At 67.8% G+C, this 55,527-nt stretch carries 55 protein-coding genes and 1 tRNA gene (1 of these 56 only partly in view); 21 read left to right on the plus strand and 35 right to left on the minus strand.

Annotation, left to right across the window (positions count from 1 at the left end; translation table 11 throughout):
- The coding region (locus CY658_RS29640) for an alpha/beta fold hydrolase (protein WP_101493582.1) at window positions 1-780 on the plus strand (780 nt) is incomplete at its 5' end.
- A 53-nt stretch (window positions 781-833) separates the two neighbouring features.
- Here CY658_RS29640 and CY658_RS29645 read toward each other — a convergent pair.
- The 9 genes from CY658_RS29645 to CY658_RS29685 form a co-directional block, all read right to left on the minus strand.
- Window positions 834-1,112, minus strand: coding sequence for a hypothetical protein (locus tag CY658_RS29645; protein ID WP_143713808.1), 279 nt, complete (start codon window positions 1,110-1,112; stop codon window positions 834-836).
- A gap of 145 nt (window positions 1,113-1,257) precedes the next feature.
- Window positions 1,258-2,415 (minus strand): MFS transporter, encoded by a 1,158-nt coding sequence (locus CY658_RS29650; RefSeq protein ID WP_101493764.1) that lies wholly within the window; start codon window positions 2,413-2,415, stop codon window positions 1,258-1,260.
- Between the two features lie 43 nt (window positions 2,416-2,458).
- Window positions 2,459-3,172 (minus strand): arsenical resistance protein ArsH, encoded by a 714-nt coding sequence (gene arsH / locus CY658_RS29655; protein WP_101493584.1) that lies wholly within the window; start codon window positions 3,170-3,172, stop codon window positions 2,459-2,461.
- Entirely contained in the window at window positions 3,162-4,220 is a 1,059-nt protein-coding gene (arsB, locus tag CY658_RS29660) for an ACR3 family arsenite efflux transporter (protein WP_101493585.1), read from the minus strand. Before arsB ends, arsH begins: the two co-directional genes overlap by 11 nt.
- A 4-nt stretch (window positions 4,221-4,224) precedes the next feature.
- Window positions 4,225-4,713 (minus strand): arsenate reductase ArsC, encoded by a 489-nt coding sequence (locus CY658_RS29665; RefSeq protein WP_101493586.1) that lies wholly within the window; start codon window positions 4,711-4,713, stop codon window positions 4,225-4,227.
- Window positions 4,710-5,219, minus strand: a complete 510-nt coding sequence (locus CY658_RS29670) for an arsenate reductase ArsC (RefSeq protein WP_101493587.1) — start codon at window positions 5,217-5,219, stop codon at window positions 4,710-4,712. The genes CY658_RS29665 and CY658_RS29670 overlap by 4 nt, the downstream gene beginning before the upstream one ends.
- Window positions 5,212-5,712 (minus strand): arsenic resistance N-acetyltransferase ArsN2, encoded by a 501-nt coding sequence (gene arsN2, locus CY658_RS29675; RefSeq protein ID WP_101493588.1) that lies wholly within the window; start codon window positions 5,710-5,712, stop codon window positions 5,212-5,214. The genes CY658_RS29670 and arsN2 overlap by 8 nt, the downstream gene beginning before the upstream one ends.
- A gap of 12 nt (window positions 5,713-5,724) precedes the next feature.
- Window positions 5,725-6,204: an ArsI/CadI family heavy metal resistance metalloenzyme gene (locus CY658_RS29680; RefSeq protein ID WP_101493589.1), complete on the minus strand. Its 480-nt coding sequence runs from the start codon at window positions 6,202-6,204 to the stop codon at window positions 5,725-5,727.
- Between the two features lie 11 nt (window positions 6,205-6,215).
- Window positions 6,216-6,539, minus strand: coding sequence for an ArsR/SmtB family transcription factor (locus CY658_RS29685; RefSeq protein ID WP_101493590.1), 324 nt, complete (start codon window positions 6,537-6,539; stop codon window positions 6,216-6,218).
- A gap of 251 nt (window positions 6,540-6,790) precedes the next feature.
- Here CY658_RS29685 and chrA point away from each other — a divergent pair, with 251 nt between their 5' ends.
- From chrA to CY658_RS32850, 4 genes are all read left to right on the plus strand, one after another.
- Complete coding sequence (gene chrA, locus CY658_RS29690) at window positions 6,791-8,164, plus strand: chromate efflux transporter (RefSeq protein WP_101493591.1); 1,374 nt, start codon at window positions 6,791-6,793, stop codon at window positions 8,162-8,164.
- A gap of 10 nt (window positions 8,165-8,174) precedes the next feature.
- Window positions 8,175-9,086 carry a Fe-Mn family superoxide dismutase gene (locus tag CY658_RS29695; RefSeq protein WP_101493592.1) on the plus strand — a complete coding sequence of 304 codons (912 nt, stop codon included), beginning with the start codon at window positions 8,175-8,177 and terminating at the stop codon, window positions 9,084-9,086.
- A gap of 22 nt (window positions 9,087-9,108) precedes the next feature.
- Window positions 9,109-10,371 carry an MFS transporter gene (locus CY658_RS29700; protein WP_101493593.1) on the plus strand — a complete coding sequence of 421 codons (1,263 nt, stop codon included), beginning with the start codon at window positions 9,109-9,111 and terminating at the stop codon, window positions 10,369-10,371.
- Between the two features lie 99 nt (window positions 10,372-10,470).
- Window positions 10,471-10,635, plus strand: coding sequence for a hypothetical protein (locus CY658_RS32850; RefSeq protein WP_180839080.1), 165 nt, complete (start codon window positions 10,471-10,473; stop codon window positions 10,633-10,635).
- 26 nt (window positions 10,636-10,661) lie between these two features.
- Here CY658_RS32850 and CY658_RS29705 read toward each other — a convergent pair whose 3' ends face one another.
- The 14 genes from CY658_RS29705 to CY658_RS29770 form a co-directional block, all read right to left on the minus strand.
- Window positions 10,662-11,717 (minus strand): DMT family transporter, encoded by a 1,056-nt coding sequence (locus tag CY658_RS29705; protein ID WP_101493594.1) that lies wholly within the window; start codon window positions 11,715-11,717, stop codon window positions 10,662-10,664.
- A 6-nt stretch (window positions 11,718-11,723) separates the two neighbouring features.
- Window positions 11,724-12,110, minus strand: coding sequence for a hypothetical protein (locus tag CY658_RS29710; RefSeq protein ID WP_180839081.1), 387 nt, complete (start codon window positions 12,108-12,110; stop codon window positions 11,724-11,726).
- 76 nt (window positions 12,111-12,186) lie between these two features.
- Window positions 12,187-15,330, minus strand: coding sequence for an efflux RND transporter permease subunit (locus tag CY658_RS29715; RefSeq protein ID WP_101493595.1), 3,144 nt, complete (start codon window positions 15,328-15,330; stop codon window positions 12,187-12,189).
- Window positions 15,331-15,345: 15 nt separating this feature from the next.
- Window positions 15,346-16,482 (minus strand): efflux RND transporter periplasmic adaptor subunit, encoded by a 1,137-nt coding sequence (locus tag CY658_RS29720; protein ID WP_101493596.1) that lies wholly within the window; start codon window positions 16,480-16,482, stop codon window positions 15,346-15,348.
- Window positions 16,479-17,105 carry a hypothetical protein gene (locus CY658_RS29725; protein ID WP_374221146.1) on the minus strand — a complete coding sequence of 209 codons (627 nt, stop codon included), beginning with the start codon at window positions 17,103-17,105 and terminating at the stop codon, window positions 16,479-16,481. Before CY658_RS29725 ends, CY658_RS29720 begins: the two co-directional genes overlap by 4 nt.
- Window positions 17,102-18,247 carry a TolC family protein gene (locus tag CY658_RS29730; RefSeq protein WP_257885022.1) on the minus strand — a complete coding sequence of 382 codons (1,146 nt, stop codon included), beginning with the start codon at window positions 18,245-18,247 and terminating at the stop codon, window positions 17,102-17,104. The genes CY658_RS29725 and CY658_RS29730 overlap by 4 nt, the downstream gene beginning before the upstream one ends.
- Window positions 18,248-18,498: 251 nt before the next feature.
- Window positions 18,499-18,852, minus strand: coding sequence for a hypothetical protein (locus tag CY658_RS29735; protein WP_101493598.1), 354 nt, complete (start codon window positions 18,850-18,852; stop codon window positions 18,499-18,501).
- 225 nt (window positions 18,853-19,077) lie between these two features.
- The gene (locus CY658_RS29740; protein ID WP_101493599.1) at window positions 19,078-20,304 is read right to left on the minus strand and encodes a tyrosine-type recombinase/integrase; all 1,227 of its coding nucleotides are present in this window, start codon (window positions 20,302-20,304) and stop codon (window positions 19,078-19,080) included.
- Between the two features lie 173 nt (window positions 20,305-20,477).
- Window positions 20,478-20,551: transfer RNA gene (locus tag CY658_RS29745), tRNA-Gly, on the minus strand.
- A gap of 46 nt (window positions 20,552-20,597) precedes the next feature.
- A complete protein-coding gene (locus tag CY658_RS29750) occupies window positions 20,598-20,822 on the minus strand; it encodes a hypothetical protein (RefSeq protein ID WP_101493600.1) in 225 nt (74 codons plus the stop codon).
- 164 nt (window positions 20,823-20,986) lie between these two features.
- Window positions 20,987-21,262, minus strand: a complete 276-nt coding sequence (locus CY658_RS29755) for a hypothetical protein (RefSeq protein WP_180839082.1) — start codon at window positions 21,260-21,262, stop codon at window positions 20,987-20,989.
- 114 nt (window positions 21,263-21,376) lie between these two features.
- Window positions 21,377-22,153, minus strand: a complete 777-nt coding sequence (locus CY658_RS29760; protein WP_101493602.1) for an alpha/beta hydrolase family protein — start codon at window positions 22,151-22,153, stop codon at window positions 21,377-21,379.
- Complete coding sequence (locus CY658_RS29765; RefSeq protein ID WP_101493603.1) at window positions 22,137-23,309, minus strand: DUF3182 family protein; 1,173 nt, start codon at window positions 23,307-23,309, stop codon at window positions 22,137-22,139. Before CY658_RS29765 ends, CY658_RS29760 begins: the two co-directional genes overlap by 17 nt.
- Before the next feature lie 7 nt (window positions 23,310-23,316).
- Complete coding sequence (locus tag CY658_RS29770) at window positions 23,317-23,586, minus strand: hypothetical protein (RefSeq protein ID WP_101493604.1); 270 nt, start codon at window positions 23,584-23,586, stop codon at window positions 23,317-23,319.
- A 246-nt stretch (window positions 23,587-23,832) separates the two neighbouring features.
- Here CY658_RS29770 and ligD point away from each other — a divergent pair, with 246 nt between their 5' ends.
- Window positions 23,833-26,388 carry a DNA ligase D gene (gene ligD, locus CY658_RS29775; RefSeq protein WP_101493767.1) on the plus strand — a complete coding sequence of 852 codons (2,556 nt, stop codon included), beginning with the start codon at window positions 23,833-23,835 and terminating at the stop codon, window positions 26,386-26,388.
- A gap of 15 nt (window positions 26,389-26,403) precedes the next feature.
- Window positions 26,404-27,318, plus strand: coding sequence for a non-homologous end joining protein Ku (gene ku, locus CY658_RS29780; protein WP_101493605.1), 915 nt, complete (start codon window positions 26,404-26,406; stop codon window positions 27,316-27,318).
- Here ku and CY658_RS29785 read toward each other — a convergent pair.
- Entirely contained in the window at window positions 27,315-28,229 is a 915-nt protein-coding gene (locus tag CY658_RS29785; RefSeq protein WP_101493768.1) for a LysR family transcriptional regulator, read from the minus strand. The genes ku and CY658_RS29785 overlap by 4 nt on opposite strands.
- Window positions 28,230-28,347: 118 nt before the next feature.
- Here CY658_RS29785 and CY658_RS29790 point away from each other — a divergent pair, with 118 nt between their 5' ends.
- The 4 genes from CY658_RS29790 (at window position 28,348) to CY658_RS29805 (ending at window position 31,473) form a co-directional block, all read left to right on the plus strand.
- Window positions 28,348-29,616: an SGNH/GDSL hydrolase family protein gene (locus CY658_RS29790; RefSeq protein WP_101493606.1), complete on the plus strand. Its 1,269-nt coding sequence runs from the start codon at window positions 28,348-28,350 to the stop codon at window positions 29,614-29,616.
- Window positions 29,617-29,694: 78 nt separating this feature from the next.
- Window positions 29,695-29,922 carry a hypothetical protein gene (locus tag CY658_RS29795; RefSeq protein ID WP_101493607.1) on the plus strand — a complete coding sequence of 76 codons (228 nt, stop codon included), beginning with the start codon at window positions 29,695-29,697 and terminating at the stop codon, window positions 29,920-29,922.
- A 13-nt stretch (window positions 29,923-29,935) separates the two neighbouring features.
- Entirely contained in the window at window positions 29,936-30,451 is a 516-nt protein-coding gene (locus CY658_RS29800) for a 2'-5' RNA ligase family protein (RefSeq protein ID WP_101493608.1), read from the plus strand.
- Complete coding sequence (locus tag CY658_RS29805) at window positions 30,445-31,473, plus strand: aminoglycoside phosphotransferase family protein (protein ID WP_101493609.1); 1,029 nt, start codon at window positions 30,445-30,447, stop codon at window positions 31,471-31,473. The genes CY658_RS29800 and CY658_RS29805 overlap by 7 nt, the downstream gene beginning before the upstream one ends.
- Before the next feature lie 15 nt (window positions 31,474-31,488).
- Here the strand turns inward: CY658_RS29805 and CY658_RS29810 are convergent, their stop codons facing one another.
- The 4 genes from CY658_RS29810 to imuA form a co-directional block, all read right to left on the minus strand.
- On the minus strand, window positions 31,489-32,412 hold the full coding sequence (locus CY658_RS29810) for a hypothetical protein (RefSeq protein ID WP_101493610.1): 924 nt from the start codon (window positions 32,410-32,412) through the stop codon (window positions 31,489-31,491).
- Between the two features lie 70 nt (window positions 32,413-32,482).
- Complete coding sequence (locus CY658_RS29815) at window positions 32,483-35,833, minus strand: error-prone DNA polymerase (RefSeq protein WP_101493611.1); 3,351 nt, start codon at window positions 35,831-35,833, stop codon at window positions 32,483-32,485.
- Complete coding sequence (locus CY658_RS29820; protein ID WP_101493612.1) at window positions 35,826-37,160, minus strand: Y-family DNA polymerase; 1,335 nt, start codon at window positions 37,158-37,160, stop codon at window positions 35,826-35,828. The genes CY658_RS29815 and CY658_RS29820 overlap by 8 nt, the downstream gene beginning before the upstream one ends.
- Window positions 37,129-37,932 (minus strand): translesion DNA synthesis-associated protein ImuA, encoded by an 804-nt coding sequence (gene imuA, locus CY658_RS29825; protein ID WP_101493613.1) that lies wholly within the window; start codon window positions 37,930-37,932, stop codon window positions 37,129-37,131. The genes CY658_RS29820 and imuA overlap by 32 nt, the downstream gene beginning before the upstream one ends.
- Before the next feature lie 111 nt (window positions 37,933-38,043).
- Here imuA and CY658_RS29830 point away from each other — a divergent pair, with 111 nt between their 5' ends.
- Entirely contained in the window at window positions 38,044-39,174 is a 1,131-nt protein-coding gene (locus CY658_RS29830; RefSeq protein WP_101493769.1) for an ABC transporter substrate-binding protein, read from the plus strand.
- Between the two features lie 80 nt (window positions 39,175-39,254).
- A complete protein-coding gene (locus CY658_RS29835; protein ID WP_101493614.1) occupies window positions 39,255-40,181 on the plus strand; it encodes an aldo/keto reductase in 927 nt (308 codons plus the stop codon).
- Between the two features lie 3 nt (window positions 40,182-40,184).
- Here CY658_RS29835 and CY658_RS29840 read toward each other — a convergent pair whose 3' ends face one another.
- Complete coding sequence (locus tag CY658_RS29840) at window positions 40,185-41,063, minus strand: alpha/beta fold hydrolase (RefSeq protein WP_101493615.1); 879 nt, start codon at window positions 41,061-41,063, stop codon at window positions 40,185-40,187.
- 29 nt (window positions 41,064-41,092) lie between these two features.
- Window positions 41,093-41,917: a DODA-type extradiol aromatic ring-opening family dioxygenase gene (locus CY658_RS29845; protein WP_101493616.1), complete on the minus strand. Its 825-nt coding sequence runs from the start codon at window positions 41,915-41,917 to the stop codon at window positions 41,093-41,095.
- A gap of 100 nt (window positions 41,918-42,017) precedes the next feature.
- Here CY658_RS29845 and CY658_RS29850 point away from each other — a divergent pair, with 100 nt between their 5' ends.
- Together CY658_RS29850 and CY658_RS29855 are read left to right on the plus strand one after the other, a co-directional pair.
- Complete coding sequence (locus CY658_RS29850; RefSeq protein ID WP_101493617.1) at window positions 42,018-42,953, plus strand: LysR family transcriptional regulator; 936 nt, start codon at window positions 42,018-42,020, stop codon at window positions 42,951-42,953.
- Window positions 42,954-43,047: 94 nt separating this feature from the next.
- Window positions 43,048-44,916 (plus strand): ABC transporter ATP-binding protein, encoded by a 1,869-nt coding sequence (locus tag CY658_RS29855; protein WP_180839083.1) that lies wholly within the window; start codon window positions 43,048-43,050, stop codon window positions 44,914-44,916.
- A gap of 109 nt (window positions 44,917-45,025) precedes the next feature.
- Here the strand turns inward: CY658_RS29855 and CY658_RS29860 are convergent, their stop codons facing one another.
- Window positions 45,026-45,454, minus strand: a complete 429-nt coding sequence (locus tag CY658_RS29860; protein WP_101493618.1) for a VOC family protein — start codon at window positions 45,452-45,454, stop codon at window positions 45,026-45,028.
- An 85-nt stretch (window positions 45,455-45,539) separates the two neighbouring features.
- Between CY658_RS29860 and CY658_RS29865 the strand changes: the two genes are divergently transcribed.
- A complete protein-coding gene (locus tag CY658_RS29865) occupies window positions 45,540-46,133 on the plus strand; it encodes a TetR/AcrR family transcriptional regulator (RefSeq protein WP_101493619.1) in 594 nt (197 codons plus the stop codon).
- On the opposite strand, the gene tssF is transcribed toward CY658_RS29865, so the two are convergent.
- Together tssF and tssE are read right to left on the minus strand one after the other, a co-directional pair.
- Window positions 46,130-48,010, minus strand: coding sequence for a type VI secretion system baseplate subunit TssF (gene tssF, locus CY658_RS29870; protein WP_101493620.1), 1,881 nt, complete (start codon window positions 48,008-48,010; stop codon window positions 46,130-46,132). The genes CY658_RS29865 and tssF overlap by 4 nt on opposite strands.
- Window positions 48,011-48,071: 61 nt before the next feature.
- Window positions 48,072-48,662 carry a type VI secretion system baseplate subunit TssE gene (gene tssE, locus CY658_RS29875; protein ID WP_101493621.1) on the minus strand — a complete coding sequence of 197 codons (591 nt, stop codon included), beginning with the start codon at window positions 48,660-48,662 and terminating at the stop codon, window positions 48,072-48,074.
- Here tssE and CY658_RS29880 point away from each other — a divergent pair.
- From CY658_RS29880 to CY658_RS29890, 3 genes are all read left to right on the plus strand, one after another.
- Window positions 48,661-48,960 carry a hypothetical protein gene (locus CY658_RS29880; RefSeq protein WP_143713810.1) on the plus strand — a complete coding sequence of 100 codons (300 nt, stop codon included), beginning with the start codon at window positions 48,661-48,663 and terminating at the stop codon, window positions 48,958-48,960. The genes tssE and CY658_RS29880 overlap by 2 nt on opposite strands.
- A 167-nt stretch (window positions 48,961-49,127) precedes the next feature.
- Entirely contained in the window at window positions 49,128-50,522 is a 1,395-nt protein-coding gene (locus tag CY658_RS29885; RefSeq protein ID WP_101493623.1) for a DUF2868 domain-containing protein, read from the plus strand.
- Entirely contained in the window at window positions 50,519-51,937 is a 1,419-nt protein-coding gene (locus tag CY658_RS29890; protein ID WP_101493624.1) for a GTPase/DUF3482 domain-containing protein, read from the plus strand. Before CY658_RS29885 ends, CY658_RS29890 begins: the two co-directional genes overlap by 4 nt.
- A gap of 16 nt (window positions 51,938-51,953) precedes the next feature.
- Here the strand turns inward: CY658_RS29890 and CY658_RS29895 are convergent, their stop codons facing one another.
- Window positions 51,954-52,745, minus strand: coding sequence for a crotonase/enoyl-CoA hydratase family protein (locus CY658_RS29895; RefSeq protein WP_257885024.1), 792 nt, complete (start codon window positions 52,743-52,745; stop codon window positions 51,954-51,956).
- Between the two features lie 140 nt (window positions 52,746-52,885).
- On the opposite strand from CY658_RS29895, the gene CY658_RS29900 reads away from it, so the two are divergent.
- On the plus strand, window positions 52,886-53,905 hold the full coding sequence (locus CY658_RS29900; RefSeq protein ID WP_101493625.1) for an AraC family transcriptional regulator: 1,020 nt from the start codon (window positions 52,886-52,888) through the stop codon (window positions 53,903-53,905).
- Here CY658_RS29900 and CY658_RS29905 read toward each other — a convergent pair.
- On the minus strand, window positions 53,902-54,897 hold the full coding sequence (locus CY658_RS29905) for a sialic acid TRAP transporter substrate-binding protein SiaP (protein ID WP_101493626.1): 996 nt from the start codon (window positions 54,895-54,897) through the stop codon (window positions 53,902-53,904). The two genes, CY658_RS29900 and CY658_RS29905, sit on opposite strands and share 4 nt — an antisense overlap.
- A 200-nt stretch (window positions 54,898-55,097) precedes the next feature.
- On the opposite strand from CY658_RS29905, the gene trhA reads away from it, so the two are divergent.
- Window positions 55,098-55,527, plus strand: the 5' portion of a protein-coding gene (trhA, locus tag CY658_RS29910; protein WP_099796540.1) for a PAQR family membrane homeostasis protein TrhA. The gene runs 194 nt beyond the window's last position; 430 of the gene's 624 nt are visible here — the first part of the coding sequence; its start codon is at window positions 55,098-55,100; its stop codon lies beyond the right edge, outside the window.

The raw sequence follows: 55,527 nt of genomic DNA on the forward strand, positions 1-55,527 counted from the left end.
GCAGTCCAGGGGAGGATCGCTGCGCACACCCGGGCATGCGCATACAGCCGCCCGGGGTTGATGTGGAGCGATCCTTCGGATGCTGCTCCAGATGGCAAGCGTGTGGCAATCGAACTTCACGCGACGTTGATCAACGCAGGCGAACATGGTCCGTTCGTGCTGGTCGGCCAGTCATTGGGCGGTCTTTACGTCATGAGTTTCACGAGGTATTTCGGCCGCGAAGTGGTGGGATTGGTTCTTGTTGATCCCTCCCATCCGGAGCAGGTCGAGCGCGTCGCAGGCTTGATGACGGAATCCCGATCCATGCTGTCTCGCATCGGTGTGGCATTCGCGTGGTCCGGCATCCTTCGCGCGGCAGCACCGGTGCTCCTGCCGCAGGCACCGCATCAGAGTGACCGCGATGCACAAGCAATTCGCGCCTACGCTCCAAAATCATTGAGTACGCAGCTCGCGGAGAGCGACTCGATCAACAGAACGCTCGTCGAGGCGCGTGCCTTTCGGGATCTAGGCAGTCGCCCACTGGTCGTGCTTACTGCAATGGCCCCGTACACCACGGCGGAACTCCGGGGGATGAAGATCACGCCCGAGCAGGGCAATCAGGTTCAAGCCATCTGGAAGCAGCTGCACGAAGACCTGGCAACATGGTCCTCGCGAAGTCGACACCAGCTGCTGGCGAATTCCGGGCACAACATTCAGTTCGACGACCCGGATGCTGTGGTCGACGCCGTTCTGTCCGTTGTCAACACGGTTCGAACGGACCGAAGACCTGAATCCCCTTGAGCGTGAATCGGAGTTGCCGAATGCTGGAGCTGAGATCACAGGAAGGGTTCCGTCTATTGAGCGTGCCGCCGACAGAACCAATACACGAACTGCTGCGGCGCACCCCAAGGGGCGGTGTGCACTTCAGTGCTGCTGTCGACAAGCTCGAACGGCGCACCGAACCGGGAGTGCAAGTCGTTTGATGCGTGGCGGGCCACGGGCAGGCCGCTGCGTTGTTCCGGCCCCTGTGGGCTGAATGCGCCGACGATCGCGAAGCCACTCGGCTTGAGCGCGTGAAGAACCTGGGCAACGTAGCGCTCAGGCAGCACATCGGTGGTGAGGAGATGGAACACGGCACGTGTCATGCCAGACGTCGAACGAGCCTTCAGGGAACTCGGCCTCCAGCACATCGGCGGCCTTGCAGACCACATTCAAGGCCCGTTGGCCGAGTCGCAGCCTCGTGACCAGAGGCGCCTGGGCCAACTGGTACTGATCTCATCATCCTCGAGCAGATTTTTCCATGTCGACTGTCATGCCCGTCAGCGCGAGGCACGCGGACAGGCCAAGCATGGCGGAGAACCATAACGCGCCATCTCCCCACCGTTCTACGGCCATGCCGAACAGGAACGGTGCGCCCGCCTGCACGATACGCGCCGGCACCATGAGGAATCCCTGACGCTGCCCGTAGCCTTTGGCGCCAAAGATCAGGAGCGGAAGCGTGCCGATGGCAATGGTCAGGATGCCGTTCCCCAAGCCGTGCAGTACCGCGAAGGCAGCAGCAACTGATGTCCCGAGCAAGCCGAGGCAGAGCGCGCCTAGCGGGTGGGCCAGCGTAGCCAATCGGGCCGAGAACAGCGGATGCGCGCGTTTTAGCAAGGTGAACTCGATCACCCTCCCGACCACCTGGGCTGGCCCCACCAAGGCCGCGATGCCAACCGCCGCGGCCAACGTGGCACCACTGGCCAGCAGCAACTCGGGCAGGTGCGCGGCCATCGCTGTGCTGATGAACCAGGTCACGGCGAAGACATACGCCATCAGGACTGCGGCGCGACGCTGATGCGCCGAAGAGAGCCCCGCTCCTACATCCTGCGCGGCGGTGGCGGACTTCTGTACGGGCACGGCATGAGAAGCACGTGGCAACAGCATGTTGAGCGGCAGACCGATCAGCAGATGCATGGCAGCCCAGGCAAGGCACGCGCCGCGCCAGCCTACTGTGCTTTCCATGTACGCCGACAGTGGCCACCCCACGGTGCTCGCAAAGCCCGCGAACAGCGTGATGCCGGTGATGGCTCGTCGCGCATCCTGGCCGTGCAGGCGTACCACGGTGGCAAACGCGGCCTCGTAGAGTCCGCTGCCCATGGCAAGGCCCATCAAAGCCCAAGCGGCGAAGAGGTGGACTGTAGAGCTGGCCTGGCTCAATGCGGCCAGCCCTGCCGCAAACACCAGATTGCTGGCAATAAGAATCGGGCGCCCGCCCGAGCGGTCGATGAGCCGGCCGGCGAAGGGGCCGATGCCGGCCGCGACGAGCAGCGCCACCGAGAAAGCACCGAAGACCGTGGACGTGGAAATGCCGATGTCCTTGCCGATGGCACCGGCCAGCACCGCAGGGAGGTAATACGACGAGGCCCACGCCAGGGTCTGAGCCACACCCAGCATCACCGTCGTCGTGGTCTTGCTTTGCACCCTGGGTTCGCCTCGCTCAGATGCTGCGCAGGTTGACCCGCTTCGACAACGCCTCGGCACTCTCGCGCCGCTCGCTGTAGCGGTCGACCAGGTAGCCCGCGCAGTCGCGCGTGAGCAGCGTGAACTTCACCAGCTCTTCCATCACGTCGACCACCCGTTCGTAGTACGGCGAGGGCTTCATGCGCCCGGCCTCGTCGAACTCCATGAAGGCCTTGGCCACCGACGACTGGTTGGGGATGGTGATCATGCGCATCCAACGGCCCAGCACGCGCAGCTGGTTCACGGCATTGAACGACTGCGAGCCGCCTGACACCTCCATCACCGCGAGCGTTTTGCCCTGCGTGGGTCGTACCGAGCCGACCGCCAGTGGAATCCAGTCGATCTGCGCCTTCATGATCCCGGTCATCGCGCCGTGACGTTCGGGCGAAGTCCAAACCATCCCCTCCGCCCACTGGGCAAGTCCGCGCAGCTCTGCCACCTTGGGGTGATCGTCGGGATCAGCGTCAGGCAGCGGCAGACCTCGAGGATCGAAGATTCGCGTCTCGGCACCGAGCGCGCGAAGAAGCCGTGCGGCTTCCTCAGTCAGCAAACGGCTATAGGAACGCTCGCGAACCGAGCCATACAGCAGCAGAATGCGCGGCGCATGCGTGGAGCGCTGCGCTGGCATCAGCAGGTCCGGATCGGCCCTTTTGAACAGCGCCGGGTCGATGTTCGGCAGCTCACGACTCATACCAGCCCTTCGAAGAGTTCACGACCTTGACCACGGCCAGCATGATCGGCACCTCGATCAGCACCCCGACTACGGTGGCCAACGCGGCACCTGAGTGGAAACCGAACAGGCTGATGGCCGCCGCTACCGCCAACTCGAAGAAGTTGGATGCACCGATCAGCGCAGAGGGGCACGCGATGTTGTGCTTCTCGCCGAGCTTTCGGTTGAGCCAGTAGGCCAAGCCGGAGTTCAGCACCACCTGGATCAAGATCGGCACCGCGAGCATGGCGATCACGAGCGGCTGCTTGATGATGGCTTCGCCCTGGAACGCGAAGAGCAGAACAAGCGTCAGCAGCAGCGCGGCAATCGACCAGGGGCCGATGCGATGCATGGCGCGTTCGAATGCGGCCGGCCCGGCCTTCAGCAGTTGCTTGCGCAGCACCTGGGCAAAGATCACTGGCAGCACGATGTAGAGCGCCACCGACGTGATCAGCGTGTCCCACGGCACCGTAATCGCCGACAGGCCCAGCAGCAGGCCGACGATGGGCGCAAAGGCGAACACCATGATGGCGTCGTTCAATGCAACCTGCGACAGCGTGAAGACCGGATCACCGCCGGTCAACCGGCTCCAGACGAAGACCATCGCCGTGCAGGGGGCGGCGGCCAGCAGGACCAAACCGGCGACGTAGCTGTCGAGCTGGTCGGCCGGTAGCGAGCCGGCGAATACGTGGCGTATGAAGAGCCATGCCAGGAAGGCCATGGAGAACGGCTTTACGGCCCAGTTGATGAACAGCGTCACGCCAATGCCGCGCCAATGGTTCTTTACCTGCGCGAGGGCCGCGAAGTCGACTCGCAGCAGCATCGGGATGATCATCACCCAGATCAGCACGCCCACTGGAATATTGACCTTCGCGACCTCAAGACGGCCCACCGCCTGAAATGCCGCCGGGAACAACTGCCCCAACGCGATACCGACGACGATGCAGAGGAACACCCATACCGTCAGGTAGCGCTCGAACACGCTCATGTGAGCCGCGCTGGCGCGCGGGCTTTCGATGACTGCGCTCATAGGGTCAGTTCGCAGAGATGCGCCTCAGCCGCTCTTGCAGCTCGGCGTCGCTCATCGCCTCCGGGTTGTCCAGTGCGAGCAGTTGCAGCATGCGATAGGAGATCGCCTGGCGCGTCAGCTCGAAGGCCTGCACCTTGGCGTCGTCGCCGCCTTCGGTATTGGACGGGTCAGGATATCCCCAGTGCACCTTGACGCGCGTGCCCGGCCAGTAGGGGCAGGTCTCCTGCGCCGCGCTGTCGCACACCGTGATCACCACATGCATGATCGGCGTGGAAAACTCGTCCCAGCTCTTGCTGCGAAAGCCCTCGGTATCCACGCCGGCCGCCTGCAGCACCTCGATCGCGAACGGGTTGATTCTTCCGCTGGGCGCGCTGCCGGCGCTGAACGCCTTCACGTCCTTCCCGAGCTTCTGGGCCCAGTGGTTGAGCATGCCCTCGGCCAGCACGCTGCGGGCCGAGTTGTGGGTGCAGAGGATGAGTACGTTGAGCGTCATTGCGCAGCCTTCTGAACCTTGCCGATGTCGCGGATCTCGCGCTGGATGGCCATCGAGTCGAGCCGGGCCAGGGGCAATGCCAGCATCAGTTCGATACGGCGCTTCAATGTGAGGGCCGTGTCCATGAATTGGCGCTCGGAGGCCTCGTCTGACACCTCGAGGGCTGCAGGATCGGCTACGCCCCAGTGGGCGGTCATCGGCTGGCCGGGCCACACGGGGCACACCTCACCCGCGGCCTTGTCGCAGACAGTGAGAACAAAATCCATTGCCGGTGCGTCCGGCTTCGCGAACTCGTCCCAGTTCTTGCTGCGATAGCCGGTGGCGGGAAGGTGCATCTTGTCCAGCGTGAGCAACGCATAGGCGTTGACCTTGCCAGCAGGATGGCTGCCAGCGGAGTAGGCCTTGAATCGCCCTTTGCCCAGGTGGTTGAGGAGGCCCTCGGCCAAGATGGAGCGCGCGGAATTGCCCGTGCAGATGAAGAGCACGTTGTAGGTCTTGTCAGCCATGACGATGTTTCTCGGTGGAAGTCGGAGTGATCTCTTTGAACATGCAGACGGCCGAGGCCGGGCACAGGCTCTTGAATTCGCTGCTGGCCTGTACGGATGCAGGCAGCGCCGTGCGGTCGCAGCGCTCAAAGCCTCGGACCTCGAAGAATGGCTCTGCCGTGGTGGTCAGGATGCAGAGGCGATTCACACCTTTCGATGCGGCGAACGCTTCCACCGTCTGCAGGGCCTGATCGCCCACACCGTTGCCACGTGCATCGGCGCGCACCGCGAGAGAACGAAGCAAGGCGGTATCGCCGAACCGTTCCAGACCGACACAGGCAAGAATCCCTTCGTCCCCCGCGCGGCTTACGAAGAAGGCCTCCATGTGCTCTTCGCGAAGATCCGATTCGGGAAGGCCGACATCCCGAAGGAAAGAGCGCACTGGCGACAGAGACGTGGCCTCTGCACGAACGAACAGCGACCTGACCAGCGATTCAGAGGGTTCTTGGGGCATGGTGCATCCCTCTCAGCAGCAGGCGCCCGTGCTCTTGACGGACACGTTGACCGGAACGCCTCGGACAGCAACGGGCGTGCAGCAGGCGGACTCGGTCTTGGCGACGGACTTGGGCTGTCCGTAGACCGGCACGGCGCCGTCCAAGGTCTGGAAGTGCTCCCACGCGATCCCCTGTGGATCGGTGACCCAGTGCTTCTCGCTACGCGCGTAACAGCACACAGTCTCGCCCTCGTCGAGGAGGGTCCGGTCGGCTGCCTGGCCGCGGGCCTTGAGCTCGGTCAATTCTGCTTCGTCCTCGGCCTGGATGCCGAGGTGGTCGATGCCTTTGCCTTGCCCGACCGTCGAGATCGCGAAGTTGATGCGCGGATCGTCAAGCATCCATTTCGCATAGTCAGCCTCGACGCGTGCCGGCGGCGACGCGAACAGGTTGGAATAGAAGGCGATGCTCTTGGCGAGATCATCGACGTGCAGATGGACGTGGAAGCGCTTCATGGGTTTCTCCTTCAGCATTCACAGGCAGTGGAGCTGTCGACGAGGCATGCCTCGCCTTGACAGCAGTTCTCCGAGAGATAGCCGAGCAACGCGTTCATCTGCTCGAACCCCGCGCGGTAGATGAGGTTGCGTCCATCGCGTTCTTGGCTGACCAGTTTGGCGTGCGTCAGCTCCTTGAGGTGGAACGAGAGACTGGTCGATGGCACACCAAGCTGCTCCGCCAGCACGCCTGGTGTGAGCCCGGTGGGACCGGCAACGACAAGCGCTCGAAAGACCCGAAGGCGCACAGGCTGAGCCAGCGCGGCCAAGGCTTGAATGACGGCTTTTTCTTCCATATTTCAATAATAGTCGAATTATTGAATTTATTCAAGATTCGGCATCTTGGAGACTTACGTGCGCCAACCCTCGGGGTATATCAGGCAAGAAGAGCGCTTCTTGAGAGTGCGGTAAGGCGTCCTCACTCGTTCAAAATGAATGCGCAAGCTGGGGACTCTGATACGATCAATTTGCCGGGAAAACAGCCTCCCGCACTGCAAAGTAAGACGGTGTCCCGTCCAAGCGCTGGTGACTCACAACGGAGCCTTCCGTGGACACCGCCTTGCCTGACGCACCTCCTACGCTTTCCGCGCCCCCCTCGCCCATCTCCTTTGCCGAAGCCCTTCGCTTCTGGCTCAAGCTCGGCTTCATCAGTTTCGGCGGGCCCGCCGGGCAAATCGCGATCATGCACACCGAGCTGGTCGAGCGGCGGCGCTGGATCAGCGAGAAGCGTTTTCTGCATGCGCTGAACTTCTGCATGCTGCTGCCCGGCCCCGAGGCGCAGCAACTCGCCACCTACATCGGGTGGCTCATGCACCGCACGCGCGGCGGCATCGCGGCCGGCGCACTGTTCGTGCTGCCTTCCCTCTTCATCCTGATCGCACTGTCGTGGGTCTACCTGCGCTTCGGCAACGTGCCCGTGGTGGCCGGCATCTTCTACGGCATCAAACCGGCGGTCACCGCGCTGGTGCTGCACGCGGCGCACCGCATCGGCAGCCGCGCGTTGAAGAACCGGTGGATGTGGGGCATCGCCGCCGCGGCCTTCGTGGCCATCTTCGCGTTCGACACGCCGTTTCCGGCGATCGTGCTGGCGGCCGGCCTCATCGGCCACTTCGGTGCGCGATGGGCGCCCGAGGTGTTCGCGCTCGGCGGGGGCCATGGCGGTGCGCGACAGAGCTACGGTCCGGCGCTGATCGACGACGACACGCCCACGCCGGCGCACGCGCGCTTTTCCCGCGCGCACCTGGCCAAGGTGCTGGGCATCGGCCTGGGCCTGTGGCTGCTGGCGATGGGTGTGCTGGTCGCGACCCAGGGTCTGCACGGCACGCTCACGCAGATGGGGTGGTTCTTCACCAAGGCGGCGCTCCTGACCTTCGGCGGCGCCTATGCCGTGCTGCCCTACGTCTACCAAGGGGCCGTCGAGCAATACCACTGGCTCTCCGGCGCGCAGATGATCGACGGGCTGGCGCTGGGAGAGACCACGCCAGGCCCGCTCATCATGGTCGTGGCGTTCGTCGGCTTCGTCGGCGGATGGCTCCAGCAGGTGCTGGGGCCCGACGCGCTGTTCCTCGCAGGGGCATTGGCCGCGACGGTCGTCACCTTCTTCACCTTCCTGCCCTCGTTCATTTTCATCCTGGCCGGCGGGCCCGCCATCGAGGCCACCCACGGCCGGCTGGGTTTCACGGCGCCGCTGTCGGCGATCACCGCGGCGGTGGTGGGCGTGATCCTGAACCTGGCGCTCTTCTTCGCGTACCACGTGCTGTGGCCGCACGGCTTCAATGGCCGCTTCGATGCGGTGTCGGCAGTGATCGCCGTGGCCGCGACGCTCGCCCTGTTCCGCTTCAAGGTCGGTGTGATGCCGCTGCTCGGTGCCTGCGCGGCCATCGGGTTGGCGGTCACCTTGTGGCTTCCGCTGCTGCGCTGAAGGAGCCGTCATGGACGCCCGAACTCAAGCCCTGCCCTTCGACCCCGCTACGCTGCGCGGCCTGTCGGCGCAACTTCTGAACAGCCATCACCAGAACAACTATGGCGGTGCGGTCAAACGCCTCAACGCCATCCGGACACAGCTCGCGACAACGTCGTTCGCCTCCACGCCGGGCTTCCAGCTCAACGGACTCAAGCGCGAAGAGCTCATCGCCAGCAACTCGATGCTGCTGCACGAGCTGTACTTCGCCTCGCTCGGCGGCGACGGCCAGACGATGGAGCCCGCCATGGCGCTCGCATTGGTCGCCAACTTCGGCAGCGTCGATCGATGGCGCGAAGAGTTCGCAGCGATGGGCAAGGCGCTTGGCGGCGGCTCGGGCTGGGTGCTGCCGCGCGAGGGCACGCTGGTCAACCAATGGGCTGCTGATCACACCCATGCGCTGGCGGGCGGCACGCCGCTCCTGGCACTGGACATGTACGAGCACGCCTACCACCTGGACCACGGCGCCGCCGCCGGCGCGTACGTCGATGCCTTCATGCAGAACGTCGACTGGGCCCCGGTGTACGCGCGCTACCAGCAGGCCGTGCACGCCGCCAGCGAGCCCTTCGGTGCAACGCAGGACGACGTGGCTGGATCGGTGCTGCTCGACGTGCGCCGTGCCGGCGTGTTCACGCAGGCTGCGTCGATGATCCCCAGCGCCCGCTGGCGCGACCCGGCCGCAGTCGAGCACTGGGCCGGCGAGCTCCCGGCCGGCCGCGCGCTGGTCGTCTACTGCGTCTACGGCCACGAGGTGGGCCGCAGCACGGCCATGCGGCTGCGCGCCGCGGGCCTGAACGCACGCTATCTGCGCGGCGGCATCGACGGCTGGCAGGCCGCGGGTCGGCCGCTTGAGGCCAAGCCAGCCAAGGAAATGCCCTCTTGAAATACTGGCCTGGGCAAACGCGATGAGCGCCACCTCCGCGCCTCGCCCACGCATGGGTCTCGCGCGCCTACTGCCCTCCGGGGTCGATCCTGGCGCCTTGCCCTTGCTCGCCGCACGGGGACTTCGCGCCTTCGGGGACGGGTACATGGCAGTGCTGCTGCCGGCCTACCTGCTGGCGATCGGGCTGGGCACGTTGGAAGTGGGCATCGTGAGTACGGCGACGATGTTGGGCTCGGCGCTGGCCACGCTGGCGGTCGGCGCCTGGGGATACCGCTTTACCGGTGGACGACTGCTGCGTGGCGCCGCCTTGCTGATGGCCGCCACGGGTTTAGGCTTCGCTGGCTTGGCATCGTTCTGGCCGCTGCTGGTCGTCGCGCTGGTCGGCACGCTCAACCCCAGCTCTGGCGACGTGAGCGTTTTCCTTCCGCTGGAGCATGCTCGCCTGGCCGCTGCGGCTCAGGGTCACGCGCGGACCGCGCTGTTTGCACGCTACAGCCTCGTGGGGGCGCTGTGCGCCGCGCTGGGTGCGCTGGCCGCCGCCGTGCCCGACTGGTTAGTGCGGCACAGCGAGTTCGCGCGTCTCGACGCGTTGCGGGGGATGTTCGTCGTGTACGCCGCGATCGGGCTGACCGTCTTCTGGCTCTACCGGCGCCTGCCGGCACACACCTCAGCCAGCAAACCGGACAGCCCGCCTGTCGCACCGGCGCCGCTCGGGCCGTCACGTCGCGTGGTGGTGCGGCTGGCGGCACTCTTCAGCGTCGATGCCTTTGCTGGTGGACTGACGGTCAATGCCCTGATGTCGCTGTGGCTGCTCGAGCGGTTCGGCTTCTCGCTCACCCAGGCCGGCGTGTTTTTCTTCTGGACCGGCCTGTTGAGCGCGGCCTCGCAACTCGCAGCGCCGGTGGTGGCGCAGCGCATCGGGTTGCTCAACACCATGGTCTTCACGCACCTTCCGGCCAATGTCTGTCTGGTGTTGGCTGCGTTGTCGCCCAACCTGCCGATCGCGCTGGGCTTGCTGACGATCCGCAGCGCCTTGTCGTCCATGGATGTCCCCACGCGGACGGCTTACGTGATGGCTGTCGTGACACCAGCCGAGCGCGCCGCTGCGGCGGGTTTCACCGCGGTGCCCCGGAGCCTTGCAGCGGCCATAAGTCCGACGATCAGCGGCGCGCTCTTTGCCGCCGGCTGGATCTCGCTGCCGCTTATCGCATGCGGGCTGCTCAAGATCACCTATGACCTCGCGCTTTGGCGCGCCATGCGACGGGATCGATTGGATGGGGAGTAAGCGCACGGCGCGCAGAGAGCTGCTGGCGTCTGTCGGGCAAGAAACATCTCGCCCTGCGTGGCTTTTGCATCGATTGGCGAACGATCAACAATGACAGCTATGAAACGCCTGTCGGATGATCCCCCCACCGACCGCCCCGCTCTGCGGGCTGCACGCACGCGACTCGAGCGGGTCGCCGTTTCAGTGCTCTTGGCCATCGGCGCAGCCGTGCTGATCGGATGGCTGTTCGTCGAGCTCTACGTCAAGCTGGTCACGGCAGATTGACACTGCAGGCAGGCTCGAGCGTCGGCTCAGTGGATGTGCTGATGGTGGACATCAGGAACGTGAGCGTGCGCGTGCCGAACCGGCTCATGCACGTGAGGATGGCTGTGTGAGCCCGCTGGGAGCACATCGTGGGTGTGATCGTGATGGCCGTCATCGTGGCGATGTGCGTGCTCGTGCTCCAGGGATGCATGCGAATGTTCGTGGCCGTGCGATTCCGCCAGGTGCAACGCCACGCCCAGCATCATCAAGAGGCCGCCGACCGCCATCGCCCACGTGCCGCTGCGGTCACCCAATGCAATGGCAAAGGCTGCGCCGATGAATGGTGCGAAGGCGAAGACCGACCCGGTCCGTGCTGCACCGAAGGCGCGCTGCGCGAGCAGATAGAAGCGCAGGCTCAATCCGTAGCCGCTCGCACCGATGGCGAACAGCGCCAGTGCGGCTTCCAGCGCGGGCCACGGCTCGCCGAGCAGCCACGCCAGCAACGCTGTCGCCATGGTTCCGATCGCAGCCTTTCCGAGCACGACCTGCCCCGGGTCGCGCTCCGCCAGCGCACGCGAGAGCGTGTTGTCCGCGCCCCAGGCGGCGGTGGCCACCAGCACGGCGAGCATGCCCCACAGCTGCGTGGCGCCACTGCGTCCTTGGTCCAACACTAAGGCCACGCCACCGACCAGCAAGAGCAGCATCGCGGCCCACACGCGCCGGTCCATCGTCTCCTGGTACAGCAGCCGCGCCAGCACCGCCGTGAACAGCGCTTCCAGCGTCAGCATCAACGAAGCGCTGGTGCCGCTCGTGTGTTGCAACCCCCAGGCCAGCGCCACGGGTCCGAGCACCGCGCCAAAGGCGGCCATCGACAAGAGACGCGGAAAGTCGCTTCGCATCACGCGGGCCTCCCGCTCTATCCGCTGCCGGGATGCCAGCCCGACGGCCGCCGCGCCCGCGTAGAGCAAAGCGGCGGTCGTGAAAGCGCCCAACCCCTTGCCGAAATGCTGCACGAGCGGCGTGCTGACCCCAAAGAGAAGTGCCGCAAGCAACGCGAGCAATCCGCCCCGTACAGCAGGCAGGGAGAAATGCCGTGCCGTCATGTCGGGCTATTTCACCGTGAAGCGGACGGTCGTGGTCTTGCGACCTTCCGTCACCGCAGCAACCACCTTCGCGCCCTTGCCGAGCTTGACGCCCTTGGCTTCCAGCTTGTTTCCACCGACCGGCTTCAGTTCGGCCTCGGATTTTTCGGCGCCGTTGAGAACGGTCAGCTTGCCGCCCATCTGCTTGACGTCGTAGTCGTCGTCGTGATCGACCACGTAGAGGGCCGCGCCATCGGCGGCGGGCACGAGTTCGAAAGACATGTCGCTCGCAGTCTGCACCACGCCGCCGTGGCGGGCCGGCGCTGCGCCATGAGCCAGCGCGGGCATGGTGACCACTGCCGACGAGGACAGCACGAGCGCAGCGCAAAGATTCTTGAATGCCTGGAATTTCATGATGATCGGGTTCCTGTGTTCATTTTCAGCGCACTTCGAGAGGCGGCGCCGATGGGGCCTTGAGAACGGGGTTGCGTCAGTACGCCTCCTGAGGCGTAGGCCGGATGCCAGCTTCAGCGGGCTCAACTTCGAGCAAGCGCTCGGTCGCGCGCCGCCCGAAAAGCAAGAAGAGGACCGGCGTCAACAGCGTGTCGAGCAGCGTCGAACTGACGAGACCGCCGAAGATCACCACCGCGACCGGATGCAGAATTTCCTTGCCCGGTGCGTCGGCCGCCAGAAGCAACGGCGTGAGTGCAAAGGCGGCGACCAGTGCGGTCATCAGCACCGGGGTCAGTCGCTCCAGTGAGCCGCGCACGATCATGGCCTGCCCGAAGCTCTCGCCCTCGAACTTGCACAGGTTGATGTAGTGGCTGACCTTCAGAATGCCGTTGCGCGTGGCGATGCCGGCCAGCGTGATGAAGCCCACCATCGACGCCACGGAAAGACTCACCCCTGTGAGCCACATCGCCACCACGCTCCCGATGAGCGCGAGCGGGATGTTGGCCATGATGATGCCGGCCAGCACCGCGGACTTGTAGCGCGCGTACAGCACCAGGAAGATCATCGCCAGCGAGATCAGCGACAGGCCCACGATGAGCTTCACAGCCTGCTCCTGCGCCTGGAACTGGCCTTCAAGGCTCACGAAGGTGCCCGGCGGCAGGCTCGTCTTCGCGATCACCGCGCGGATGTCCTTGATCACGCGGCCCATATCCGAGCCGTCGGTGTTCGCGTACACCACGATGCGCCGCCGGCCGTTCTCGCGTCCGATCTGGTTCGGACCGTCGGTTTCCTCGACCGTGGCGATGGCCGACACCGGAAGCCGCCCGGCGGGCGTATCGATCAGCGTTGCAGCCAGGTCCTGCGGGCTGCGCTTGCCGTCGGGCAGACGCAGCACCAGGTCATAGCGCCGCAGGCCGTCGACGATCTCCGCGCCGTGGGCGCCGTCCGTCAGCGCCTGCAGGATGCGGATCGCCTCGCCGGGCGCGAGGCCCGTCTGGGCGAGCTTGCGCTGATCGAGGCGCACGGTGATCTGCGGGATGAGCACCTGCTTTTCCACCGTCAGGTCGACCAGGCCCGGCACGCCCGAGAGTCCCTCGCGCATTTGCTCGCCCAACCCGCGCAGCGTGTCGGTGTCGTCGCCGAAGATCTTCAGTGCGATCTGGGCTCGCACGCCCGACAACAGGTGATCCAGCCGGTGCGAGATCGGCTGGCCGATCGCGACCTGCGCGGGCAGCACGGCAAGCCGCGCCCGGATGTCCGCCATCACGGCCTCGCGACCACGCTTGGAGCGCTTCAGGTCCACGTCGATCTCGGCCGAGTGCACGCCTTCGGCATGCTCGTCGAGTTCGGCGCGGCCAGTGCGCCGGCCCACCTGTGTCACCTCGGGCACCTCGGCGATCAGCGTCTCGGCCAGGGCGCCCATGCGGTTGGCCTCGGCCAGTGCCGTGCCGGGATTGAAGATCATGCCCAGCACCAACGAGCCTTCGTTGAAGGCCGGCAGGAAAGCGCGCGGAAAGAACGGCACGCTCGCAGCCGCCATGGCGACCGCCAGCGCCGCGATGGCGATCAGCAGCTTCGCGCGCCCGAACGACCAGCCGAGCACCTTCTCGTCCCAGCGCTTCAGCCGTGCGACCAGCGGGCTGTCGCCATGGTCCAGCCGCTTCATCTTCGGCAAGAGGTAGTGGCACAGCACCGGCGTGACCGTCATCGACACCAGCATCGAGGCCAGGATGGACACGATGTAGGCGATGCCCAAGGGCGAGAACAAGCGGCCTTCGATGCCCGGCAGCGCGAAGAGCGGCACGAACACCAGCACGACGATCACTGTGGCGTACACGATGCCCGAGCGCACCTCGACGCTGGCCTGGCGCACCACTTCCATCGTGGACAGGGGATTGCCCGCCGCACGGTTCTGCTTGAGCCGTCGCACGATGTTCTCGACGTCGACCACCGCGTCGTCGACCAGCTCCCCGATGGCGATGGCCAGGCCGCCGAGCGTCATCACGTTGATCGATTGCCCGAGCAGCTTGAATGCCAGCGCGGTGACTGCCAGCGAGAGTGGAATCGCCACCAGCGAAATGACCGTGGTACGCGCGGAGAGCAGAAACGCGAACAGCACGATGGCCACCATGATCGCGCCGTCGCGCAGTGCCTCGCTCACGTTGCCGATGGACGACTCGATGAAGTCGGCCTGACGGAACAGCACCTTCGGCGCCGCGAGGCCAGGTGGCAGGCCCTGCTTCAGTTCGCCCAGTGCGGTCTCGATGGCGCCGGTGAGCTGCACGGTGTCGGCGGCGGGCTGCTTCTGCACGCTCACGATCACCGCGGGCGCGCCGTTGTAGCCGGCGTCGCCGCGCTTCATGGCGGCTGCGTAGCGCACCTCGGCCACCTGGCTCAGCAGGATGGCGCGGCCGTCTTTCCACGCCACGGCGATGCCTTGAAGGTCTTCGACGCGGTTCGTGCGCGCCACATGCCGGATCAGGTATTCGCGGCTGTTGAGATCGATGAAGCCCCCACCCGCGTTGCCAGCGAAGCCGCGCAGCGCCTGCTCGACCTGCGTGAGCGAGACGCCGAACTGCGCCATGCGCGCCGTGTCGGGCTCCACGCGCAACTGCCGCACGTCGCCGCCGATCGGGATCACCTGTGACACGCCGGCAATCGACAGCAGGCGCGGCCGCAGCACGAAGTCGGCGTACTCGCGTGCCCGCATCGGGTCGGCGGCGGTCTTGCCGTCGCCCGTCGACAACGGCAGCGCGATCAGCATCACCTCGCCCATGATCGAGGAGACCGGGCCCATGATGGGCGCGATGCCCGTTGGCAGCTGCTCGCGCACCTGCGCCAGGCGCTCGGCCACGAGCTGACGGTTGCGGTACACGTCGGTGCCCCAGTCGAACTCGGCGTAGACAATGGACAGGCCCACGCCCGATGTCGAGCGCACGCGGGTCACGCCCGGCATGCCGTTGAGCGCCGTTTCCAATGGGAAGGTCACGAGCTGCTCGACCTCCTCGGGCGCCATGCCACCGGCCTCGGTCAGCACTGTCACCAGTGGCTTGTTGAGGTCCGGGAACACATCGACCGGCGTGCGCCACGCGGTGATGGCGCCATAGACCAGCAGCAGCAGCGCAATCGCCAGCACGAACAGGCGGTTGTGCAGGCTATTTCGAACGATCCAGTTGAACATGTGGAGTGGCTCCGTTCAGCGGATCTGCGCGATCAGCGGCGCGCCTTGCACGACCACGCGGTTGTCGGCGCCCAGGCCCTGGGTCACGATCACCGTGCCGGCATCGAGCGCGCGGTATTGCACCGGCTGCGGGATGTAGCGCTCGGCGCCGGACTTGATCCAGACGATCGGCTCATTCGAGCTGTTGCGCACCACGGCTTGTGCAGGAAGCACGAAGCCCTTGATGCGTTCGTTGAGCGAGGCAACGACCGTGACCGGCTGTCCGACTGCCAGCGGCATGGGCGTACCGGTTTTGTCGGGCTGCGCCCGGAAGGTGAGGGGCAGCACGCCGTCGCGCAAGGAGCGCGCGGCGCCGAGCAGCTTCAGCTTGACGCCGGGCACGCCCTGCAACGACGCATCGCCCACGCGCGCTGGCAACGCCGGGTCGGCGGTGGTCGCTTCCACGAGCACGCGGGCAGGGTCGATCACTTCGAACAGCACATCCCGCGCTTCGACGATCTGTCCGGCGACCGCATCGGCCCGGGCGATGACGCCGGAGACGGGGGCGGTCAGCGTTTCGCGCGAGCCGATGCTGGCGCCGATGCTTTTTTCCCGCGCCGTGAGGCTTTGAAGCTCTGACTTGGCAGCGTCGATGTCCTTGCGCGGCACGGTGCCTTCGAGCGACTCGAGACGCTGGACTCGCTGTGCGGCCAGCGCGCGGCTGCTGCGCAGTTCGGCCAGTTGCGATTGCTGGTTGGCGAGTGCATAGGGCTCGGCGTGGTGCTGCACATACGCCAGGACTTCGCCCCGGCGCACAGTCTGGCCGGCCACCGGAAGGCCCGCGGGGCCGGAATCGATGCGGCCGCCGTGCACAGCCTGCACGCGTCCCCCTGCATTGGGGTCCATTACGACGCGGCCGGAAAGCTCGATCGTCGCGTGGGCATCGCTCTCGCTGGCGATCACGGTGCGGATAGCCATGCGCCGCTGGGCCAGCATCGGCACCTGCACGCTGCCATCCGGCAGCCGGGCCAGGCCCGACGTGGTGGTGCCGCTGCCCGGCGCATCGAGGTGTTCGCCGTTGGGACCGTGGGCACCGGGCGCTGCGAAGGCGGAGCCCAGATGCAGCGCGATGACGATCGCGACGGCGATGCCGTGGGTGCGTTGGCGAATCATCGGGCACCTCCATTGCGTGCTGCGGCGCTGCGGGTCGACCGGCGGCTCAGTGCGTAGATCAATGCGCCGGTCGCCGTCAGTGCGATGGCGAGCCAGGCGGTCAGCGGGAGCCCGTGGCCGTGTCCGTCGTCGTGCAAATGCGTGCCTGCGTCGGCACTACCGCCTTCGCTTTTCAGCGTGCCGTCCAGCAGGTCGGATTCATCGCCCGCAATGATCGTGACGACGATCGCATGCGTGCCCGGTGCCTTCAAGGCCTTGAGGAAGGCCGCGTCGTCCACCGCGTAGTCGCCCATGTCCGCGTGAAACTTGGCCGGCGCCTTCAACGCGCCGGTCTCGACTTCGACCTTGGCGTTCAGCACGGGCTCATTGGTCTCGAAGCGGTTGACCAGCATCGAGAACTCGTCGCCGCGCAGAGTGCCCACCAGCTCGAAGCTTTCCGACTTGGCCTCCATGCGCGGGGCACTGCTGGCGCCCGCTGTCGTTTGCGCAGGGCCGTCAAGATGTTCGCCGTTGGGGCCGTGGGCGCCTGGCGATGCGAGGGCGGCGCCGCCCACCAGGAGCGCGGCAAGAGACATCAGCAGGCGATGTCGCCCGCGCCGCACGATGTTGGAAAAATCGATCATGGAAGAAGTCCGAGTGCTTGTTGGAGTTGGGCGTGGGCCAGGCCCAGTGCCGCCTGCTGGCGCGCGAGTGCCGCGTCGGCTTGTGCTGCCGCATTGGCAGCGCGCAGGAGATCGGGAAGCGAGGTTTCGCCGGCCTTGAACGACGCATCGACGAGCCGGGCCCGCTCGCGCAGAAGGCTCGCGCGGTCACGTGTGGCGTCGAGTTGCTGCGCCGTGCGCTGCAACGCGCTTCGGGCCAGCGCCAGGTCGGCATCGTGCCGCTCGCGCAGGCGCTGCTCGGTGGCTTCGGCGATGTCGAGGTCGCCGGTGGCTGCCGCCTGCAACGGAGCGTTGCGGCTGTCGGTGCCGAACGGGATGCGAAGGCCAATGCCGATGCCGCGTTGCGCCGCTTCGCCGAAGCCCGGCGATTCTTCCCGGTACTTCAGGGAGAGTTCGGGCGGGTCGCGGCGCGACAGGTTGACTGCATCCAGCCGCTTGCGTGCACGCTCGACAGACTGGGCGGCCAGGCGCAGTTCCGGGTGCTCCTCCGCAGGCAACGCAGCGGTGGAAACGCTCGCCGTTGGTGGCACCTGAACCTTTGGCACCGCGTCGAAGCCGGTCAGCGTGCGCCATTGGGCGCGGGCAGCCTGCAGCCGTTGCTCCGCATCGCTTTGCACGGAACTGGCCTCCAGCAACTCGGCACGTGCCGCCAGCGCATCGGCCCTTGCGAGGTCACCGGCCTGGACACGCCGTTGCACGTCATCCGCGATGCCTTTCAGATAACGCGCCTGCGCCGCCACCGCGGCCACTTCGGCTTCGGCTGCCGACAGCTTCCAGGCCACCTCGCGAACCTGGCCGGCCACGCGCAGCCGCGCCGCCTGGGCGCCGGCGTCCGCCAGCTTCGACTCGGCATCGGCCGCCGCGGCGCGGGCATCGCGCTGGCCGGGCAACCACAGGGGCCACACCAGGCCGACTTCGGTTTCACGGCGCCCCGCGTTCGAATGCACGCGGTCGTTGAGGTGGTTCAGCTCGACCGCGGGCGGTGCGGCCCAGAGACTGGCCGCCGCCGTCTGTTCGGCACGGGCGCGCCGGCCCTGGGCATCGGACTCGCGCGCCTGCACGGCGCGCAGCCATGCGGCCTCGAAGGCCTGGGAGATCGTCACGCCCGCTGGCGCAACGGAAGAAGAAGGAGGGGTGGCAGGCTGCGCGATGGCAGGCCCGGCCCCCAAGAGCACGCTTCCTGCGACGGCGCAGGACACGAACCATGGAACGGATTTCACAAGACTCCTGACGGACGTGGCGGCGACCACGCCTGCGGACCATGCGCGCCGATTGGCGTGCGGAATCAGTCGGCAGGGGGCGCCCGCATGAAAACGACCCACCCGCGCAAGCGCAGGGTGAGTGGAGGCGTTTTTCAGGCGGTCAGTCTGGGAGGTCGTCGGAGGCCGGCGAGGTGCGGCGAAGGGCTCGCGGTTTCGTCCGCGATCCGGGGGCGTGCGCAGGCGAGCGGCGCAAACGAGAAGGAAGTGCTCGGCCAGACCAGCGATGTGCTCAGGCAGCCATCGGCCACCACATGCTGCACGGATTCGTCAGAATCATCCTGCGCGACCGAGCCATCGTCGTGGTGGTGATGGGACTCCTCCTGCCAGTGGAGTGCCGCATGCGCGATTTCCTCTGCATCGGCAAATGCGGTCGCCTGCCCGGCAATGGCAAAGGCTTGCCAGAACACCGAGAGCAGCAGAAGAACGATAGCGAAGCGCCGACCCATGTAAATAGTCTACTGGAAGCTCTCAACTAACCTCAAGCACAAGGTCGCTTGACCGCTATTAGCCAGCAGCACCCCTCTGTTCAACTACATCGACCGTCGGCAATCAGTCTGAAGGCGTCTTTCAGCGGGCGCCGCTCGCGCATGCTGACGCAGCCTCTCGGCAAGCCTTACGAAAAAGCGAAGCATTGCGCTATATCAGCCCCGTGTTTTCGCAAACGCGAGCCCTCAACTGGTCATAGGCTTGGACAGGCGGAGTTGATCCAAGTAATTCGCCCACAGCACCATCATTTCGCGGCGCTGCTCCTTCAACTGGGTCCGGTTGTATGCGGTTCCCAAAGGCCCACTTTTCCCGTGCGCCAACTGTTCTTCAATCACCTCAGGATTGACACGAAGCTGATCAACCATGATCGTTCTCGCCATCGCGCGAAAACCATGCGCGGTCATCTCTGTGTTATCGAACCCCATCCGTCGCAGCGCGGTGTTGACCGTGTTGTCCGACATCGGCCTCTCACCGGTAAGCAAGCTGGGGAAAACATAGCGGCCGCGCCCTGTCAGGACTTTCATGCGCCTCAACGAAGCAACCGCTTGAGGGGCAAGAGGAACGAGATGAGGCTCGCCGTTGAGCTTTGCTTGTTTCGTCCTCTTCATCGAAGCTGCCGGTATGACGACTTGGCTGCCATCGAAGTCAACCCAACTCCATTCCATCGCGCGGATGTTGCCAGGCCGCTGAAAAAGCAAAGCAGACAAGAGCAACGCCTCTCTTGTTGCGGGCAATCCGCGATAGTCGTCGATCGCGCGCATCAGGTCACCCGCCTTCCGGGGGTCAAGCACGGCAGCCATGTTTTTCACGATCACAGCCCCTAGCGCCCCCCGCAGCTTGGTGGCCGGGTCGTCTTCACAGCGCCCCGTAGCGATGCCATAACGAAAGACTTGCCCCGCGTACTGGCGCAGGGAAACCGCCGTCTCATTCAGCCCCTTCCCCTCGACTCGGCGCAGCGGCTCCAACAAAACGTTTGCGGTGATCTCGCCCAAAGGCAATCCACCAATCCAGGGAAAAAGATTGCTCTCTTGCAGGCGCAACCACTTGGTGCTGTGCGCGTCACTCCACTCTCGCTGCTTGAGCGCGTGAAATTCACGGGCAACCTTCTCGTAGGTTGTCACCGCGGTCGCGCGAACCTTTGCCTTGTCTAGCCGGCGGCGCTGGGTGGGGTCAGCGCCGGTTTGCAGCACTTTGCGCGCTTCATCACGAGCCGCTCGAGCTTCTTTGAGCTTGACCGCGGGGTAACTGCCAATCGCGAGACGCTTCTCCTTGCCGCCAACCGTGTACTTCCAGAACCAGCGCTTGGAATCGTTGGATGCGACTTCCAGGTAGAGATTGCCGCCGTCACTGAAGCGCGCGCGCTTCTTATCAGAGGGGCATGAGGCGTTTTTGCAGGCGAGTTCTGTGAGCATAGGGGAACAAGGTTTTGGGCCTGGCCCAAATATACCGATGTTCCCCGTGCTGTGCCCCGTGAAGGCATTGGCTTCAGTTGGATCGCGCAGGCTTCCCTTGGACTTCGTTTATCCGTAACCCCTTGATTTCTAAGAGATTTTTGGATTCCCTAGGAATGCCTTGGAACGTTAACTGGAGCGGGTGAAGGGAATCGAACCCTCGTCAGTTGCTTGGGAAGCAACAGCTCTGCCATTGAGCTACACCCGCAGCAGGCGCGGATTCTAACGTCAGTTCACTCGCCCCCCGCCCACGCTCAGGTCTGCAGCTCATCCCTTCGCAACCGCAGCGCCGCGCGCCCTTGCGGCGTGATGACCAGGACCACGGCGACGCGCCGGCCCGTGCCGCTGGCGGCCGGAGGCAGCACGGCTTCGATGAGATGGGCGGCGACCAGCATGGTCGCGCAGTGGATGTCGCCTTCGTCGCGGACCGCCATCGGGAACGATGCGTCTTCGATGCGCTCCAGAAAGTCCATGGGCATGGCAAAGCTCCTCACAAAACGAGCCGCAGTCTAGGGCGTTGCGGCCCCAAAAATGCGACCCAAACGCGTTGCGTTTGTAACCAATATCACACCTGCCAGCACGCGAGAACTTTCTCGCGACAACACGCGGCACGTCCTGTGCACTTTCGCATCGCAGTCGGCCTTTATCGCCATCCGTTCATCCGTGGAAAGTCGCCGCAGGCCAGCACGATGGGCCCGCGCGGATCGGCGCGGAACCGCGCCACGGCCGCCGCCGCGATCACGTCGAAATGCCGTTTGCAGGCATGCACGGTGTGCTCACCGATTTCCTGCGCGCCGAGCGCGTCGTGCAGCACGTCTTCCGAAATCTGCGCCAGGATGCGCGCACCGTCGGGACCGTCGGGGTACACGGCGAATCGCACCGTGGCCGAATCGAAGCAGTAGATGCCTTCGAAGTCCATCACCTTTGTCTCCTTCACGTAGCGCAAGGAATTCGACGCGCGCGCCGCGACGCGTGGTGATGGACTTGCGCGCATGTTCGGGAAGGAGGCCGCCTACAGCACCTGTGCACCTCATCAGGCCGTGCTGCTCGACACCGGCTTGGTGAGCGTCGACGTCGCCTTGGCGCCGAGCGTCATTTCGGTGATCCACGACACGAGCAGCGCGCCGTAGGCCTGGCGCGATTCCAGGCGCGACAGCGCGTGGTCGGCGCCGGTGAGCTTGCGGTACGTCGCCGAGCGCACGCGCTTGAAGGCGGCGAGGTAGTTTTCGATCACGGGGTGCGGCACGGTCTGGTCGTCTTCCGATTCGACGATGAGCACGTCGCCGGTGAAGGCCGCGCAGGCCTTGAGCGCGCGGTTGTCTTCGGGCCCGACCAGCGTGCGGCGGTAGGCCACGAGGTCGGAGCGGCTCAGCAGGCCCTTGGGCGTGTCCCACTCGCCGTCGCGGTACAGCGCGGGCGCGCGCAATGCGAGCCAGCGCACAGGCCGCATCGCACTGACGAGCGCGGCCAGGTAGCCGCCGTAGCTGCTGCCGACGATGGCAACGGCCGCGGGGTCGACGGTCGGGTGGCCCACCAGCGCGTCGTAGGCGGCGAGCACGTCGCGCAGGTTGTCTTCGCGCGTCACCTGCTGGCGCAGCCCTTCGTGGCGCGCATGGCCGCGCAGGTCGAAGGTCAGGCAGACGCAGCCGAGCGCGGCGATCTCGTGCGCGCGCTTGAGGTACTGCTCCTGGCTGCCGTCCCAGCCGTGCACCAGCAGAACGCCCGGCACCATGGTGGAAGCGGCGAACAGCGTGCCTTCGATGTGATGGCCGTTGACGGGAATGTCGATGGAGCTATGGCGTGTCGGCATGCGTGGTGGTTGCCGTGTTCAGCACGGTGTATTTGCACAGCGGCCCGGTCTCGGGGTCGTTGCCCTGGTAAGTGATGATGGCGTTCGCCGGCACGGAGGCCGCGCCGTACACCTCGAAGCAGGACGCGTGCACGCGCTGGCACGCCGGGTCCTGGTGGAAGGCTTCGAGCGCCGCGATTTCCGCGCCCGTGGCGCCGCCGACGCGCCACGACTGCTCCAGCACGCCCGAGCGCCAGTCGCCGCGGCCGTCGAGCCCTTGCGCCACGTCGTAGTTCACGCGCGAGGCGAAGAAGTCCGGGTAGCAGTCGATCACCGCGCGGTGGTAGCGGCGCGCCTGCTCGATCGCACGGCGCAGCGGCGGCGGCGGATCGACCACGGCCAGCAGCGCGTCGAAGTCGCCGCGCACCAGCTGCAGGTCGGAGCCGCCGTAGACCTCTTCGCCGGCATTGTTGCGCGTGAGGCGCTGTTCGCCGCAGTAGCTGACGATGCGCTGCGCCACGATCAACTGCCCGACGCTGTAGGTGTGAGGCTGTTCGAGGTTGGTCTCCAGCACGAGGCCGTGGGTGGCGAACTCGCTGCCGTCCATGGCGTCGAGGCCGCGCTCGAGTGCGTCGACGCTGTCGACCACTTGCTGCCCTCGCCCGCCGGTGGCGGTGACGGGCTTCAGACGCATGCGGCCGATGTCGAGCAGCGCAGTCCCCGCGACACGCGCCTCGTCGAGGCTGAAGCAGGTGAAGCCGGGCAAGGCCGCGTCGGCAATCTCCACCGCGAGCCGCGCCGACCAGCCCAGGGGCCGAACGGCGTCAGGGCCGATCAGCGGATGGGTGATCGCCTTGGTGGCGACGAAGGCATGCGGCACCACGCCGCCGAACAGGTCGTCCACGCCGGCGATGCCCATGGCACGCGCCTGATGCGGATCGGTGAGCGTGTCGCTCGGCACGAAGTAGAGCGGCGCCGAGTGCGGCTGGGCGGCGTCGTATGCGCCCGCGAATTCCCAGCTCTGGAGCGCCGCCAGGCGCTGCGCAAAGTTGGCGCGCGTGGCGTGCTCGTGTTCGCTGCAGTAGCCCTGCGGGCGCACGTCCCAGGTGACGACGCGGCGCGGGGTCGATCGCATGGCGGACATCCGGGCCATGACGGTGTTCAGGCGCAGGTCCATCGGGGCCTCAGGCGTCGCCCTTCTGGTCCGCCTTGTCCTTGTCGGCGTCACCCGAAGGCAGCTTGACCTTCGTGACGGTGACCGACACCGGGTCGCTCGCCGGGAACGACTCTTCCACGCCACTGTCGAGCGCTTCTTCGCTGGACGGCTGCTCCGTGGGTTTGGCGGTCTCGGCGGATGGATTGCCGTGGTTCTCGGACGTGGGAAACGGAAACTTCTCCGGCGGGTTCTTGTCCGGGCTCGCCGGCTTCGGGTCGGGGGTCTGCTTCGAAGTCATGGGGTCTCCTTGGTGCGATGCACACGGGCTCACATGGCTGCTTCCTTCGGGGTGAGTTCGGAGTGAAGGCGGCAGTGCCTCCATGTTCTGCGGATCGCGCGGCGCGCCGGTCGGAGGGCACAGCGCCTGCGCGTGGGACCCGTCTGGCACCCGCCGGGCCCGCGCCCGCGCGTGCGGCGTTGGCCCACACGAAGACCGGGCACTTGGCGGATGCAGCGCGGCGCGAAAGCGGGCACACCTGAGGGCATGGCCCGTTCCGACACGTCCACGCTCACGCCCCTGGCGACCTACCAGGCCAAACGCGACTTCACCGCCACCACCGAGCCCGCCGAGGGCGGCAAGCCTCGCCCGCACGCGCCCTCCTTCGTGATCCAGAAGCACGCGGCGCGGCGGCTGCACTACGACTTCCGGCTCGAACTCGACGGCGTGCTGGTGTCATGGGCCGTGCCGAAGGGCCCGAGCCTCGACCCGGCGCAAAAGCGCATGGCCGTGCATGTGGAAGACCATCCGCTGTCGTATGCCGGCTTCGAAGGCACCATTCCTGAAGGCCACTACGGCGCGGGCGAAGTCATCGTGTGGGACCGCGGCACCTGGGAGCCCGTGGGCGATCCGCGCAAGGGCCTGGCCGCGGGCAAGCTCGCGTTCCGGCTGCACGGCGAGAAGCTCGAAGGGCTGTGGGAACTCATCAAGATCGCCAAACGCGGCGAGCGGCAGGAGCCGTGGCTGCTGTTCAAGAAGCGCGACGACTTCGCGCGCTCGCATGCGGAGTACGACGTGGTCTCTGCGCTGCCCGACAGCGTGGGCGGTGCGCCCACGCCCCGGCGCGCAGCGAGCAAGAAGACCAAGGCCAAGGCTGCGCCCGCCGTGCCCGCAACCGGCGCGGTGAAGGCGCGCCTGCCCGCCAAGCTCTCGCCGCAGCTCGCGACCCTGGCCACGGGCGTGCCCGAAGGCGCACCCGGCGACTGGCGCTTCGAGATCAAGTTCGACGGCTACCGCGTCATGGCGCGCATCGAAAAGGGCAAGGCGCGCCTGCTCACGCGCGGCGGCCACGACTGGAGCGCCAAGCTGTCGCCGCTGGTGGCCGAGCTGAAGCATCTGGGCATCGACAACGCCTGGCTCGACGGCGAGATCGTCGTGCTCGACAAGCAAGGCACGCCCGACTTCAACGCGCTGCAGAACGCACTCGACCGCGAACGCGCCGACCCCATCGTGATGTTCCTGTTCGACGTGCCCTTCTTCGAAGGCTTCGACCTGCGCCACGCACCGCTTGCCGAGCGCCGCCGCCTGCTCAAGCAGCTGATGGACGCGCGCGCCACGCGCCGCCTGCGCTTCAGCAACGACTTCGAGGCCGACATCGACTCGATCTTGCAATCGGCCTGCCGCATGAACCTCGAAGGCGTGATCGCCAAGCGCGCCGATGCGCCGTATGTCTCGCGCCGCAGCGACACCTGGCTCAAGCTCAAGTGCACGCGACGCCAGGAGTTCGTGGTGTGCGGCTACACGCTGCGCAGCGACAGCCCCACGCGCATCGGCAGCCTGATGCTGGGCGTGCACGCGAAGAACGGCGAGCTGGTGTCGGTCGGCGGTGTCGGCACCGGCTGGAACGACCATGAGGCGCGCGACATCCGCCGCCAGCTCGCCGCGTTGGACACCGAGCGCGCGCCGTTCACCGGCGGTGAGGCCAAGCCCGGCCGCCGCCGGCCGGGCGGCACGCGGCACTGGGTGAAGCCGACGCTCGTGGCCGAGGTGCGTTTTGCCGCATGGACGCCAGACGGGCAGATCCGCCACGCGTCGTTCGTGGCGATGCGCGACGACAAGCCGGCCTCGGAGATCGTGCATGAAGAACCTCGCGACATCGCACCTGCCTCGAAGAAAACGAAGACCATGAAGACATCCTCGAAGAAGGCCGCGTCCACGGTCGGCGGCGTGACTGTGAGCCATGGCGACCGCGTGATCGATGCGGCGTCGGGCCGCACCAAGCTCGACCTGGTGCGCTACTACGAATCGGTGGCCGAGCCCATGCTGCCGCACCTGAAGGGCCGCCCTTGCGCGCTGGTGCGCGGGCCTCAAGGCGTGGGCGGCGAGATCTTCTTCCAGAAGCACGCCGAAAAAGTCAACATCGCCGGCGTGAAGCAACTCGACCCGGCCCTGTGGCCCGGCCATCCGTCGATGCTCGAGGTCGGCACGCGCGAAGCCTTGCTGAACGCGGCGCAGTTCAACGTGATCGAGTTCCACACATCGAACGCGACCTCGACGCACTTCGACCGGCCCAACCGCATGATCTTCGACCTCGACCCCGGCGAAGGCACGCCGTGGGCGCATGTGCAGGAAGCCGCCTTGCTGATGCGCACGCTGCTCACCGAACTGGGGCTGGCGTCATGGCTCAAGACCAGCGGCGGCAAGGGCCTGCACGTGGTCGTGCCGCTGCGCATGCACTACGACAACGACACGGTGAAGGCCTTCTCGCGCGCCATCGTGCAGCACATGGCACACGTGATCCCTTCGAAGTTCGTGGCCAAGAGCGGGCCGTCGAACCGCGTCGGCAAGCTCTTTGCCGACTACCTGCGCAATGGCGTGGGCGCGACCACGGTGGCCGCCTATTCGGCGCGCGCGCGGCCCGGCATGGGCGTGTCGATGCCCGTGAGCTGGGACGACCTCGGCAGCCTCAAAAGCGGCGCGCACTGGACCATTGCCACCGCGCGCGAGCACCTGTCGTTCCAGTCCGAAGACCCGTGGGCCGACTACTGGACCACGCGCCAGCCGCTGGGCGAGGCGATGAAGCGGCTCGGCTTCAAGAAATAACCAAGGAGACTCACCATGGCCACGAGAACCCTCTGGAAAGGCGCCATCACCTTCGGGCTGGTCCACATCCCCGTGGGCCTGCACACCGCGAGCACCGAACAGGGCATCGACTTCGACTGGCTCGACAAGCGCAGCATGGACCCGGTGGGCTACAAGCGCATCAACAAGCGCACGGGCAAGGAGATTGCGCGCGAACAGATCGTGAAGGGCTTCGAGTACGAGGACGGCAAGTACGTCGTGATCTCGCCCAAGGAAATCGAAGCCGTCTACCCGCGCACCACGCAGACCATCGAGATCCAGCGCTTTCTCGATGTCGGCGAAATCCCTTTCGTGTACCTGGAGCGGCCCTACTACCTCGCGCCGATCAACAAGGGCCAGAAGGTCTACGCGCTGCTGCGCGAGGTGCTGGTGAAGACCGGCAAGGTCGGACTGGCCAAGGTGGTGATTGCCACCAAGCAGCACTTGGCGCTGCTGATTCCGTTCGGCAAGGTGCTGGTGCTCAACCTGCTGCGCTGGGGCGACGAGATCAAGGACGCCGACGGGCTCGACCTGCCGGCCGCCGGCATCAAGGCCGCGAAGCTGTCGGCCGCCGAGATGAAGATGGCCGAGCAGCTGGTCGGCGACATGTCGGGCCCGTGGAACCCCGACGAGTTCAAGGACGAGTTCAAGCACGCCGTGATGAAGATCGTCGAGAAGAAGGTCAAGGCGGGCGACACGGAGACGGTGGTGCAGCCGGAAGAAGAAGCACCGAAGGGCGGCGCCGAGGTGATCGACCTCACCGAGCTGCTCGCGCGCAGCCTGCGCAGCGGCAAGCGCACGCCGCCTGCAGCGAAGAAACGGGCGGCGAAGACGACGGCCTCGTCACGCAAGACCGCGCACAAACCTGATGCGGCCAAGCGCGCGAAGAGCGCGGCCCGCAAGGCGGCTTAAGCCGAACGCCGCGGCGCTTTCGCCGCACCCGGCAGCGCCGCCACGCGCTGCGCCAGAAAGTCGACCAGCACCTGCACCCGCAGCGGCAACTGACGGCGCGGCGCGTAGAGCAGATGCAGTTCCTGCGCAGGCCCCGTGTGCCGTGCGAGCACGCGCACCAATTTCCCTTCCGCAAGCAGGTCCGCGACCATCCACGTGGGTTGCAGCGACACGCCCGCGCCCGCCAGCACGCTGTCGAGCAGCGCCACCGCGTTGTTGACGCGGTAGCGGCTGCGCACCGGCACGGCCACCGCGCCGTCGGGGCCCGTGAGCAGCACGCCGTCGTCACCCGCCGCGTAGCGCAGGTAGTCATGCACGAGCAGGTCGTTCGGCGTGCGCGGCTTGCCGCGTGCGGCCACGTACTCAGGCGACGCGACGAGCACGCGCGGCCAGCTGCCGAGGTGGCGCGCGACAAGGTCGGGCGGCAGCGCACCGCCCACGCGCAGCGAGACGTCGATGCGCTCCTCGCGCGGATCGACGAAGCGATCGTCGAGCACCAGCTCGAGTTCGATGTCGGGGTACAGCCGCAAGAACTCGACCGCCATCGCATTGAGGTGCCGCTGCCCCAGCGTGACCGGCGCGCTCAGGCGCAGCAGGCCGCGCGGCTGCTGCACCTGGGCGCGCGCATCGGCCACAGCGTCGCCGTAGTCCTCGAGCATGCGGCGCGCGCGTTCATGAAAACGCTGGCCCTCCTCCGTGAGGCTCAGGCCGGTGGCCGCGCGCCGCAGCAGCCGCACGCCGAGCGATCGCTCCAGCCCCGCGACCAGCTTGCTCACGGTGGGCTGCGTGGTGTCGAGCGCGCGGGCCGCACCCGAAAGGCTGCCGAGCTCGACGCTGTGCACGAAGGCGGAGAGTGCGCGAAGGGTGTCCATGGGGTTGTCATTCGAATTGGGAATGCGATGCATGCCATTCTGCCTTCTACCCCTCGCGATTCGAATGAAAGAAAGTTCGTCCATCGACGCTTCTTTCTTTCACCTGAGGACATTTCACATGACCACTTCGCGACTCACCTCCCTCCTGCGCCAGGGCGCACTCGCACTCTCCTTCGCGGCTGCCGCCACCGCCTCCACGGCAGCGCCCACGCACTGGAGCCCCAGCTGGATGGCCGCCACCCAGCCGCTGTGGGACCAAGGCTTCGTGCTGCCCCTCGGCATTCCCGCCCGCTTCGAGCGGCAGACGCTGCGCCAGGTGGCGCGCCTGAGCATCGGCGGCACGCGGCTGCGCGTGGTGATCAGCAACGAAGGCGGCACCGCGCCGCTGCACATCGGCACTGCCCATGTAGCCCGCCATGCGAGCGGCTCGGCCATCGTCGAAGGCACCGACCGCGTGCTGCGCTTCGGTGGCCGAACCGACGTGACCGTGCCACCCGGCGCACGCCTCGTGAGCGACCCGGTCGACCTGGCGCTGCCCGCGCTGAGCGAAGTAGCCGTGTCGCTCTACCTGCCCGCGCCCAGCCAGCCCGCGGGCTTTCACTTCGACGCACGGCAGACGCTGTACATCGCCGACGGCGACCTGAGCGCCGCTGCGCGACTGCCCGCCGCAGCCACGCCGTGGAGCACCCGCGTCTACGTGAGCGGCCTGATCGTCGAGACGCCCCAGGCGCCCGTCACCGTCGTCGCGCTGGGCGACTCGGTCACCGACGGCAACGGCTCGACGCCCGGCGCCCACACCCGCTGGCCCGACGCGCTGGCCGAACGGCTCGCACCGCGCGGCGTGGGCGTGCTCAACGCCGGCATCTCGGGCGGCCGGCTGCTGAAGGACGGCATGGGCCGCGCGGCACTCGAGCGCGCGGGCCGCGACGTGTTCGCGCAGCCCGGCGTGCGCGCGATGGTCGTGCTGCTCGGCACCAACGACATCGGCTGGCCCGGCGGCCCCTTTGCGCCGCAGGAACCCGCGGTGCGCGCCGAAGCAATGATCCAGGGCTTTCGCCAGCTGATCGAGATGGCCCATGCCCACAACGTGCGCATCGTGGGCGCGACGATTCCGCCCAACGAGCGCGCACTCGAAGGCACGCCGCTGGCCGGCCACCACTCGCCCGAAAAAGACACCGTGCGCCAAGCCGTGAACCGCTGGATTCGCGAAGGCGGCGCCTTCGATGCGGTGGTCGATGTCGACGCGCTGCTGCGCGACCCGGCGCGGCCGACCCGCCTGAAAGCCGCCATGGATTCGGGCGACCACCTGCATCCCGGCGATGCCGGCTACAAAGCGATGGCCGCAGCCATCGACCTCGACGCCTTGCTGGGCAACGATCTTCGATAGACTGCAAATATACTGTACATAAATACAGTCTTTTCTCTAGAATGGCGCGTCTCCAAGAACAACATTCGAGGCGACGCCATGACCACCGCCAACCCGCCTGCGCCCTCCGCGCAGGTGCTTTTTTTCTCCTCGCGGCAGCACCCGTTGCAGTCGCGTTCACACACGACCGGCAAGACAGGCCGGCTGTCGACCTGGCCCTTCAAGGTCACGCGCGACAAGGGCGCGGCCGATGGCCTAGACATTCGCGCCCAGGCCGCGCGCGTGCTCCAGACCACGGCCGCGCACTGGTGGCCGCCCGAGGCCTGAAGGTGAGGAAGCCATGGCCGCGCCTCGGCAACTCCTCATCGGCCTCTTTCCCACGGCGAAAGTGCGCGCAGAAATCGTCGCGCATCGCAAAGACTGGTGGTGGCCGCGCGGCAGCACCCTGTCGGCCGCGGAGCGCCTGCATCTCACGCTGTGCTGCCTCGCCGATCACCAGGGCGAGGCCGAGCAACGCCTGCGCGACACGCTGGCCCGCGTGCCGATGCCACTGCTTGAGCTCAGGCTCGACAGCTCCGGCACCTGGCCCAACGACATCTCGGTGGTCCGCCCCGCCGCACACGACGGACTGCGCGAATTCCATGACTCGCTGACGGGCGCGCTGCGGCAGGCCGGCTTCATTTCCTACGCTGGCGGCTGGACGCCTCACGTCACAATTGCGCGGAAAAGCGAGCACGCCGCGTGTCCTGGGAAGCTGCCACCGATCCACTGGACGGCGCGCGAATTCCGGTTGGTCCGCTCGCACCGCACGCCTCCCTTTCGCCACGAACTCCTGGACGCCTACCCCGCATGCTGACGCCGCCCGCCTTGCCGAACGATGCCATCGCCGCCTGCCTCGCCAGCCACTGGGGCCTTGAAGCCGCCCGCGCCGAATTTCTGCCGCTGGGCGCCGATGTCGATTCGGCGGCGTTCCGCATCGATGCGCCGGACGGCCGCGCGTACTTTCTGAAGCTGCGTCGTGGCGGCTTCACGGCGGCCGTGGTCGATGTGCCGGCCGTCTTGCACCACACGCAAGGCATCGACGCCGTGATGGCGCCGATGCCCACGCGCACGCGCACGCGCACGCGACGGCTCAGCGTGCAAGACCATGGGTTCGACTGGGCCCTCTATCCCTTCTTCGACGGCGCCGACGGCTTCACACGCGCGCCGACCGACCGGCAATGGACTGCACTCGGCACGGCGCTGAACGCCATCCACCACGCCGAGTTGCCCGAGTCACTGCGCGCCAACCTGCCGCGCGAAAGCTATTCGCACCATTGGCGCGAAGGCGTGCGCGGCTACCAGCGGCGCTTCATCAACGGGGTGGCTGGCGACGACCTCGTGAAGCAATTCCTCGCCTTCTGGGACGCGCACGACGAGGAGATCGATTCGCTCATCTACCGCAGCGAACAGCTCGCCTCGATCCTGCTCGAGAAGTCGCTGCCGCAGGTGCTGTGCCATTCGGACCTGCATGCGGGCAACGTGCTGCTGGGCGACGGCGACCGCCTGTGCATCGTCGACTGGGACACGCTGATCCTCGCGCCGAAGGAACGCGACCTGATGTTCATCGGCGGCGGTGTCGGGGGCGTGTGGAATCAGCCACGCGAAGAAGCGCTGTTCTTCCGGGGCTACGGAACGAAAGAGGCGGTCGATGCGCTCGCCCTCGCCTACTACCGCCACGAGCGCATCGTGCGCGACCTGCTGAAGTTCTGCGACCAGATGTTCGACGCGCAGGCCAGCCGCGACGACCGCGAAGAAGGTCTGCGTCAGATGGCGAGCCAGTTCGAGCCGGGCAACGTGGTCGCCGTCGCGCACCGGGACTACGACGCGATCACCTGACGAGCGCCGGCAGGGTCAGATCAGCAGGTCCTGCGCGTCGTCCTCGAAGCCCGCCACGGGCTGCGCCTTGGCCAGCGCCAGCCACACCGAAAAAGGAATGCGCTCGAAGGCGCGGTGCACCGCGGCGCGCGCCACCACGAGGCGTTCGCCCTCGAGCACCATCACGCCGCACCCGGCCGGAATTTCGTCGGGTGACGCGATGCAGCGGCCCTTGGCGTCGTTGCCCAGCACGTACCAGCACTCGCCGCCCAGATCGAGGTAAGCCGCGCGCTTGTCAGGCTTGCGCAGGTCGCCCAGCAGGTCGGCGCGGCTGACCTTCACCTCGTGGACGATCGGGTGCGCATAGGCCTCGACGCTGGTATTGCGGATCGAAAACACATCGGGCCGCGCCATGCACCAGCGCGGCTTGCCGCCCTCTTCGAGCGGCGGCAAGCGCGCGCGCAGGCCGAGGCCGCGCCATGCGATGCGGCCGCCGCGCGTCATCTCGCGCGCCACGCGCTCCACCAGCGCCTCGTGCGGCGACAGCGCCGCGCGGTTGACGGTGAGCGTGGTGGCGATGCGCGCAATGCCGGCGTCGGTCACGCGCAGCGTCTCGTGGCCGAGGTCGCTGCGCACACGTTCCAGAAAGCCGCCCGCGAGCAGCTCGACCTCGATGGTGTCGCAGCAGGGCCAGCCGGCCGAACGGTAGATCTCGCGCAGGCGCCGTGCGTGCGGCTTCCCGAAAGGCACGGCCGTCTGCAGGGGCGGCGGGTCTGTCACCGGCGGCGGAAAACCGGGGTCCGTCACGGGCGGCAGCGCCGGCGGCGGATCGCCCTCGGGCGGCAGCCCGGGCGGCGGTGGTGGCGGCATGGGCACCGGCACATCGGGCGCGGGCGGCGGCGGGCCGATCGGCGTGGCGACCACGTCATCGGCAGGAGCGAATGCGGCGAGTGCGGACATGGGAGGAACAGGTTAGCGAAAAGTAAGGGCCGGCGCGAGGCATGGAACGATCGGTTGCATTCGCAATGCATCAGTGGAAGTCGCGGCTGGTGTTGCTCTGCGCCAGCCGGCCCAGGAGCGGCGTGAGATCCTTGAAGCCGGTGGCGATCAGGTGCTGCACCTTGCCGCCGCTGTCGTCGTCGCGCTGCCAGGTGCCCTGCACCGCGAGCAGGTGCGACTTGAGCAGCGGCTCGCGCCAGGCCTCGATGACGTGGTTCCAGACGATCACGTTGACGTTGCCGGTCTCGTCTTCCAGCGTGACGAAGATGGTGCCGTTGGCGGTGCCGGGCCGCTGCCGGCCCTTGACGATGCCGCAGGCGCGCACGGTCTGCCCGCTGCGCGCGGCGCGCAGCTCCACCGCGCTCATGAGATTCATGCGCGCCAGGCGCGGGCGCAGCAGCGCGAGCGGATGGCGGCGCAGCGTGAGGCCGAGCGCCGCGTAGTCGCCGACGATCTCTTCGCCCTCGGGCGCGGCGGGCAGCAGCAAGGCCTGTTCGTGGATCGGCACGCCCTTGAGCAGGGCCGACGAGCGATGCTGCGCCGTGGCGTCCCACACCTGCTGGCGGCGATGGCCCGAGAGCGACATCAGCGCATCGCCCGCAGCGAGCGCCGCCATGTCCTTGCCGTCGAGTTCGGCGCGCAAGGCCAGGTCTTCGGTGCTGGTGAAAGGCGCTTGCGCGCGGGCTTTCAGCAGGCGCTCGGCGCCGGCGTCACTGAGGCCCAAGACCCGGTTCAGGCCCAGTCGAACTGCGGGCTGGTTGTCGTTACCGAGGCGCTCGGCATAGCGTGTGTCGGTGCCTGAGGGCATGCGCGGTGCATCGGGCGCGCGGGCTTCGAGCGTCGTGTCGATCTCGCTGCACGTGACGTCGACCGGCCGCACCTCGACGCCATGGCGACGCGCGTCCTGCACCAGCTGCGAGGGGCTGTAGAAGCCCATCGGCTGCGAGTCGAGCAAGGCCGCGAGGAAGCAGGCGGGCTCGTAGTTCTTGAGCCAGCTGCTCACGGTGACCAGCAGCGCGAAGCTCGCGGCATGGCTTTCGGGAAAGCCGTAGTCGCCGAAGCCGAGGATCTGCTTGAAGATGGCTTCGGCGAAAGATTCCTTGTAGTCGTTGGCGGTCATGCCTTTCACGAGCTTGTCGTGGAACTTGCCCAGGCCGCCCTTGCGCTTCCACGCGGCCATGGCGCGGCGCAGCTGGTCCGCCTCATCCGCAGTGAATCCGGCCGCGATCATCGCGATCTGCATCACCTGCTCCTGGAAGATCGGGATGCCCAAGGTCCGCTCCAGGGCCGGACGGAGTGCTTCCTTTTCATAGGTGATCGCCAAGCCCTTGGCCACCCGCTCGCGCTGCTTCAGGTACGGATGCACCATGCCGCCCTGAATGGGCCCGGGCCGCACGATCGCGACCTCGATCACCAGGTCTTCATAAGTGCGCGGCTTCAGGCGCGGCAGCATCGACATCTGCGCGCGGCTCTCGATCTGGAACACGCCGATGGTGTCGGCGTCGCAGATCATGTCGAACACCTTCTGGTCGTCGTTGGGGATGTGGTGCATCTCCACCATCGAGCCTCGCCAGCGGTTCATGTGGTCGAGTCCGCGGCGAATCGCGCTCAGCATGCCGAGCGCGAGCACGTCGACCTTGAGCATGCCCATGGCTTCGAGGTCGTCCTTTTCCCACTGGATGACGGAGCGGTCTTTCATCGACGCCTTCTCGACCGGCACCAGCCGCGTGAGCTTGGTGTGCGTGAGCACGAAGCCGCCGACGTGCTGGCTCAAATGGCGCGGAAAACCCTTGAGCCGCTGCGTCATCTCGATCCATTGCACGAGCTTGAGCCGGTCTTCCTTCACGCCGACGCGCGCGGCGGCCTTGTCGAGCTGTTCGCCGAGCGCGGTGTCGTCGAACCAGTAGTGGTCCTTGGCGAACTCGTTGACCAGTCGCTCGTCGATGCCGATGGCTTTGCCGACGTCGCGCAAGGCGCTGCGCGAGCGGTAGCAGATGACGACGGCGGCGATGGCGGCGCGCTCGCGGCCGTACTTTTTGTAGATGTACTGGATGACGTCTTCGCGCCGCTGGTGCTCGAAGTCGACGTCAATGTCGGGCGGCTCCTTGCGATAGCGGCTCAGGAAGCGCTCGAACAGCAGGTGGCCTTTGTCGGGATTGATCGCGGTGATGCCGAGGCAGTAGCAGACCGCCGAATTGGCCGACGAGCCACGGCCCTGGCAGAGGATGTCTTGAGAGCGTGCGAAGCGCACGATGTCTTCCACCGTGAGGAAGAACATCTCGTATTCGAGCTCGGTGATCAGGTCGAGCTCTTTCTGCACCTGCGCACGCACCTTCTCGGGAATGCCGTCGGGGTAGCGCACCCGCGCGCCGTCCCACGTCTTGCGCACCAGTGTCTGCGCCGCCGTCTCGCTGCTGCCCACGGTCTCCAGCGGGTATTTGTAGGTCTCGCGGATCACCTCGGGATCGAAGCGGCACCGCTGCGCCACCTCCAGCGTGTTCGCCAGCATCGCGGGCAGATAAAGCTCGGCCAAGCGAACCCGCTGGCGCAGATGCCGTTCGGCGTTCGACTGCAGCGCGAAACCGCAGTCGGCCACCGTGCGGCCTTCGCGCACCGCCGTGAGCACGTCGTGCAGCGGCTTGCGGCCGCGCGCGTGCATGTGCACGTCGCCGGCCGCGACCAGCGGCACACCGGCCTGCTCGCCCGCCTGCATCAGCGTGACAAACCAGAGGTCGTCGTCGCGCTCGTTGAACAGCTCCACGGCCAGCCAGAGGTTGTCGCCGTACAGCGCCCTGGCCGCGGCCAGGTCTTCCTGCACGGTGGCCGCATCGGGCATGCCGCCCGGCGGGCGGTGCGGCACGAAAAGCACCTGGCAGCGCTGCAGCGAGGCGACGTCGCTCGTGTCCCAGTCGACGCGGTACTCGCCCTTGGGCAGTTCGGTGTTGCGCGCGGCGGTGATGAACTCGCAGAGGTTGCCCCAGCCCTCGGTGTCGTTCGCGATCACCACGAGCTTGAAGCGCTCGAAGCGGAACTCGCTGCCGAACAGCAGGCGAAAGGCGGGGTTGCGCGGAATCGGCGGTTCGTCCGGGTGCTCGCTTTCGTGCGCGTCCAGCTTCGCCGGCAGGTCGCGCAACGCAACATGCGCGCGCACGATGCCGGCCACGGAGCACTCGTCGGTGATCGCCAGCGCCGCGTAGCCGAGGTGGTAGGCGCGCTCGACCACCTCTTCGGGCGTCGAGGCGCCGCGCTGGAAGCTGAAGTTCGTGAGGCAGTGCAGCTCGGCATAGCCGGGCAAGCCCGGCGCCGGCCGCAACCGCTGCGGCAGCACATGCACCTTGGCGGGCAGGCGCTTGCGCTCCTCCTTGCCGCTCAGCTCAGGCATAAAAACCTTGCAGGTACCAGCGCACCTCACCCGACGAAAAGCGCGTGGCGGGCCGCTCGCGAAAGATCCACACCAGGCCGGCCTCGGGGCTTTCGGCCACGTAGTAGTCGCGCATCGCGGGCTGGCCGCCGTCTTCCTCGCCGCCCCACCAGCCGGCCTCGACGCGCTGCGGCCCGACCAGCTTGCGCAGCGGCCCGCAGTAGCACGGGCGCTCGCCGTCCATCTCGAGCCGCAAGGGCTCGGGCAGCAGCCAGGGCGGATAGATCGCATCGGGCTGCGAGGCAGCTTTGTCGCGGGGCGCCGCGGCCTTCTCTTTTTGCAATGCGGGCCTCCACAGCTGCTGGCGCTCGGGCCGGTGGTCGGCCTGCGCGACCGGCACCAGCACCTGGTCGGCGCCGAGCCGCACGCTGAGCCGTTCGACCATCTCGTGCAGCTTGTCGCCCTTGCGGTTGTCTTCGGGCAGGAAGCTGGTGCTGGCGCCGGCCAGCGGATCGGTTTCGAGCGTGCGCAGCTTCAGCCAGCTCACGGGCGCGGCCAGCGTGGTGAGCGCGAGTTTTTCGGACAGCAGGCGGCGCAGGTGCGCCATGTCCTGCGTGGGCTCGGCCGTGCGCACGGTGAGCTGCTGGTGCGGCGGCAGGGTCACGCCGTTGAGGCGCCGCAGGTCGAGCGTCCATTGCAGCTCGAGCGCGCGCGCGCCGCGCTGGCGTGCGCGCAGCCAGATCTGCAGCGCCGAGAGCAGGCGGTTGGCCGACCACATGAGTTCGGGCCCGGTCTCGGCCAGCGCGGGCAGTTCGAGCTTCTGCTCGAACACGTCGGGCAGCGTGAGCCAGGCGTGGGTTTCGGGGCGCAGGCCCCAGGCGATGTCGAGCGCCTCTCGCAGCCCCACGCCGAAGCGCCGCGTGAGGCCGCCGCGCGGCAAGGCGGCCACATCGCCCCAGGTGCGACAGCCCAGGCGCGCGAGCAGATCGAGGTGGCCGCGCGCGGCCGTCAGCGTGTCCAGCGGCAGGCCGGCCGGCACCTCGGCGGGCCGGTTTTCGTTGCGCGCGAACAGGCGCAGCCGCGCCAGCGCGATCAGGCTGGTGGCGCCTTGGGCGCCGAGCATGCGCGCGTCGGGCACGGGGTTGAGGGCCAGCAGCTGGCGCATCAACGGCGCGCGGCCGCCCCAGAGGCGTTCGCAGGCCGAGACTTCGAGCATCAGCGCCTCGTCCTGCCAGGCGACGTGCGGCGTGAACTGCAGCGCCCACCAGCCCAGGGCCTCGGGCGTGGGCATGTCGGGTGCATCGCCTTCCTCGGCTTCAGACGACCACTGCAAGGCGATCCAGTGCATCCGGGCCTCCTTTCCACGCATCGATGCGCACCACCGTGGCTGACGGCGCAGAGGCCGGTGTCACAGACGCCTGCGGCTGCAGGCGCAGCTGGCGCCGCACGCGGGCAGCGGCCAGCAGCGCGCTCATGCGGGCGTTGCGTGCCGGCACCCGCACCGGCGCGGCCAGCGGCGGCCCCCGGCGCTTGAGGATGTGCAGCGCGATCTGCGCCGGGTCGTCCGCGCAGCGCTCGGCGCGCAGGCGCAGCCGCGCGGGCGAGGCCGACAGCGCCACCGACTCGGGCCGGCACACGAACAGCAGCACCTCGTGCTGCGCCGCGGCCAGCTGCAGCCGCCGCAGCTCGCCCACGCGGGCCTGTGGCAGCCAGGCGACGACGGCGGCGATCTCGGCGCAGCGCAGCGCCTGCTCGCAGGCCCACAGTCGCGCGGCCGGGGCGTCGCTGCGCACGCACATCAGCGCCTCGACCGGCAGGCCCTGCGCCCCCAGCGCGGCGCCGCAGGGTTCGTAGGGTGCGCCGACCAGCACCACCGGCCCGCCCCGCGCCTCCACGGCCTGCGCCAGCGCGGGCAGCAGCAGGCGCCAGACGTGGGCCTCGGGCGTGGCCTGCAGCAGCTCCGTCATCGCGCCCACGGGCCAGCCGCCGCCGGGCAGCTCGGCGTCAAGCGCGGCATGGCCGGTGGCCACGACCTGTGCATCCGCCAGGCCGAGTTCGTCGGCATGCCAGACGCCGCGGCCGGCGACGGTGGAAAAGGAGTCGAGGAAAGGGAGGCCCATGATTGCAACTGTTAACTGTATTTTTATACAGTATTTCCCGGGTCGCAACCAGAGATCGATTTACCTGCGAAGGCCAGCGCCTTAAGATCGGTTTGTTAACAATTTGTGACCATGATCCACAAAAAGATTCAATTGCTGGCTTCGGCCTTCGCCGCCCTCGCTTTCACGGTGGCCCCCGCCGCCCAGGCGCAGACCGCCAAGCCGCTGCTGATCGGCCAGACCTACGTGCAGACCGGCCCGCTCGCGTCGCTGTCAACCGAGCCGCTGGTGGGCATTCGCGCCATGTTCACCGCGCTGAACGCCAGCGGCGGCATCAACGGCCGGCCGGTCGAGCTGCGCCAGCTCGACGACGCCTACGACCCCGCCAAGGGCGCCGAGAACGTCAAGGCCTTCGCGCGCGACGGCGCCGTCGGCGTGCTGATGCCCATCGGCACCTCGTCGGCGGTCGGCGCGCTGAAGGCGGCCAACGAACTGAAGATTCCCGTCGTCGGTCCGTACACGGGCGCGGGCCCGGTGGTGAAGTTCAGCGAGTTCGGTTTTCCGGTGCGCATCAGCTTCGACGAGGAATACAGCCGCATCGTGAACCACCTGTTCACCATCGGCCTGTCGCGCATCGCCTTTGCGCACAACGACAACCCCGGCGCGCGCTCGGCGATGGAGAGCACGCAGAAGTTCATTGCCGAACGCGGCGACAAGATGGTCGGCAGCGTGGCCATCAAGAACGACGGCTCCGATGCGGCCGAACGCGCCTCGGAGCTGGCCAAGCTCAAGCCCAAGGCCGTGGTGCTGTCGGCCACCAACGACGTGGCGGCCAAGTTCATCTCGGCCTACCGCGCGGTCGGCGGCGAGACGGCGTTCTATTCGTTCTCCTTCCTGAACGGGCAGAAGCTCTTCCAGGACATCAAGAAGGACGCGGCCGGTGTGGTCATTTCGCAGGTCGTGCCCTACCCGTGGAACAGCGCGATGCCCGTCATCGCCGAGTACCAGGCGGCGATGAAGAAGATCGGCGCGACCGAGTTCAGCTACGCGAGCCTGGAGGGCTACGTCACCGCCAAGGTCATGGTCGAAGGCCTGAAGCGCGCGGGCGCGAACCCCACGCCCGAGTCGCTGCAGAAGGGCCTGGAGTCGTTCAAGACGCTGGACCTCGGCGGCATCGCCGTGTCGTACCGGCCCGGCGAGCACCGCGGGCTGACGTTCTCCGAGCTGTCGATGCTCAAGGCCGACGGGCGCTACCTGCGCTGAGGCCTTCCACTCGCGGGCCTCGCGGGCGCAGAATTTCGTTCGTGACGACGCCCTTCACGAACGAGCCCCACCTTCTCGCCATGACACGCGCGCAGCTGCTGCGGCTCGGCGCGGCCCTGTGCGCGGGCGCCGCGCTCCCCTCCTTCGCCCAGCAGCAACCGAGCAGGCCCGCGATGCAGATGACCACCCGCCCCATTCCCTCCACAAAGGAAGCCCTGCCGGTCATCGGCTGCGGCACATGGATCGGATTCGACCAGCGCCCCGGCACCGACGAATACCAGCGCCTGCCCGGCGTGCTCGAGGCGCTCTTCGCGGCCGGCGGCACGGTGATCGACAGCTCGCCGATGTACGGCCGCTCCGAGGAAACCACCGGCGAACTGCTGGCCGCCGCCAAGCCGCGCACCCAACCCTTTCTCGCCACCAAGGTCTGGACCTCGGGCCGCGAAGCCGGCATCGCGCAGATGGAGCAGTCGTTCGCGCGGCTGCGCACCAAACAGATCGACCTGATGCAGGTGCACAACCTCGTCGACTGGCGCGCGCACCTCGCCACGCTGCGCGGCTGGAAAGACAAGGGCCGCGTGCGCTACCTCGGCATCACGCACTACACCGCCTCGGCCTATGACGAAGTCGAGGCCGTGCTGCGCGCCGAGACGCTCGACTTTCTGCAGATCAACTACTCGCTCGACGCGCGCGAGGCCGAACAGCGCCTGCTGCCGCTCGCGGCCGAGCGCGGCGTGGCGGTGATCGTCAACATGCCCTTCGGCGGCGGCGGTTTGCTTCGGCGCCTGCGCGACAAGCCGCTGCCCGCCTGGGCCGGCGAGATCGGCTGCACGAGCTGGGCGCAGGTGCTGCTGAAGTTCGTGCTGAGTCATCCGGCCGTGACCTGCGCGATCCCCGGCACGAGCCGCGCCGAGCACATGGCCGACAACGCCGCGGCCGGGGCTGGGACAGGCACCTTCCCCGATGCGGCGTTCTGGCGCCAGCATGCAGGCACGCTGGGCCTGTGAACCTCAGCCGAAGAACTTCACCAGCTGCGCGTTGACCGCGTCGGCGCGCTCGTACTGCACCCAGTGCCCCGCGCCGTCGATCACCACGCCTTCGCGGTCGGGGCCTTCGCTGGCCAGTTGCGCCACCAGCGGACGCGGATCGGCGGTGACATCGAACTCGCCCCACAGCAGCAGCGTCGGCACGGCCAGCGTGTCGATCGCGGTCTGCAGCCCGCCCGAGAGCGACACCTCCTTGCTGCGAAAGCGCGTGCCGTGGCACGAGAGGTCGTGGATCTCGAAGGCCAGCGGATCGATGGCGGCCGGCGCGTGCAGCATCAGCGCGCCCAGGTTGTGCATGAGCGCGGCGCGCTCGGTCTCGCGGTCGGGGGCGGCGCGCCAGTTGATCATCTCGACCGTCATGCGGCGCAAGGTGCCGTGGCCGCCGCTGCCCATCAGCGCCAGCCGGCGGATGGCGCCACGACGCACCGCGAAGCGCGCGGCGGTGAGTCCGCCGAACGAGAAACCGCCGAGGTCGATGGGCGTGCCGGCGCCGATGAGCGCATCGAGCGTGCCGCCGAGCGCGGCCAGCAGCGGCACCAGCGCGTCTTCGCCAGGCGCCACGCGCGGCAGCGCATCGGAATCGTGAAAGCCCGGCATGTCGGGCAGGAGCAGCGTGCGTTCGGCCGACAAGGCCTCGGCATTGCGCAGCCAGTGCATCCAGCTGCCGTGGCCGCCGTGCAGCAGCACGATGGGCGGCTGCGTCGTGTCGGTGCCGAAGCGGCGCCAGCGCACGCGCACGCCGTCGTGCACGGGGTCGTGCGAGGTGGACAGGGCTTCGATGCGGGCGATCAGGCGCCGCGCTTCGGCGGATTCGGTGGGGGTGGGAAGAGCGGGCGTGGGCATGGTTTCATTTTGCCGCGCGGCCCGAACCTTCACACCGCGCCGAAGCGGTAGCTCGACACCACGAGCCCGCCCATGAAGGCGTCCTCGTGGTAGACGCGCTCGCCGATGTCCTGCTCGGCCGCACCGACCGCGACCATCAGCGGGATCAGGTGCTCCTCGCGCGGATGCGCCACGCGCGCCGAGGGGGCCGAGGCCCAGTCCTGCAGGCGCTGCACGCGATCTTGCGGCGTGGCCTGCACCGACGTCTCGTCGAGCCAGTCGCCGAAGGCCTTCGACACGCCGTGCGCCTGCGGGCCGAAATTGCGCAGGTTGTGATAGCTCAAGCCGCTGCCGACGATGAGCACGTTCTCGTCGCGCAGCGGTGCGATGGCGCGGCCCAGCGCCAGGTGCTCGGCCGGGTCGAGCCCGCGCCGCAGCGACAGCTGCACCACCGGCACCTCGGCGTTCGGATACATCGCGGCCATCGGCGCGAACATGCCGTGGTCGTAGCCGCGCTCGGGGTCGATCTGCGCCGGCAGGCCGGCGGCGGCAATCAGCGATTGCACGCGCTGTGCGAGTTCGGGCGAGCCGGGCGAGGCGTAGCGCACCTCGTAGGTGTGGGCCGGAAAGCCGCCGTAGTCGTAGATCATGGGCGGGCGCGGGTTGCCCTGCACGGTGAACGCGGGCGTCTCCCAATGCGCCGAGACCATGAGGATCGCGGCCGGCGTGCGGCCGATCTGGCGCGGCATGTCGGCCAGCGACGCGGCGAGCTGGTCGTAGGTCGCGCCCATCTCCTTCTTCATCCAGGGCCAGGGGCCGCCGCCGTGCGAGATGAAGTACGTGGGCAGGCGGGAAAGCGTGGTGTCGTGGGTCAAGTCGATGCTCCTTGAAGGCGTTGGATCGACTGTAGACATTTCCTTTCAGGAAATCGACAGGCTACGATGCATCGAATCCTTTCTTCACAGGAAATCATCGATGGACCGCATGACCAGCCTGCGCGTGTTCCGCGAGGTCGTCGAAGCCGGCAGTTTCGTGGCCGCGGCCGAGCGGCTGGGCCTGTCGGCGCCGATGGCCAGCAAGCATGTGGCGCAGCTCGAGAAATCGCTGGGCGCGCGGCTGCTGCACCGCTCGAGCCGTCACCTGAGCCTCACCGAAGCCGGCACCGCCTGGTACGAACAGAGCCGCCGCGCGCTCGACCTGCTCGACGCGGCCGAGGCCGCCATCGGCCAGACGCGCGACACGCCGCGCGGCCAGCTCAAGGTGAGCGCGCCCGTGTGGTGCGCCACGCCGCGCTTTGCGCGCGTGCTGGCCGACTACCGCGAGACCTACCCCGAGGTGCTGGTCGACATGCACCTGGAAAACCGCAAGGTCGACCTCGCGGCCGACGGCTACGACCTGGCCTTGCGCGCCACGCAGGAGCCCTCGCCCGCCCTCATCGCACGGCCGCTGTGCCGTGTGCCCTTTCACCTCGTCGGCACGCCGGCCTGCCTGAAGCGCCACGGCGGCCCGCCCGCGGTGCCGGCCGACCTGGCGAAGCTGGGCGCGATCGTTCCGAGCTACGTGAACCTGGACAACCTCGCACTCAAGGGGCCGGGCGGGCGCATGTTTCCGCTGCGGCTCACGCCCGCGATGCGCTCGGACGACACCACGCTCACGCTGCACGCGGTGCGCGCCGACATGGGCATTGCGTACCTGCCCGTGTGGCTGATCGACGACGACCTGGCGCAAGGCCGGCTGGTGCAACTGCTGCCCACGTTCGAAGCGATGCCGGTCACGCTGTTCGCCGTGTACACGAGCCGGCAGTACATGTCGCCCAAGCTGCGAACTTTCATCGACTTCCTGAGCGAGCGATTGGGCGGCATGGAAACAAAGGCAGCACGCGCCGACGACGCCAAGGCACGACGCAGCTGAAGGCTTGCTGAAGGCGCCGGCCGCGAACGCACCTTTTCGGGGCAAGGTCATGCATGCAGGGCTACAGTCGAAGGCTCTCCTGGAGACCGATTCCTTGTTCCGCTTTTTCGAAAAACTCCTTACTCCCTACCCCGCCGCCGAACCCGCGCTGCCGCCCCAGGGCTTCTTTGCCTTCTTGTGGGCCTGCACGCATGGCGTGCGCGGCAAGATCGCCGCGATGGCGGCGCTCACCGCGGTGATGTCGATCTTCGAGGCCGCGCTGTTCGCGATCCTCGGGCGCATCGTCGACTGGCTCGGCGGCCAGGTGCCGTCCAAGCTGTGGGCCGAGCGCGGCGACACGCTCATGTGGCTGGCCGCGTTCCTCGTGATCAGCATCGGCGTGGTGGCGCTGCAGACCATCGTGAAGCACCAGACGCTCGCGGTGAACCTGCCGATGCGCCTGCGCTGGAACTTCCACCGCCTGATGCTGGGCCAGAGCATGGCCTTCTACCAGGACGAGTTCGCGGGGCGCATCACGGCCAAGGTGATGCAGACCGCACTCGCCGTGCGCGAAACCGTGTTCGTGCTGGCCGACGTGCTGGTCGCCATGGGCGTGTACGTGGCCACCATGATCATCCTGGTGGGCGTGCTCGACGCGCAACTGGTGTGGCCGTTCGTGATCTGGCTGGCGCTGTACATCTGCGCCCTCGTCTACTTCGTGCCGCGCCTGGGCAAGATCGGCAAGGCGCAGGCCGACGCGCGCGCGCTCATGACGGGCCGCGTGACCGACGCCTACACCAACATCGCGACCGTCAAGCTGTTCTCGCACACGCAACGCGAAGCCGGCTTTGCGCGCGACGCGATGCGCGAGTTCATGCACACCGGCTACGGCCAGATGCGGCTGGTGAGCGCCTTCGAGATCGTCAACCACACGCTGAGCATGGGCCTCACGGCCGGCATGGCGGGCATGGCGCTGTGGCTGTGGTCGCACGGCACGGTGGGCGTGGGCGCGGTGGCCGCCGCCACGGCGATGGCGCTGCGGCTGCAGGGCATGTCGCACTGGATCATGTGGGAGATGACCAGCCTGTTCGAGAACATCGGCACGGTGCAGGACGGCATGAAGACGCTGTCGCGCCCGCGCACGGTGCTCGACGCGGCCAATGCCACGATGCTCGACGTGCCGCGCGGCGAGGTGCGCTTCGAGCATGCGAGCTTCCGCTATGGCCTGAGCAACGATGAAGGGGGCCGCCGCGTGATCGACGACCTGAACCTCGTGGTCAAGCCCGGCGAAAAGATCGGCCTAGTCGGCCGTTCGGGCGCCGGCAAGTCGACGCTGGTGAACCTGCTGCTGCGCTTCCATGACCTGGAAAGCGGCCGCATCCTCATCGACGGGCAAGACATCTCGAAGGTCACACAGGATTCGCTGCGCATGCACATCGGCATGGTCACGCAAGACACCTCGCTGATGCACCGCTCGGTGGCCGACAACATCGCCTACGGCCGGCCCGACGCCACGCTGGCGCAGATCGAAGCCGCGGCCCGGCGTGCCGAGGCGCACGACTTCATCCAGACGCTGGGCGATGCGGGCGGTCGGCGCGGCTACGAAGCGCACGTGGGCGAGCGCGGCGTGAAGCTGTCGGGCGGCCAGCGCCAGCGCGTGGCCATTGCGCGCGTGATGCTGAAAGATGCGCCGATCCTGCTGCTCGACGAAGCCACCAGCGCGCTCGACTCCGAGGTCGAAGCCGCGATCCAGCAAAGCCTGTACACGCTGATGGAAGGCAAGACCGTGATCGCCATCGCGCACCGGCTGTCGACCATCGCCGCGATGGACCGGCTCATCGTGCTCGACGAAGGCCGCGTCGTCGAAGAAGGCGACCACCGCACGCTGATGGCCCAAGGCGGCCTGTATGCGCGGCTGTGGGCGCACCAGAGCGGTGGCTTCCTCGGCGACAGCCTGGAAGAAGACGAAGCCCTGCGCGCCTGACAAGGCTCCTTCGTGAAACACCGCGGAACCGGCTTTGCCGGGCCGCAGGTGTTGCCCCCGGAAGGGGGTTGGCGCAGCGACACGAAGTGCGCGAAGCCTGGGGGAGAACCTAGCTTGGCGAGGCTCCGGCCTCGTACAACGCGACGTATTCACCCGACGGCGGGATCGGCTTGATGATGTCGATCAGCACGCCGTTCGGGTCGCGCGTGATGAAGTGGCGCTGGCCGAAAGCCTCGTCACGCAACGACAGCAGGATCGGCAGGCCGGCCGCCTTCAGGCGCTCGTGCACCGCGTCGGGGTCTTCCACTTCGAAGTTCAGCAACAACCCGCCCGCCACCTGCCCGCGCGCTTCGGCGGGAATGGTCTTGTGGCTGCCGTCGAGCACGGCAAGGTTCACCGAGGCATCGTCCGCCAACTGCAGGTGCACATACCAGTCGGTCGTGAACAGCGACGCAAACCCGAAATGCGCCTGGTAGAAGGCCGCGGTGCCGGCCACGTCGTTCGTCATGATCACCGGGTAATAGCTCGTCACTTTCATGGGGTGGCTCCTTCGTGGATTAAACATACAAACTGCATGTAAGTTAAATATTAATCCACAAACAGACTGCATGTAAATTAGGGTCATGGCCAAAACCTCGGCACGCACCAACCGCGAACGCACCGAAACCACCCGCCTCGCGCTGACCGAGGCGGCCCGCACGCTGTTCGTCGGCAAGGGCTACGGCGACACCTCGACGCCCGAGATCGCCATGGCCGCCGGCATCACGCGCGGCGCGCTGTACCACCACTTCAACGACAAGCGCGACCTGTTCCGCCAGGTGCTGCTGCTCGAAGCGCAGGCAGTCGCGGCCGATATCGACGCGGCCACGCCCGACGAACTCGGCCCGCGCGACGCCCTGCTTGTGGGCAGCGAGGCCTACCTGAAGGCGATGACGGTGCCGGGGCGCACCCGGCTGCTGCTGATCGACGGGCCGGCCGTGCTGGGCATGGCGGAGATGATGTCGATGGACGACGCCACGTCGGCGAACTCGCTGCGCCAGGGGCTGGCGCGCGCCGGAATGGGCCGCGGCGAGGTGTCGCTCGACGCCCTCGCCCGCCTGCTGTCGGCTGCCTTCGATCGCGCGGCGCTGGAGATCGATGCAGGCGCCGATGCCGCCAAGGTGCGGGCCGCCATGCTGTGGCTGCTCGAGCAGGCGCTCCCGCCGAAGAACAGCTAGACCGCGCCGCGGCCCCCCATGCGCACGGGCCACTTGGCCACGGTGCCGCGCTGCATCGATTCGAGCGTGGTCTGCGTGAACACGTTGATGCTCACGTGCCGCGCGAGGTAGTGCTCCAGCACCAGCCCCAGCAGGTACGGGCTCGTGCCCGAAAACCCTTCTTCATCGACGCTGAGCGTGCATTGCACGCCGCGCCCATAGATCAGCGGCCCCGCGCCCGGCAGGCGCCGCGTCACGGGTTCGATGCGCGAGCCGACGAGGCAATCGATCTGCCTGCGCAGCACGTCGTTGTCGGCCGTGACGAACAGCCGCAGCATGTCGCGCAGCGCCTGCGCGCCCTCGCGGTGCGGCATGTCGGCCAGCGGCAGGTGGTTGAAGCCCAGCTGGCGGATCAACCGCCACGCGATCTCGCGCTGCGCGAACGGCGACTTGGGCGTGCTCGGCGGGCGAATGAGGCCCACGGCCGACACCGGGATCGAATCGGCCACCGCGAGGTCGGACTGCCCGTTGCGCGGCACGAGGCACGGCAGGTCGCGGTTGGTGAGCATCGCCTTCACCGACAGGTAGCGCAGGCTCTCGGGGTACGGCGCCTCCTGCTGGTCGACCAGCGACAGGAACACCTCGGTGCCGATGTACGGCGTGCGCGTGCCGTACTTGCGCGCCGTCTCGGACACCAGCCGCGGCTCGCGCCGCACCGAGAAGTAGCGGCCGTGGTTGCCCTCGTCTTCGTTGAGCGTCTGGTAGAGCGGGCGAAAGTCGATCTCGGCCGTGGTGCGCGCCTGCTGGCCGGCGATGCGCTGCACCGAATACACCTCGAAATCCATCGGCCGCGAACGGTCGGGCACGAGGTGGAACTCGGTCTGCGCAGTGTCGAGTTCGATGCGGTCGGTGCGCCGCTCGAAGAGGTTGACCACCGGCGTGCTGAACAGCGCGAACTGCGCCGCATCGACCAGCGCCCCCAGCGCGCCGGGCGGCTTGCTCAGCAGCACGACGATCTCGACCTCCTTGCCGGGAAGGCGCGCCAGCCCCGGCGCGAGTTGCGTGAGCGTGAAGAAGTAGAAGCGCTCGGGGCACGCAAAGTACTCGTGCAGCAGGTTGTGGCCGTGGAAGGTGTTCCACGCCAGCGGCAGCAGGCCTTCGCCCGGTGCCAGCCCTTCGTGCACCAGCGCGCCCTCGGTCACCACATGCGGCCGGTCCATCAACTGGCCCGGCTCGCCGACGAAGGTCGCGACCGCCGAGGTGTGCAGCAGCTCGAACAGGTGCGACGCCACCTGCTCGTTGCCGCGCAGGTAGATCGGCAACCGGTCGAGCCCGGACAGCGTCGAAAAACCCATCTCGCCCACGATGCGCAACCGCAGGCGCAGCGCGCCCGTCACCTGCACGTGCGGCGGCACGTAGCGCTCCAGCGCCGGGATGTCGGGCGGCGCGCCGGTGAGCCGCGCCTCGACGATCTCGAAGGGCCACAGCGTCACGTCCTGGCTGGAGCGGAACTCGCACGGCGTCTGCTCGCCCGCGGGCACGCGCGCATGAAAGGCCGTGCCGCGCGGCACCACGAAGCCGCGCGTGAAGTCGCCCTCCTTCACGCTGGGGTGCAGCTGCGCCACGGCCATCGACGGCGTGGGGCTCAGGTAGTTGGGGTACAGCACCTCGAGCAGGCGCTGCGTGAAGCGGGGAAATTCGGCGTCGAGCTTGATCTGCATGCGCGCCGACATGAAGCTGAACGACTCGATGAGCCGCTCCACGTACGGGTCGGCCACCTCGATGCCGTGCATGCCCAGGCGGCGGGCGATCTTCGGGTGCGAGGCGGCGAACTCGCTCGCCGCCTCGCGCATGTAGACGAGTTCCCGGTTGTAGTACTCGAGGAGTTGCGGGTCCATGACGGTGAGCCTTCCCTGGCGTGGTGTGAAGTGAAAGAAAAACGAAAGATGGGCGGTGGCGTCAGTCCGCCGCGCCGACGATGCGCATCCGGTTGGTCTCGAGATCGACCGCGCTCTGCACCGTGAACGCCAGCGGGTACGGCTTCAGGTGAATGAGCGCGCGGATCTCGAACAGCAGCACGTTGTAGGCCTCGGCCGCGCCGTCTTCCTTCATGAGCGGAACGACCTGCACGCTGTCGGGAATCAGGCGTGGCTCGTAGTCACGGATGGCGCGGCGGATGATGCGTTCGATGTCCGCCCACTTGCGCTCCGACAGGTAGCTGCCGGCCAGCGGCGGCACGCCGTAGTTCACGGTGGAAGACGCCGCGTCGGCATGGCGCACGCGGTCGATCAGGTCTTCGGCGTTGGTGGTGTTGAACAGCAGGGCCAGGTCGCGCTGGATGATCTCGCGCATCTGGGCCGGCGTGGCCGTGTACTCCGACGGCAGCTCGGTGGTGCGGCTGGGCACCTCGTCGCGCAGGCGGTCGAACAGCGTGGGCAGCAGCTGCGCGTTGACGCGCGGCGGAGCCGGCGCATCGGGCCCGCGGGACGCGCGGGCGCCCGGGTGCGCGGGGTGGGAACCTGTGAACGGGGAATGCTCGGTGAGCCGCATGACCTTGCCTTTTCTGGAAGGGGCAGAGTCTTGCGTGGATGCCCGCCGCTCATTGCAAACAATGGTCACACAGCGGGCCTGGCTCGAATGCGGACGCCCGCGCCGGGCATTTGTCGTCGCATCCGCGCTTCGCGAGTCCTACAGCACGCACCGTCCCCCGCCGACACCCGCGCGCCGGCGGCCGCCCGATGCTGGGTCATCGCCAACCACTAGGAGCCCTCGCGTGAATTCCATCATCTACATCGTCGGTCTGGTCGTGGTCGTCGTGGCCGTGCTGTCGTTCTTCGGCCTGCGCTGAAAGCCGCCGACCGCGCGTCCTTTCTTTTGCTGCATGCGCAGCGCAACGGGGCCGTTCGCGGCCCCGTTGGCCGTGCGCCAGGCCTCGCGAAGCGCCGGGCATAATTTGCGCGCCCCGCCATCGCTTTCCTGCGCCGGGGCGTCATTGGCGAAGAAGAAGGGACCCTGTTGACCACCACCGCACTGCGCGAACCTGCTTTTCCGGATGCGGTGATCACCGAAGCGGTCCGATGGACCGAACAGAACGGCCCGCTCGACGACGCGTCGGCCCTTCGCACCGCGGCCTCGCGCACGGCCGACGGCCACTCCCGAATCATTGAACGCGCCCGCCAGCTCGGCGAGCGCATGGGCCTGCAGGCCGAACTCGCGCGCGGCCGGCAATGGGCGCCGTGGGTGCTGCTGGCGCTCGTGGCGCTGGTCGTGATCGCGGGGCTGGGCCTCGCGGGCCAGGTGGTCGGCGGCAACGACCGCCACATCAACGTGATCGTCGCGCTCGTCAGTCTGCTGGGCCTGCATGCGCTCACGCTGGCGCTGTGGCTGATTGGCCTGTGGCTGCCCTCGGGCACCTTCGGCACGGCCTCGCTGGGCTGGCTGTGGCTGTCGCTCACGGCGCGCGTGGCGGGCGGCCAGCGCGGGCAGGCGCCGCTGCTGGTGCGCGCGGCCACGGGGCTGCTCACGCGCGCCCGCCTGCTGCCCTGGGCCTTCGGGCTCGTGAGCCATGGCATCTGGGCGCTGTCGTTCGCCGTGGTGCTGGCCGCGATGCTGTTCGCCCTCGCCTTTCGCAGCTACACGCTGAGCTGGGAAACCACGATCCTCGAGCCCGCCTTCTTCGTGCGCGCGGTGCAGGCGCTGGGCTGGCTGCCGGCGCAGTTCGGCTTTCCCGTGCCTGATGCGGCCACCGTGCAATCCGCCGCCCCCCTCGCAGCGGCCCAGCGCACCTGGGCGCTGTGGCTCACCGGCTGCATCGCGGTCTACGGCCTGCTGCCGCGCCTCGCGCTGGTGCTGCTGAGCGCCGCCGTCTGCCGCCACCGCCGCCCAGCCCTCCAGCCCGACTGGCAGGCGCCCTACTACCGCAAGCTGCTGGCCCGCTTCGCCGCGCTGGCGCCGCCCGCCATCGTCGATGCCGACCCGGGCCGCGAGCACTCCGCCGCGCCGACCGGCCTGCCAGCGTCCGAGCAGCACGACGGCCTGTTCGTCGTCGGCTTCGAGCTGCCGCCCGACATGCCCTGGCCGCCCGCCGGTTTGCCCGCATCGGCCGCACAGGTCCATCGCATCGACGGCAGCGCCCAGGCGCGCCGCGCGCTGCTCGACCAACTCGCGCAAATCCACCCGCGCACCGTGCTGCTCGTCTGCCATGCGGCATCGAGCCCCGACCGCGGCACCGAGCGCTTCCTGCGCGAGGTGCTGATGCATTGCGGCGAATGCCGACTCTGGCTGGCCGACGCACCGAGCGCCGCTGCCACGCAACGCTGGCGCGACTGGCTGCGCGACGCCGGGCTGGCCCACGTGGTCGCGAGCGACCGGCTCGATGCCGTCTTTCAAGAAGGCACCGCCACCGCATGACCGCCCCGATCCGCATCGCCGTCGTCGGCCACACCAACGCGGGCAAGACCTCGCTGCTGCGCACGCTCACGCGGCGCGTGAGCTTCGGCGAGGTGTCGCAGCGCCCCGGCACCACGCGCCATGTCGAGTCGGTCGATCTCGAGGTGAACGGCCAGCCGGCCGTGCGCTTCTTCGACACGCCGGGCCTCGAAGATGCGGTCGCGCTGCGCGAGCACCTGGCCGGCCTCGACGCCGCCGCACAGGCCACGCCGCCCGAGCGCATCCGCCGCTTCTTGCAGGGCCCCGAGGCGCACGGCGTGTTCGAGCAGGAGGCCAAGGTGCTGCGCGCGATGCTCGACATCGATGCCGCCTTTCTCGTGATCGACGTGCGCGAGCCGGTGCTGCCCAAGTTCCGCGACGAGATCGAGCTGCTGAACTCCTGCGCGCGCCCGGTGCTGCCGGTGCTCAACTTCGTGCGCGATGCCGCCAGCCGCGAGCCGGCCTGGAAAGAACTGCTCTCGGCCTACGGCCTGCACGTGCAGGTGCGCTTCGATGCGGCGGCGCCGTTCGTGGGCGCCGAGCACGACCTCTACAACGACCTTGCCACCCTGCTGCGCGACCGCCGCGACGTGCTGCGCGACGTGGTCAACGCGCTCGACGCCGAAGCCGACGCGCGTCGCCAGTCGGCCTGCACGCGCATCGCGGACCTGCTGGTCGATGCCGCGTCCGTCCGCCGCACCGTGCCGGCCGCCGAGTTCGCCGACGCCACGCGCCGCCAGGCGCTCATCGCCGGCGTGCAGAAGGACGTGTTCGACAAGGCCCAGCGCTGCACCGACGACCTGCTCGCGCTCTATGGCTTTCGACAGGACGACGCCGACGAAGCGCCGCTGCCGATCATCGAAGGCCGCTGGACGCTCGACTTCTTCAACCCCGAGGCCATGAAGGACGCGGGCCTGCGCCTGGGCAAGGGCGCAGTCATCGGCGCTGCCGTGGGCGTGGTGGCCGACCTCGCGGTGGCGGGGCTGTCGCTGGGCGCGGGCGCCGCCCTGGGCGGGGCCATCGGCGGTGCGGTGTCGCAGGGCTGGGGCCCGCTCGGGCGCAAGCTGGCGAACAAGCTGCGCGACATGCACGAACTCACGGTGGAAGACAGCGTGCTGTTCACGCTCGCGGCGTGGCAGTTGCAGCTTGCGCAGGCGCTCGAGCGGCGCGGCCATGCAGCGGTCGAACGCATCCGGACCGAGGCCCCGTCGGCGGACGACGACGACACGCTCATGCGCGCCGCCGCCGGCGCCGTGCGTGCCGTGCAGCCGGCGCGCAGCCACCCCGAGTGGGAATCGACCGGCGCCCTCACGCGCAGCTTCTGGCGCCCCGCGCCGCAGCGCGAAGCGCTGGCGGGCATGCTGTCGATCGAACTACAGCGTGCCTTCGACGCCTGAAGCCTGAGGTCGGACTTCAGCCCGGCACGTGCTCGGGCGTCACCTTCGCCAACGACTTGTCGACGAACGCCCCCAACCGCGTCTGCACTTCCCCGCCGGTCTGCACCACCGCCGCCATCAGCGACTCGGCGAACATGCCATCGGTGGCCGACATGTCGGCGATGCGGCTGATCGACGTCACCATCGCGTAGTTCGACAGCGCCGCGTTCTTCGCCACGCGCTTGGCCAGCACCATCGCGGCACGCAGGCTCTCGCCGGGCGCTGCGATCTCGTGTGCCAGGCCGAGCGTCTTGCCGGCGCGGGCGTCGAGCACGCGGCCGGTGAGCATCATCTCGACCATGCGCCCCGGCGTGATGATGCGCGCCACGCGCACCGTCGCGCCGCCGCCGGTGAAGATGCCCTTCTGCCCCTCTGGCAGCGCGAAGTAGGTCGACGGGTCGGCCACGCGCACGTGCGTGGCCGCCGCCAGTTCGAGCCCGCCGCCGACCACCGCGCCGTGCAGCGCCGCGACCACCGGAATGCCGCCGTACTGGATCTTGTCGAAGGTGCTGTGCCAACGCTGGCACACGCGCATGAAGTCGACCGCCGTGCGTTCCTTGTCGTGGTGCTCCTTCAGGTCGAGCCCGGCACAGAAATGCGGCCCCGCGCCGGTCAGCACCACGGCCTTGGCCTCGCGCGGCAGTGCGGAGAACACGGCGTCCAGCGCGGCCAGCGTGGCCTCGTCGATGGCGTTGCGCTTGGCGGGACGGTTCAGGGTCACGACGGCGACCTCTTCGTCCATGTGCAGGGTGACGTTCCGTTCGATCACGGCAGGGCTCCTTGGGTTATTGCGGGTTCCGCCACGGGGATGTGGCGCTTCAGGGCTACGATAGCCGTGGGCATCACGCCATTGCTTGCAGATCACGCCCATTCATTTGCAGATTCCGCCAACCGTCTTTTGAACCCGCCATGTCGCCCGAACGCGCCACCGTCGCCGTCAGCTTCCTGCAGCACCTGCTGAGCGGTGCACGCCGTCAGCTCAGTCCGCGCGACATCGACGCGCTGGCCACGCAGGCCGGCATCTCGCCGCAGCTGCTGCGCCAGGAGGGCGCGCGCGTCACGCGCGAGCAGTTCGTGCGCATGTACGAGTGCGTGTCGCTGTTCATGGGCGATGAGATGCTGGGCCTGTGGTCGCGCCCGATCCGCGCGGGCGCGCTCAAGTACCTCGGGCTCAGCCTGCTCGACGCGCCCTCGCTCATGGTCGCCATGTACCGCTTCACGCGCTTCTGGAACCTGCTGCTGGACGACCACCGCCTGCGCATGACGCGCGCCCACGGCGTGGCCACGATCACCATCGCACCGCACCCGGAAGCCGCCGCGCGGCCGACCACGCCGTTCGGCCATGCGCTGATGGTCAAGCTGATCCACGGCGTCGCCTCGTGGCTCATGGGGCGGCAGTTGCCGGTGCTGGGCGTCGGCTTTGCGTTCCCGCGCCCGGCGCGCTTCGACGAGTACGCGAACCTGTTCCCCGGCCCGCTGCAGTTCGAGCAAGACACCTCGTCCGTGCGCTTTGCCGAGCCCGTGCTGCGCCAGACCTTCCAGCGCACGCGCGCCGAGCTGCTCGACTTCGTGCGCCGCGCGCCCGACGACTGGATCTTCGTCACCTTCGACCACGACACCACCAGCGCCACGGTGCGAGAGTTCGTCGCCGCGCACCTCGTATCGGACGCCACGCTGGGCGCGGCGGCGCGCGCGGTGCACATGTCGGAGCGCGCGCTGTCGCGCCAGCTCGCGGCCGAGGGCACGAGCTTTCGTGCGTTGAAGGAAGAGGTGCGCCGCGACCTCGCGATCCAGCGCCTCGTGAAGACCCGCGAGCCCATCGATCGCATTGCCGCTTCGGTGGGCTTCGACAACACGCCGGCCTTTCACCGCGCCTTTCGCACCTGGACCGGCAGCACGCCGCGCGGCTACCGGCAGCGCGCAGGTTAGTTCGCCGCTCCGGCCAACGCCTGCAGCTTGGCGAAGTCGCCCGGCCGCGCGCCCATCTGCTCAGGCGTCGAACGCTTGGTCACGCGCTCCAGCAGCGGCAGGCGATTGACCGGCTGCACCGTCATGCCCTTGCTGCGCAGGAACTGCTCGTCTTCCAGCTCGCTGGCGATCACGCCGACATTCGTCCACTTCGCCGTGTCGGCCAGGGTCTTCTCCACCATCGCCTGCTGCGGCGGCGTGAGGCGGGCCCAGGCGGCCTTGCCGATCACGATGCCCAGCGTGTCGTAGATGTGGCCCGTGAGCTGCACGTACTTCTGCACTTCGTAGAGCTGCTTGGCGCGCACCGTGCCCAGCGGATGCTCCTGTGCCTCGACCTCGTTCTTCTTGAGCGCGCCGTACAGGCTGTTGAACGGCAGCGACACGGGCTTGGCGTCGAGCGCAGTGGCAAAGAGCTGGTAGGCCGCGGCGTCGGGCACGTACAGGCGCAGGTCGCGAAAGTCTTCGGGGCGCTGCAGCGGCTTGCCCGAGGTCACCTGCCGCGCGCCGTAGTACACCGACGCGACCATGCGGTTGCCGCTGCGCTCGTTGTAGCCCTTCATCAGGTCCGCGAGCAGCGGGCTCGCGAGGTACTTGCGCACGTGGTCCAGGTCCTTGAAGGCGAAGGGGTAGCTGCCCAGGCCCAACGGCGGATAGCCCTCGGCCAGCGTGGCCTGGCCGACGTAGGCGATCTGCATGGAATCGTTGGCGAGCATCAGCGCGTAGTCGCGCTCCTGCCCCAGCTTGGATGCGGCCACCACCTCGATCTTGATCTTGCCGTCGGACTGCTCGGCGATCTTGCGCGCCGCCAGTTCGGCCTGCTGGTGAAAGATGCTCGCGGGCTCGTAGATGTGGCCCCACTTGAACTGCTGCACTTGCGCGGAGGCAGTGACGGCGCACCCCATGGCAATGCACAAGGCTGTAGCCCGGCGCCACGACATCAAACGTTTTTTCATCGGCAGTCCCTCACGGTGAGAAGGCCCGCCGGCACTGGTGCGCCAAAGCACGCGGCGGGTGTCGGGAACGCATCCCGGCCGCTGAATGTAAACATTTGCAACCAGAAGCCAGAGAGGGTTTGCCCGGTCACGGGGCCGTCACGGCCATTGCCTAGGATCGCGGGCGCCCGACGCGCCCTCTTCTTTCTTCATCCCAACCCATGTACCCCGGCGAAAGACTCAACGGCTACAGCCACCTGTTCGGCCTGCTGCTCGCGCTGCCGGCCGCCGCGCTGCTGCTCGCCAAGACGCTGCCCACGGGCGATCCGGCGCGCATCGCGGGCGGGCTGGTGTTCTCGCTCTCGGCTGTGGCGCTGTACGCGGCCTCCACGCTCTTTCACAGCACGCGCGGCCGAAGCAAGCGCCTGTGGGAGCGCGCCGACCACTGCGCGATCTACCTGCTCATCGCGGGCACCTACACGCCCTTCGCGCTCGTCACGCTGCAGGGTCCCTGGGGCTGGCTGCTGCTCGCGGCGATCTGGAGTGCTGCGTGCTTCGGCATCTGGCGCGAGCTGAAACCCGCCGACGCCGGTGCGGCAAAGAAGCCCTCGCTGCCGCTGTACATCGGCATGGGCTGGCTCGGCGTGCTGG

The organism is Variovorax sp. RO1, assembly GCF_002849325.1.
Lineage (GTDB): Bacteria > Pseudomonadota > Gammaproteobacteria > Burkholderiales > Burkholderiaceae_C > Variovorax.

Excerpts from the sequence above, each read along its gene's own strand:
- tssF (WP_101493620.1), bottom strand. The coding sequence starts at position 48,010 with ATGGACCCGCAACTCCTCGAGTACTACAACCGGGAACTCGTCTACATG.
- CY658_RS29685 (WP_101493590.1), bottom strand. The coding sequence starts at position 6,539 with ATGGAAGAAAAAGCCGTCATTCAAGCCTTGGCCGCGCTGGCTCAGCCT.
- CY658_RS29800 (WP_101493608.1), top strand. The coding sequence starts at position 29,936 with ATGGCCGCGCCTCGGCAACTCCTCATCGGCCTCTTTCCCACGGCGAAA.
- CY658_RS29700 (WP_101493593.1), top strand. The coding sequence starts at position 9,109 with ATGAGCGCCACCTCCGCGCCTCGCCCACGCATGGGTCTCGCGCGCCTA.
- CY658_RS29805 (WP_101493609.1), top strand. The coding sequence starts at position 30,445 with ATGCTGACGCCGCCCGCCTTGCCGAACGATGCCATCGCCGCCTGCCTC.
- CY658_RS29810 (WP_101493610.1), bottom strand. The coding sequence starts at position 32,412 with ATGTCCGCACTCGCCGCATTCGCTCCTGCCGATGACGTGGTCGCCACG.
- CY658_RS29795 (WP_101493607.1), top strand. The coding sequence starts at position 29,695 with ATGACCACCGCCAACCCGCCTGCGCCCTCCGCGCAGGTGCTTTTTTTC.
- CY658_RS29750 (WP_101493600.1), bottom strand. The coding sequence starts at position 20,822 with ATGCCCATGGACTTTCTGGAGCGCATCGAAGACGCATCGTTCCCGATG.
- CY658_RS29905 (WP_101493626.1), bottom strand. The coding sequence starts at position 54,897 with ATGAAAAAACGTTTGATGTCGTGGCGCCGGGCTACAGCCTTGTGCATT.
- tssE (WP_101493621.1), bottom strand. The coding sequence starts at position 48,662 with ATGCGGCTCACCGAGCATTCCCCGTTCACAGGTTCCCACCCCGCGCAC.
- CY658_RS29755 (WP_180839082.1), bottom strand. The coding sequence starts at position 21,262 with ATGGACTTCGAAGGCATCTACTGCTTCGATTCGGCCACGGTGCGATTC.
- CY658_RS29880 (WP_143713810.1), top strand. The coding sequence starts at position 48,661 with ATGACCTTGCCTTTTCTGGAAGGGGCAGAGTCTTGCGTGGATGCCCGC.
- arsN2 (WP_101493588.1), bottom strand. The coding sequence starts at position 5,712 with ATGCCCCAAGAACCCTCTGAATCGCTGGTCAGGTCGCTGTTCGTTCGT.
- CY658_RS29740 (WP_101493599.1), bottom strand. The coding sequence starts at position 20,304 with ATGCTCACAGAACTCGCCTGCAAAAACGCCTCATGCCCCTCTGATAAG.
- CY658_RS29865 (WP_101493619.1), top strand. The coding sequence starts at position 45,540 with ATGGCCAAAACCTCGGCACGCACCAACCGCGAACGCACCGAAACCACC.
- CY658_RS29680 (WP_101493589.1), bottom strand. The coding sequence starts at position 6,204 with ATGAAGCGCTTCCACGTCCATCTGCACGTCGATGATCTCGCCAAGAGC.
- CY658_RS29665 (WP_101493586.1), bottom strand. The coding sequence starts at position 4,713 with ATGACGCTCAACGTACTCATCCTCTGCACCCACAACTCGGCCCGCAGC.
- CY658_RS29900 (WP_101493625.1), top strand. The coding sequence starts at position 52,886 with ATGTCGCCCGAACGCGCCACCGTCGCCGTCAGCTTCCTGCAGCACCTG.
- CY658_RS29830 (WP_101493769.1), top strand. The coding sequence starts at position 38,044 with ATGATCCACAAAAAGATTCAATTGCTGGCTTCGGCCTTCGCCGCCCTC.
- CY658_RS29820 (WP_101493612.1), bottom strand. The coding sequence starts at position 37,160 with ATGCACTGGATCGCCTTGCAGTGGTCGTCTGAAGCCGAGGAAGGCGAT.
- CY658_RS29765 (WP_101493603.1), bottom strand. The coding sequence starts at position 23,309 with ATGGACCTGCGCCTGAACACCGTCATGGCCCGGATGTCCGCCATGCGA.
- ligD (WP_101493767.1), top strand. The coding sequence starts at position 23,833 with ATGGCCCGTTCCGACACGTCCACGCTCACGCCCCTGGCGACCTACCAG.
- CY658_RS29850 (WP_101493617.1), top strand. The coding sequence starts at position 42,018 with ATGGACCGCATGACCAGCCTGCGCGTGTTCCGCGAGGTCGTCGAAGCC.
- CY658_RS29725 (WP_374221146.1), bottom strand. The coding sequence starts at position 17,105 with ATGATCGATTTTTCCAACATCGTGCGGCGCGGGCGACATCGCCTGCTG.
- CY658_RS29835 (WP_101493614.1), top strand. The coding sequence starts at position 39,255 with ATGACACGCGCGCAGCTGCTGCGGCTCGGCGCGGCCCTGTGCGCGGGC.
- CY658_RS29760 (WP_101493602.1), bottom strand. The coding sequence starts at position 22,153 with ATGCCGACACGCCATAGCTCCATCGACATTCCCGTCAACGGCCATCAC.
- CY658_RS29785 (WP_101493768.1), bottom strand. The coding sequence starts at position 28,229 with ATGGACACCCTTCGCGCACTCTCCGCCTTCGTGCACAGCGTCGAGCTC.
- CY658_RS29840 (WP_101493615.1), bottom strand. The coding sequence starts at position 41,063 with ATGCCCACGCCCGCTCTTCCCACCCCCACCGAATCCGCCGAAGCGCGG.
- CY658_RS29720 (WP_101493596.1), bottom strand. The coding sequence starts at position 16,482 with ATGATTCGCCAACGCACCCACGGCATCGCCGTCGCGATCGTCATCGCG.
- CY658_RS29770 (WP_101493604.1), bottom strand. The coding sequence starts at position 23,586 with ATGACTTCGAAGCAGACCCCCGACCCGAAGCCGGCGAGCCCGGACAAG.
- arsH (WP_101493584.1), bottom strand. The coding sequence starts at position 3,172 with ATGAGTCGTGAGCTGCCGAACATCGACCCGGCGCTGTTCAAAAGGGCC.
- CY658_RS29890 (WP_101493624.1), top strand. The coding sequence starts at position 50,519 with ATGACCGCCCCGATCCGCATCGCCGTCGTCGGCCACACCAACGCGGGC.
- CY658_RS32850 (WP_180839080.1), top strand. The coding sequence starts at position 10,471 with ATGAAACGCCTGTCGGATGATCCCCCCACCGACCGCCCCGCTCTGCGG.
- CY658_RS29670 (WP_101493587.1), bottom strand. The coding sequence starts at position 5,219 with ATGGCTGACAAGACCTACAACGTGCTCTTCATCTGCACGGGCAATTCC.
- ku (WP_101493605.1), top strand. The coding sequence starts at position 26,404 with ATGGCCACGAGAACCCTCTGGAAAGGCGCCATCACCTTCGGGCTGGTC.
- CY658_RS29790 (WP_101493606.1), top strand. The coding sequence starts at position 28,348 with ATGACCACTTCGCGACTCACCTCCCTCCTGCGCCAGGGCGCACTCGCA.
- arsB (WP_101493585.1), bottom strand. The coding sequence starts at position 4,220 with ATGAGCGCAGTCATCGAAAGCCCGCGCGCCAGCGCGGCTCACATGAGC.
- CY658_RS29705 (WP_101493594.1), bottom strand. The coding sequence starts at position 11,717 with ATGACGGCACGGCATTTCTCCCTGCCTGCTGTACGGGGCGGATTGCTC.
- CY658_RS29815 (WP_101493611.1), bottom strand. The coding sequence starts at position 35,833 with ATGCCTGAGCTGAGCGGCAAGGAGGAGCGCAAGCGCCTGCCCGCCAAG.
- CY658_RS29715 (WP_101493595.1), bottom strand. The coding sequence starts at position 15,330 with ATGTTCAACTGGATCGTTCGAAATAGCCTGCACAACCGCCTGTTCGTG.
- CY658_RS29735 (WP_101493598.1), bottom strand. The coding sequence starts at position 18,852 with ATGGGTCGGCGCTTCGCTATCGTTCTTCTGCTGCTCTCGGTGTTCTGG.
- imuA (WP_101493613.1), bottom strand. The coding sequence starts at position 37,932 with ATGGGCCTCCCTTTCCTCGACTCCTTTTCCACCGTCGCCGGCCGCGGC.
- CY658_RS29860 (WP_101493618.1), bottom strand. The coding sequence starts at position 45,454 with ATGAAAGTGACGAGCTATTACCCGGTGATCATGACGAACGACGTGGCC.
- CY658_RS29710 (WP_180839081.1), bottom strand. The coding sequence starts at position 12,110 with ATGAAATTCCAGGCATTCAAGAATCTTTGCGCTGCGCTCGTGCTGTCC.
- CY658_RS29650 (WP_101493764.1), bottom strand. The coding sequence starts at position 2,415 with ATGCTGGGTGTGGCTCAGACCCTGGCGTGGGCCTCGTCGTATTACCTC.
- CY658_RS29695 (WP_101493592.1), top strand. The coding sequence starts at position 8,175 with ATGGACGCCCGAACTCAAGCCCTGCCCTTCGACCCCGCTACGCTGCGC.